Genomic DNA, 54,882 nt, shown 5'->3' with positions numbered 1-54,882 from the left:
GCGCAGCGAGCCGGGATTGTTCAGGATGTCTTCGAGCTTGCCCTGGCTTTCGCGCAGGTCCTTGAGGTCCTGCTCGATCTTGATGGCTTCGAGCCGCGCCAGCTGGCGCAGGCGGATTTCCAGGATGTCCTCGGCCTGGCGGTCCGACAGCGCAAAGCGCGCAATCAGCGAGGCCTTGGGGTCCTCGGCCTGGCGGATGATGGCGATCACCTCGTCGATGTTGAGCAGCACCAGCTGCCGCCCTTCGAGGATGTGGATGCGGTCCAGCACCTTGTCCAGGCGGTGCTGCGAGCGGCGGGTGATGGTGGTCTGGCGGAAGGAGATCCATTCCTCCAGCATCTGGCGCAGCGACTTCTGCACCGGGCGGCCGTCCAGGCCCACCATGGTCAGGTTGATCGGTGCCGAGGTCTCCAGGCTGGTGTGCGCCAGGAGGGCGGTGATCAGCTCCTGCTGCGGAATCTTGCCGGTCTTGGGCTCGAACACCAGGCGCACGGGGGCGTCCTTGCTCGACTCGTCGCGCACCACGTCCAGCACGGCCAGCATGCTGGCCTTGAGCTGGGTTTGCTCCTGGCTCAAGGCCTTCTTGCCGGTCTTGACCTTGGGGTTGGTGATTTCCTCGATCTCTTCGAGCACCTTCTGCGAGCTCACGCCCGGGGGCAGTTCGTTGACCACCAGCTGCCACTGGCCACGCGCCAACTCCTCGATCTTCCAGCGCGCGCGCACCTTGAGGCTGCCGCGGCCGGTGCGGTAGGCGTCGGCAATGTCGCCGGCACTGCTGATGATCTGCCCGCCGCCCGGGTAGTCGGGGCCGGGCACCAGGGCCATCAGGTCGTCCTGCGACAGCGAGGGCGTCTTGATCAGCGCAATGCAGGCGTCGGCAATCTCGCGCAGGTTGTGGCTCGGGATTTCGGTGGCCAGGCCCACGGCAATGCCACTGGCGCCATTGAGCAGCGCGAACGGCAGGCGCGCGGGCAGCTGGCGCGGCTCCTCCGTGCTGCCATCGTAGTTGGGCATGAAATCGACCGTGCCTTCGTCGATCTCGTCGAGCAGCAGGCTGGTGATGCGCGACAGGCGTGCCTCGGTGTAGCGCATGGCCGCAGCGCCATCGCCGTCGCGGCTGCCGAAGTTGCCCTGGCCGTCGATCAGCGGGTAGCGCTGGGCAAAGTCCTGCGCCATGCGCACCAGTGCGTCGTAGGCCGACTGGTCGCCGTGCGGGTGGAAGCGGCCCAGCACATCGCCCACCACGCGGGCGCTCTTGACTGGCTTGGCCGCCGTGTTGCGCGTGGGGCCGCTGTAGCCCAGGCCCATGCGGTCCATGGAGTACAGGATGCGCCGCTGCACGGGCTTCAAGCCATCGCAGACGTCGGGCAGGGCCCGGCCCTTCACGACCGAAAGCGCGTACTCCAGGTAGGCGCGCTGGGCGTAGCCGGCCAGGCCCAGGGAATCATCGCCTCCGTCGTCGGAGGCCGGGAAATCGAGAGTGGGTTGGTCGCTCATTCGTTCTTGTGGGATTCAGGTTCAGTCATTGCGGGCGTCTGCGCCACGCGGTCAGGCGGCAGATTGCCCCGGTTCAGGGCGCCACCCTGCAGTTCCATGCGCACGCGGCCCGTGGCGGTGCGCGGGTTCTTCACAGGCGCCGGCGGCTTGAGCTGGGCGTACAGGCCCAGCACGGTGCGCACGTAGTTCTGCGTTTCCTTGTAGGCCGGGATCTGGTTGCCCGCGCGCTGCACGGCGCCCTCGCCCGCGTTGTAGGCGGCCAGCGCCAGGTCCAGGCGCTCGGGGAACAGGTCGAGCAGGTGGCGCAGGTAGCGCGTGCCCGTGGGCACGTTCACGGCCGGGTCGGTGAGCTTCTTCTCTACCGAGCGCTTGGCGTCGGCGCTCACGCCGAAGCGGGTCGCCGTGGCCGGCATCACCTGCATGAGCCCCACCGCGCCCTTGGGCGAGACGGCATCGGCATCGAAGCCCGATTCCGTGGCGATCAGCGCCTGCAACAGTTCGTAGTCCACGTCGTGCCTGGCCGCAGCGGCACGCAGGTGGTGCTTGACGCGCTTGTAGTCCGGCGCGATGTCGAAAAAGGCCAGCAACCGCGCCCCCGCCGGCGGCAGGGCATGGGGCAGAGGCCGCACGTCGGAGGGCCCGTCGCGTGTGGAGTCGAACTCGTTGCCCTTGAAGAACAGCTGGTAGTTGGCATCCACCTGCTCGGACGCGAAGTGCGTCACGCCGCGCGCATCGACAAAGGCCCAGAGGTCGGCGTGGGCGGCCGTCTGCGCCAGGCCCAGCACCAGGCCTGCGCACAGCAGTCGCAGCCGCTCAGATGTCGATCTCGACCGCATCACCATGCAGTTCCATCAGCTCGCGCCGCGAGGCCGCCTCGCCCTTGCCCATGAGCTTGGTGATCAGGCCCTCGGTCGCGGCGAAGTCCATGCCGCCCAGTTCCACGGGCAGCAGGCGGCGGGTGTCGGGGTTGAGCGTGGTTTCCCACAGCTGCTCGGCATTCATCTCGCCCAGACCCTTGAAACGGCTGATCTGGCACTTCTCGCGCGCCACGCCGTCCTTGGCGCATTTGTCGAGGATGGCAGTGAGCTCGCCGTCATCGAGCGCATACATCTTGGCCGCGGGCTTCTTGCCGCGCGCGGGCACGTCCACGCGGAACAGCGGTGGTCGCGCCACGTAGATGTGGCCGGCCTCGATGAGCTTGGGGAAGTGGCGGAAGAACAGCGTGAGCAGCAGCACCTGGATGTGCGAGCCGTCCACGTCGGCGTCCGACAGGATGCAGACCTTGCCGTAGCGCAGGCCCGAGAGGTCGGGCGTGTCGTTCGGGCCATGCGGGTCCACGCCGATGGCCACCGAGATGTCGTGGATCTCGTTGTTGGCAAACAGGCGGTCGCGCTCCACCTCCCAGGTGTTGAGCACCTTGCCGCGCAGCGGCAGGATGGCCTGGCTTTCCTTGTCGCGGCCCATCTTGGCGCTACCGCCGGCCGAGTCGCCCTCGACCAGGAAGACCTCGTTGTGCGCGATGTCGCGGCTTTCGCAGTCGGTGAGCTTGCCGGGCAGCACGGCCACACCCGAGCCCTTGCGCTTTTCGACCTTCTGGCCGGCCTTCTGACGCGTCTGTGCGGCCTTGATGGCCAGCTCGGCGAGCTTTTTGCCGTAATCGACATGCTGGTTGAGCCAGAGTTCGAGCGTGGGCCGCACGAAGCCCGAGACCAGGCGCACCGCGTCACGCGAGTTCAGGCGCTCCTTGATCTGGCCCTGGAACTGCGGGTCCAGCACCTTGGCCGACAGCACGTAGCTGGCACGGGCGAACACGTCCTCGGGCAGCAGCTTGACGCCCTTGGGCAGCAGGCTGTGCAGCTCGATGAAGCTCTTGACGGCATTGAACAGGCCATCGCGCAGGCCGCTTTCATGCGTGCCGCCAGCGCTGGTCGGGATCAGGTTGACGTAGCTCTCGCGCATGGGCTGGCCGTCTTCGGTGAAGGCCACGCACCAGGAGGCGCCCTCGCCCTCGGCAAAGCTCTCGTTGTTGCGGTCGGCATAGCCCTCGCCCTCGAAGAGCGGGATCACCGGGTCGCCACTGAGGGTCTGCATCAGGTAGTCGCGCAGGCCGCCCTTGTACTGCCAGGTCTGGGTGTCGCGGGTCTTCTCGTTGACCAGGGTCACCGACACGCCGGGCATGAGCACGGCCTTGCTGCGCAGCAGGTGGGTGAGCTCGCCCATGGGCAGCGCGCTCGATTCGAAGTACTTGGCGTCGGGCCAGGCGCGCACGGTGGTGCCCTGCTTGCGCTCGCCAGCCTCCAGCGCGCGCGCCACCAGGGGCTCGACCACGTCGCCGGCCGAGAACACCAGGCGCGCGACCTTGCCTTCGCGGTGGCTGCTCACTTCCAGCCGAGTGGCCAGGGCGTTGGTCACGCTCACGCCCACGCCGTGCAGGCCGCCCGAGAAGCTGTAGGCGCCGCCCTTGCCCTTGTCGAACTTGCCGCCCGCATGCAGGCGGGTGAACACCAGCTCGATCACCGGGGCCTTTTCCTCGGGATGCATGCCGAAGGGGATGCCACGCCCGTCGTCCTCGATGCTGACCGAGCCGTCGGTGTGCAGCGTGACCTTGATCTTCTTACCATGGCCGGCCAGCGCCTCGTCGGCGGCGTTGTCCAGCACCTCCTGGATGATGTGCAGGGGGTTGTCGGTGCGGGTGTACATGCCCGGGCGCTGCTTGACGGGCTCCAGGCCCTTGAGCACGCGGATCGAGCCCTCGGAATATTCGCTGGCGGAAACGGAAGACGGTTTGGCAGACATGCGGCGGATTGTAGTGCGGCGGCGCAGCAAAAGCTGTATGAAAAAACAGGTATTTGCCTGTAGAAAGACCGGCAACTGTACTGCTTGGCCGTGTGCCGGCAGATTGCGGCCAATCTGGCTACATTCTGCGCATGTCTTTGAATACTCCGAAACTGTCCATGTTCCAGGTGCTCGCGTGTGGCGCAGCCATCGTGACCCTGTCCATGGGCACGCGCCACGGCTTCGGCCTGTGGCTGCAGCCCATCACCCAGGAAATGGGCTGGACGCGCCAGACCTTCGCGCTGGCCATCGCCATCCAGAACCTGTCCTGGGGCCTGATCGGCATCTTTGCCGGCATGGCGGCCGACCGCTTCGGCGCCTTCCGCGTGCTGCTGGCCGGCGCCGCGCTGTACGCCGCGGGCCTGGCCGGGATGGCCCTGTCGCCCACGCCCCTGCTCTTTGCGCTGACCACGGGTGTACTGATCGGCGCCGCCCAGGCGGGCACGACCTACGCCGTGATCTACGGCGTGCTGGGCCGCCAGATCGCGCCGGAAAAGCGCTCCTGGGCCATGGGCGTGGCCGCAGCGGCCGGCTCCTTCGGCCAGTTCCTCATGGTGCCCATGGAGGGCTGGCTGATCGCCAACCTGGGTTGGCAGCAGGCGCTGCTGGCGCTGTCGCTGGCGGTGCTGCTCATCGTGCCCCTGGCCTTCGGGCTGCGCGAGCCGGGCTTCAAGGGCTCGGCCCCGGTCAAGCGCGACCAGACCGTCGCCCAGGCGTTGTTCGAGGCCTTCCGCTACCCCAGCTTCACCCTGCTCATGGCCGGCTACTTCGTCTGCGGCTTCCAGGTGGTGTTCATCGGCGTGCACATGCCCAGTTACCTCAAGGACCATGGCCTCTCGCCCCAGGTGGCGAGCTATGCGCTGGCGCTGATCGGGCTGTTCAACGTGTTCGGCACCTACATCGCCGGCACCCTGGGCCAGCGCCTGCAAAAGCGCTACATCCTGGCCTTCATCTACTTTGCGCGGGCCGTGGCCATCGCCATCTTCCTGGTGGTGCCGCTGTCGCCGGCCTCGGTCTACATCTTCTCGGCCGTCATGGGCACTCTGTGGCTGTCCACCATTCCGCCCACCAATGCCACCATCGCCCAGATCTTCGGCGTGCAGCACCTGTCCATGCTGGGCGGCTTCGTCTTCTTCAGCCACCAGATCGGCAGCTTCCTGGGCGTCTGGCTGGGTGGCTACCTCTACGACGCCACGGGCAGCTACGACATCGTCTGGTACATCGCCATCGCCCTGGGCGTGTTCGCGGCCCTGGTGAACCTGCCGGTCAAGGAAAGCCCTATCCAGCGCAGGGCCCCGGTTCCTGCATGATGGCAGGCTAGAAACACCCAATCCCCATGCCTGCCACGCCCGAACCGACACCCTCGCACGCCCCGGCCCTGCCGTTGGTGTGGCGGGTGCTGGCCTGGACGGCCTCCATCCTGGCCTGCCTGGCGGTGTTCGGCCTGTACACGGCCCCGGAATTCATGGTGCTGCTGGCCGACAAGGTGTGGAGCTGCTTCTAGCCCTGACCTCGGGGCACCCGATGCTCTTATTTTCATAGCAAAACTCACCTACGGATGCACGGATCTGACCACCCTTCGGACTGGGTGCGCCGCTGGTCGCACCTGATCGCCCCGGGCAGCACGGTGCTAGATGTGGCCTGCGGTGCCGGGCGCCACCTGCGCTGGCTGCATGGCCTGGGCCACCCGGTGGTGGGGGTGGACCGCTCTCCCGAGGCCGTTGCTGCAGGCGCACCCTACGGCGAGATGGTCTGCGCCGACATCGAAAACGGCCCCTGGCCCTTTGCCGGGCGGCAGTTCGGCGCCGTGGTGGTCACCAACTACCTGTGGCGCCCGCTGTTCCCCACCCTGCTGGCCAGCCTGGCCCCAGGCGGTGTACTGGTCTACGAGACCTTTGCACACGGTAACGAAACCGTGGGCCGCCCTGCCCGGTCCGAATTCCTGTTGCAGCCCGGTGAATTGCTGGCCGCCTGCGCCGGCCTGCGCACCGTGGCCTACGAGGACGGCTTCCTCGAAGAACCCGCGCGTTTCGTGCAACGCATCACGGCGGTGCGGGAACTTGGGGGTACCGGCGAGCCACCAAGACATCGGCTGGCCAGCCGGGCTAGTTAGAATGCTCTTTTATCCCGTTCACCCCTGCGGACATGACATCTTCCTCCGTGCCTCTCACCGGCAGCATCGTCGCCCTCGTCACCCCCTTGCATGAGGACGGTAGCGTCGACTACCCGGCGCTGCGCAAACTGATCGACTGGCACATCGCCGAAGGCACCGACTGCATTGGCGTCGTGGGCACCACGGGCGAGTCGCCCACGGTGAACGTCGAAGAGCATTGCGAGATCATCCGCGTGTCCGTGGAGCAGGCCGCCAAGCGCGTGCCCATCATGGCCGGCTGCGGCGCCAATTCCACGGCCGAGGCCATCGAACTGGCGCGCTTCGCCAAGAAGGTGGGCGCTGACTCGCAGCTGCAGGTCGTGCCCTACTACAACAAGCCCACGCAAGAGGGCCAGTACCAGCATTTCAAGGCCATTGCCGAGGCCGTGGGCGACCTGCCCACCATCCTGTACAACGTGCCCGGCCGCTCGGTGGCCGACATGCAGCACGACACCGTGCTGCGCCTGGCGCAGGTGCCCGGCATCATCGGCATCAAGGAAGCCACGGGCAATATCGAGCGCGCGCAGTGGCTGATCCGCGAAGCCCCCAAGGGTTTTGGCATCTACTCGGGCGACGATCCGACCGCCGTGGCCCTGATGCTGTGCGGTGGCCATGGCAACGTGAGCGTGACGGCCAACGTGGCCCCGCGCCTGATGCACGAGCTGTGCGTGGCCGCGACGAGCGGCAACGTGCAGCGCGCGATGGAGATCCAGTTCCAGCTGATGCCCGTGCACAAGCAGCTCTTCGTCGAAGCCAACCCCATCCCCGTGAAGTGGGCCGTGGCCCGCATGGGGCTGTGCGGTGGCACCCTGCGCCTGCCCATGACCCCGCTCACCCAGGCCAATGAGGCCGTGGTCGAAGCGGCCCTGCGCTCGGCCGGCCTGATCTAACAACCCGGGCTGCGCCCGAACCCTGACACTCCAAGGAACTTCGCGTGAACGCTGTTACTACCCGTGCGGGCCTGCTGGCCCTGGCCGTGGCCCTGTCTGCCTGCTCCGTCCTCGAAGGCGACAAGATCGACTACAAGAGCGCTGCCAAGGGCTCCACGCTGGAGGTGCCTCCCGACCTCACGCAGCTCTCGCGCGATTCCCGCTACAACGTGCCCGGCGGCGCCGTCTCGGCCGCTGCCCTGCAGGCCAGCCAGGCAGCCCAGCCCTCGGGCACGGCCAACGCGGCCGCCACGCAGCTGGGCGACGTGCGCATCGAGCGCGAGGGCAACAAGCGCTGGCTGGTGATCGACCGCCCCGCCGACAAGCTGTGGGAGCCCGTGCGCGACTTCTGGCTGGAAAACGGCTTCACGCTGGATACCGACCAGGCCAACCTGGGCATCATGGAAACCGACTGGGCCGAAAACCGCGCCAAGCTGCCGCAAGACCTGATCCGCTCCACGCTGGGCAAGGTGATCGACTCGCTGTACTCCACGGGCGAGCGCGACCGCTTCCGCACGCGCCTGGAGCGCAATGCCAAGGGCGGCACCGAGATCTACATCACGCACCGCGGCATGGTCGAGGTCTACAGCAACACCAGCAAGGACCAGACCGTGTGGCAGCCCCGTGCGGCCGACCCCGAGCTGGAGACCGAATTCCTGCGCCGCCTGATGGTCCGTCTCGGCGTGAGCCAGGAACAGTCCAAGGCCGTCGTGGCCGCCGCTGCCGCCCCCGCGGCGAAGTCGGCCACCGTGAGCACGGTGAACAACGTGCCCGTGGTGCAGATCAACGAAGGCTTTGACCGCGCATGGCGCCGCGTCGGCGTGGCGCTGGACCGCACCGGCTTCACCGTGGAAGACCGCAACCGCAACGAAGGCCTGTACTTCGTGCGCTATGTGGCACCCAATGCCGACAAGAAGGAGACCGGCTTCTTCGGCAAGCTGTTCACCCGCACGCCGGCCGCCGTGCCACCGCTCAAGTACCGCATCGTGGTGCGCAGCCAGGGCGAATCGACCACCGTGTCGGTGCTCAACGAAGCCGGCGCCCCCGAGTCCTCGGCCAACGCCGAGCGCATCGTGCGCGTGATCGCAGACGATCTGAAGTAAGCCAAGGCACACAACCACCCTTTGCGCCTGGACGCCACCCCGCGGGGTGGTGCCCAGGCGCAATGCATTTCAACATGCTGCGTTTGAAGAACCTCGCCAGCGGCAGCGCCGGCAATGCGACGGTGGTGGAGGCCAGCGACGGCCTGCACACACGCCGCCTGCTGGTCGACTGCGGGCTGGGCATACGCCAGCTGCAGACCCGACTGGCGGCGGCCGGCCTGGAGATCGGCCAGATCGACGGCGTGTTCATCACCCACGAGCACTCCGACCACATCGGCTGCACCCACGCTCTGGCCCTGCGCCACCGCATTCCGGTGTGGATGAGCCGGGGCACGCACATGGCCATCGGCGCACCGGATTTCGATGGCCTGCTACACGAGGCCCGCGACATGCAGCCCATCGAACTGGGGCCGCTGTCGGTCCGCCCCTTCACCGTGCCGCACGACGCCCGCGAGCCGCTGCAGCTGCGCTTCACCGACGGCGCCCACGACCTGGCCCTGCTCACCGACCTGGGCCACGCCACGCCCCATGTGCTGCAACAGGTGGCGGGCTGCCACGCGCTGTTCATCGAGGCCAACCACGACCCGGACCTGCTGGCCGCCTCGGCCTACCCGGCCTTTCTCAAGCGCCGCGTGGGCGGCGCCTATGGCCACCTGGCCAACCAGGCCACGGCCGCCATCGTGCAGGCCGTGCGGCACGATGGCCTCAAGTGGGTGGCCGCCGCCCACCTGAGCGCGCGCAACAACACACCCGAGCTGGCCCGGCAGGCGCTGGCCGGTGCGCTGCAGTGGGCGCCCGAGCTCATCGTGGTGGCCGACCAGGCCCTGGGCACCGGCTGGCTGACCGTGGGCGAGCAGCCCGCGCCGACAGGCCCCCTGTCGCCGCCACCCCTGCCCACCTCGCTTTTCTGAAGCACCTGCGGGCAGGCGAAAAAAAACCCGCCCTCTTGCGAGTGCGGGCTTCCGAACCGAAGGCCGGCGCCAGGGCGCGGCCGGGGTTCAGGCGTGCTTAGTTCGAAGCAGCGCTGGCAGCAGCGGTAGCGGCCGTGGCAGCAGCGTTGGCGGCAGCAGCGGCGTCCGAAGCGGCAGGAGCAGCGTCGGAAGCGGCAGGAGCGGCTTCGGAAGCGGCAGGAGCAGCTGCTGGAGCGGGGGCTTCCACGGGTGCTGGCGCAGGTGCTGGAGCGGGTTCTTCCTTCTTGCCGCAAGCGGCGAGGGCAGCAGCAGCGATCAGGGCGGCCAGAACGAGAGAGTTCTTCATTGGGTTTTTCCTAGTTGGACAGACAGAAATCTTGAAAAGCCACGGCGCCCGGCTCCAAAAAAGCCCTTGCGCATTGGCACAGTGCACTTGAGTAGCACCATTTCGGCGCAGCCGCCGATTATATTGGCATTTAGTCAATACTGACTAACACCGATGCAAGGTTTACCGTGCCTTCACATGGTGCAAGGTCTGGAAACACCAAGTCGGGTAGTTGTCCTACAGCCCGAGGGTCGAGGCCGGGAAACCCGGTGCACTCTTTCCGTGCAGCCAGTCGTTCAGGGTTTCGCGCACCAGCACGCGGCGGTCAGGCTCGCTGCCCGTGACGCCGACCGAGCGCTCGGGGTCCAGCCGGTGCATTACCCACTGCGGCGACCATAACACACTCGGAATGTCGAGCGGGTCGGCCGATCCCGCGCGGCGGCAGGTGATGATGTGGTCCCAGGTGCCGCGCCAGCGCACGAAGCGCGCATGGCGCCGGACCACATCGTCGTAGGAGCCGGCCAGCATGGTGAAACGCCGGCCCGTCTTGGCCCAGGCCTGCAGCGACTCGGCCACGGCACGCTCGCCCAGCGGCCAGTCGTGGAAATTGGCGTCGCTGACCACGATCTCCCCCCAACCCTCGCGCGCCGCCGTGGCCAGCGCATCGCGCACCAGCTGGATGAAGGTCTCGCGGCTGGCAAAGCGGCCGGACGGCAGCCCGGCCGGCGGCACGGACGCGCCGTCCGCGGCAGTGGAGGTGAGATCCTGGGTCACGGTCAGTCCCCTTCGGTATGGTCGGTATCCGCGTGCGCCCAACCCGCATCGCACCAGGACGATATCAGTTCCAGTGCATCGTCGCTGGCGCGCGCCATCTCGCGCCCGGACAGGCGCCGCTGGTCGGCCAGGCGCCGCATCAGCGTGGCGTCGCGCCCGCCGGCGCGGTAGCTCTCGCCGTTGATGAACACATGGTGGACGTCGTACATCATGCGCGTGCGGCGGTCCAGCACCACGCTCTCGATCATGGCGCCCGATGCGTCGGGGTCGAACCAGACATTGGGCTTGGGTTCGGTCAGGTACTCGCCCAGGGCGCGCTCCAGCGCCAGCGGCTCTGCAAGCGCCTTGGCCAGCGCCTCGCGGGCAAAATCCTGCAGGCTGGCCGGAATGGCGGCGGGCTGCTCCACAGCCTCCTGGCGCGGGTCGCGGTAGAGCACGGGCACGTCGCCTTCCTGGGCTTCGTCGGTCAGGCGTACCAGCAGCTCATTGGCGAGCTCGGCCCGCGCCGGGGCGCGAAAACCGATGGAATAGGTCATGCATTCGCCCTCGGCGACGCCGTCGTGGGCATAGCGCGGTGGCAGGTAGAGCATGTCGCCGGGCTCGAGCACGAACTCCTCCTCGGGCTCGAACTGCGCCAGCACCTTGAGCGGAATGCCCTCCTTGAGCGTGAGGTCCTTCTGCCGGCCAATGCGCCAGCGCCGCTTGCCATGGGCCTGCAGCAGGAACACGTCGTAGCTGTCGAAATGCGGCCCCACGCCGCCGCCATCGCTGGCGTAGCTGATCATGAGGTCGTCCAGGCGCGCCTCGGGCACGAAGCGGAACTGCTGCATCAGCGCGTGCACCCCCGCGTCATGCAGGTCCACGCCCTGCACCAGCAGCGTCCAGTCGGGCTGCTTGAGCGAGGGCAGCGCGCGGCGCGTGAACGGGCCCTGGCGCAGCTTCCAGGCGCCGCGCAACTGCTGCACCAGGCGCGACTCCACCCCCTCCTGCCCGGCCAGGTCGAACAGGTCTGCGCGCGGCACCGGGGCCTGGAAGCCCGGGATGGCCTGGCGCACCAGGAGCGGCTTCTTGTGCCAGTGGCGGCGCATGAACTGGGCGGGCGTGAGGCCTCCCAGAAGGGTCAGGGGTTGGTGGGCGTCCATGGGTACTGCGCGGCCCTTTGCAGGGCGGTTGGTCAAACTGCGACAATTCTCCTATGGAAATTACCGAACAATGTGTGGTCGCTTTGACCTGGATCCTCAAGGACACCCTGGGCGAGGAACTCGACGTGCTCGACGAGCCGGTGGAGTTCCTGGTCGGCGGCGATGACCTGCTGCCCCGCATCGAGGAGGCCCTGCAAGGCCACAGCGCAGGTGCCTCGGTGGCACTGCACCTGGAGCCCGAGGATGCCTTTGGCGACTTCAACGACCAATTGCTGTTCCTGGAGCCGCGCTCGCTGTTCCCGCCCGAGATCGAGGAAGGCATGACCTTCGACGGAGCCGCCCTGCCTGCAGGGGTGAACCCCGATGCGCCGCGCGATGCGCTCTACACCGTGGCCGAGATCTACCCCGAGCATGTGGTGCTGGACGGCAACCACCCGCTGGCCGGCATTGCCCTGCGCCTGCAACTGAAGGTGCAGGCCGTGCGCGAGGCCACCGAGGACGAGATCGGGCGCGGCACGGCCGGCACGGGCTTTTTCCGCATCCAGCCGCAGGCACCCGGCAACGACCTGCTGCACTGATCCTCCCCCCCAAAAAAGCGGGCCCTCGAAAGGGCCCGTTTTGCATGAGGAAGCGTTTATTTAGATGCGCTGGATCTGGCCGTCCATCATGCGCACGCGGTCGCCGATGCGCAGGTCGCCCGGCGAGGGCACGTCATAGGCGCGGTAGCCGCCCTGGTCCAACTGGATGGACACACGGTAGCCCACGTACTCACCGCTGTTGTTGCGGCGCTCCACGGCGTTGCCGGCCACGGCACCACCCAGGACACCCACCGCGGTCGCAGCGGCACGGCCCGTGCCACCGCCCACGGCATTGCCCAGCACGCCGCCCACCACCGCACCGATCACGGCGCCGGCACCCGAGGTGCGGCCCGAGCCCTGGGTCTGCGTGGTCTCGATATTGGCCACGCGGCCGAATTCGGTCACGACGGAACTCTGGTAGACCGGTGCGGGCCTCACCGTGGTGGTGGTATAGCCGCCGCCGGCATAGTATTCCTCCGAACGGGGAGGCGCGCCGCAGGCGGCAAGGCTGGCGATCAGCACGAGGGAGCCGGTCAGGGTGGCGATGCGGGTGATCTTGGTGGTCATGGCAAATCTCCTGGAATGAATCTCGCCGGGCAGACCGCTGCGGGGTCCGCTGCGTGCACTGCCAGGCAATGGTGAGATTGAAGCACCGGGGATGCGCCCGCCACGCCATCTGGCAGCCGATGGCTGCGTCAGGCTGCGCACTCCGGTGACGTCAGTGCTCACCTACAGGATAGAAAATCCAGCAAGGTGCCCGTAAGCGTTTGTGCCGACGCTTACAGATCAGCCTTTGCCAGTGGAGCCGTAACCGCCCTCGCCACGCTCGGTGGCCGGGAATTCCGTGACCACGTTGAACTGCGCCTGCACCACGGGCACGATGACCAGTTGCGCCAGGCGCTCCATGGGCTCGAGCGTGAAGGCTGTGCTGCTGCGGTTCCAGGCGCTCACCATGAGCTGGCCCTGGTAGTCGCTGTCGATCAGGCCCACGAGGTTGCCCAGCACGATGCCGTGCTTGTGGCCCAGGCCCGAACGCGGCAGGATCAGCGCGGCGTAGCCCGGGTCCTTGAGGTAGATGGAAATGCCCGTGGGCACCAGCTGCCAGGCATTGGGTTCGAGCGTGAGCGGCGCATCCAGGCAGGCCCGGAGGTCGAGCCCGGCGCTGCCGGGGGTGGCATAGGTGGGCAATTGGTCCGCCATGCGCGGATCGAGAATCTTGACGTCAATCTTCACTTCTTGTTTCCTGTCTTGCGCTGCGGGCCTGTTGGCCGCTGGCGCTCCTTCACGGCCGCGGGTTGGGGCACCACCACGGTGCCCGCCGACGCGGCATGGATCACGATGCCCATGAACCACCACAGGCCGGCCATCACCGCCAGCCCGAACCACGAGCCCTGGCCCGCCATCAGCAGCGTGAGCGCATGCACCGCAGCCACCACGGCCAGCAGGGTGCGCGCAATGCGCAGCATGCCGATGAACGGCGCCGCCATCTGCAGCAACTCGGGCGGCAAGGCCACGGCCGGCGACACGGGGCTGGCGCCCCCTCGGCGCGCAGCCGCCTGCGCAGACCCGGGGGCGGCACCGCCCGGGTGCGCCACCTGGGCGGAGTGCGCGGCCTGCGTGCGCCCGTCCTGCAGGGCCTGCTGGGCGCTCAGGCGCTCCACATAGCTCGCGAAGTCACCGTTGGGCGGGGTGTCCCATTCGGGCTTGATCGAATGCATCGTCATGGGAACTCCTGCGGAGGATGGATAGGCCAAAAGAATGCTCAAGCCCGCCGCACCGGCAGGCGTGCAGCGATCTCGGCAACCAGGCCCTGCGCCAGCGAGCGCTTGGACGCCAGGGGCAGTTCGCGGTGGCCGTGCTCGTCCACCAGCAGCAGGGCATTGTCGTCCTGGCCGAAGGTGGCCGGGCCGATATTGCCCACCAGCAGCGGGATTTTCTTGCGCAGGCGCTTGGCCGTGGCATGGGCCAGCAGGTCGTGGCTTTCGGCCGCAAAACCCACGCAATAGAGTGCACCCGACTGCGCCTCGGGCAGCTGCGCCACGGTGGCCAGGATGTCGGGGTTCTCGACAAAGGCCAGGGTCGGGGTCTGGCCCGAGCCGTCCTTCTTGATCTTTTCACCGGCCTGGGTGGCCGGGCGCCAGTCGGCCACGGCGGCCGTGGCAACGAACACGGACGAACTGGGCGCCAGCGCCATCACCGCGGCCAGCATCTGCTGGGCCGACTGCACGTTGACCCGCTGCACGCCGCGCGGCGTGGGCAGGTGCACCGGCCCGGCGACCAGGGTCACCTCGGCCCCGGCCTCGCGCGCTGCGCGGGCCACGGCAAAGCCCATCTTGCCGCTGGAGAGGTTGGTGATGCCGCGCACCGGGTCGATGGCCTCGAAGGTGGGCCCCGCCGTGATCAGCACCTTGCGCCCGGCCAGCGGCTTGGGCGCGAAGAAGGCGATCAGCTCGTCCAGCAGCTCCAGGGGTTCGAGCATGCGGCCATCGCCGGTCTCGCCGCAGGCCTGGTCGCCATTGCCCACGCCCAGCACGCGGGCGCCATCCTTCGCCACCTGGGCCAGGTTGCGCTGGGTGGCGGGGTGGGCCCACATCTCGCGGTTCATGGCCGGGGCCAGCAGCAGGGGCACGCGGTCCATGGGGCGGGCCAGGCACAGCAGGCTGAGCAGCTCGTCGGCCCGGCCCTGCACCAGGCGGGCGATGAAGTCGGCACTGCAGGGCGCGATCAGGATGGCGTCGGCCTCGCGGCTCAGGTTGATGTGGGGCATGTTGTTGGGCTCGCGCGCATCCCACTGCGAACCGTACACCGGCCGCCCCGACAGGGCCTGCATGGTCACCGGGGTGATGAACTGCTCCGCGGCCTCGGTCATCACCACCTGCACGGTGGCGCCCTCCTTGATGAGCTGGCGGCACAGGTCGGCCGCCTTGTAGCAGGCCACGCCGCCGCTCAACCCCAGAACAATGTGTTTGCCAGCAAGCTCATTCATGGGCGCGAATTTAGCAGACCGGAGTCCACCTGCAGGGCAGCCGCAAAAGACCTTGGCGGGGGCCGGCGCCGGGCGGGCATCTATAATCCCAATTTCCCACCACCAAAAAAGACATGACCAAATTTGTCTTCGTCACCGGCGGTGTGGTGTCTTCCCTGGGCAAGGGAATCGCCTCAGCCTCCCTTGCCGCGATCCTCGAATCGCGGGGCCTCAAAGTCACCCTCATCAAGCTCGACCCGTACATCAACGTGGACCCGGGCACCATGTCCCCGTTCCAGCACGGCGAAGTGTTCGTGACGGACGACGGCGCCGAAACCGACCTCGACCTGGGCCACTATGAGCGTTTCATCGAAACGCGCATGAAAAAGACCAACAACTTCACCACCGGCCGCATCTACCAGAGCGTGCTGGAGAAGGAGCGCCGCGGCGACTACCTGGGCAAGACGGTGCAGGTGATCCCGCACGTCACCAACGAGATCCAGGAATACATCAAGCGCGGCGCCGGTGTCGGCACCGACGACGCGGTGGACGTGGCCATCGTGGAAGTGGGCGGTACCGTGGGCGACATCGAGTCCCTGCCCTTCCTGGAGGCCGTGCGCCAGCTGAGCTTGAAACTCGGCCCGAACAACGCCGCCTTCGTGCACCTGACCTACGTGCCCTGGATCGCCGCGGCCGGCGAGCTCAAGACCAAGCCCACGCAGCACACGGTGCAGGAGCTGCGCAAGATCGGCATCCAGCCCGACGCACTGCTGTGCCGCGCCGACCGCCGCATGCCCGAGGACGAGCGCAGCAAGATCTCGCTGTTCACCAACGTGCCCGAGTGGGGCGTGATCAGCATGTGGGACGTGGACACCATCTACAAGGTGCCGCGCATGCTGCACGAGCAGGGGCTGGACGGCCTGATCTGCGACAAGCTGCGCCTGAACACCCCGCCCACCAGCCTCAAGCGCTGGGACCAGCTGGTCTATGAGACCGAGCACCCGCAGGGCGAAGTGACCATCGCCATGGTGGGCAAGTACGTGGACCTGTCGGACAGCTACAAGTCGGTGAACGAGGCGCTGCGCCACGCCGGCATGAAGAACCACGTGCGCGTGAAGATCGAGCATGTGGACTCCGAAACCATCAACGCCGACGACGCGGCCGAGAAGCTCGCCAAGTACGACGCCATCCTGGTGCCCGGCGGCTTCGGTGCGCGCGGCGTGGAAGGCAAGATCAGCACCGCCCGCTTCGCCCGTGAGCAGCACGTGCCCTACCTGGGCATCTGCCTGGGCATGCAGGTCGCCACCATCGAGTACGCACGCCATGTGGCCGGCCTCAAGGACGCCAACAGCACCGAGTTCGAGCCCGCCACGCCCCACCCCGTGATCGCCCTGATCACCGAGTGGAAGGACGCCGACGGCACCATCAAGCAGCGCGACGAGAACTCCGACATGGGCGGCACCATGCGCCTGGGCGCGCAGAGCTCGGACGTGTCGGCCGGCACGCTGGCGCACGAGATCTACGGCAACATCGTGACCGAGCGCCACCGCCACCGCTACGAAGCCAACGTGAACTACCTGGACCAGCTGCGCCAAGCGGGCCTGGTGATCTCGGCCCTGACGCAGCGCGAGCAGCTCACCGAGATCGTCGAGCTGCCCAAGAGCGTGCACCCCTGGTTCATCGGCGTGCAGTTCCACCCCGAGTTCAAGTCCACCCCCTGGAACGGCCACCCGCTGTTCAACGCCTTCATCAAGGCGGCGGTGGAGCACCAGAAAAGCCTGCAGCAGCCTGCCAAGGCGGCCTGACGGCACACACACCACGAAAAAGAAGAGACCCTGCCATGAAACTCTGCGGCTTCGACGTTGGCCTTGACCAGCGCTTCTTCCTCATCGCAGGCCCCTGCGTGATCGAGTCCGAGCAACTGCAGATGGACGTGGCCGGGCAGCTCAAGGAGATCACGGGCAGCCTGGGCATCCCGTTCATCTTCAAGAGCAGCTTCGACAAGGCCAACCGCTCCTCGGGCACGAGCTTCCGGGGCCCGGGCCGCGAAAAAGGCCTGGAAATCCTGGCCAAGATCCGCAAGGACCTCTCCGTGCCGGTGCTCACCGATGTGCACACCGAGGACGACATCACCGAGGCCGCCAAGGTGGTCGACGTGCTGCAGACGCCCGCCTTCCTGTGCCGCCAGACCGACTTCATCCGCGCCGTGGCGCAGTCGGGCAAGCCGGTGAACATCAAGAAGGGCCAGTTCCTCGCGCCGCACGACATGAAGAACGTGATCGACAAGGCCCGTGCTGCCGCCAAGGAAGCCGGCCTGCCCGAGGACAGCTTCATGGCCTGCGAGCGCGGCGCGAGCTTCGGCTACAACAACCTGGTGTCGGACATGCGCAGCCTGTCCATCATGCGCGAGACCGGTGCGCCCGTGGTGTTCGATGCCACGCACTCGGTGCAGCTGCCTGGCGGCAACGGCACCAGCAGCGGCGGCCAGCGCGAGATGGTGCCGGTGCTGGCACGCGCGGCTGTGGCCGTGGGCGTGGCCGGTTTGTTCATGGAAACCCACCCGGACCCGGCCAAGGCCCTGTCCGACGGCCCCAACGCCGTGCCGCTCAAGCACATGAAGGCGCTGCTGGAGACCCTGGTGGCCCTGGACGGCATCACCAAGAAGAACGGATTCCTCGAAAACAACTTTGGAGCCTGAGACATCATGAGCAGTGGTTACGTCATCGCATCCGTCACCGTCACCAACCCCACGCAGTACGAGGAGTACCGCAAGTGGAGCACCATCGCCATGCAGGCGCACGGCGCCGAAGTCTGCGTGCGCGGCGGCAAGGTCGAGGTGCTGGAAGGCGACTGGAACCCCGGCCGCACCGTGATCCTCAAGTTTCCGAGTTTCGAGGCGGCCCGCGCCTTCTACGACACCCCCGAGTACCAGAAGGCCAAGGCCGCGCGCGAAGGCGCCGCCATCATGCGCATGGTCTGCGTGGAGGGTGTGTAACCCACCGGTTGACCGGCGAAGGCTGCAATACGTACCCGGTACGTACCGCCCAAGCCCCGAACACTATCAAATCGGTAGCATAGAATCGCGACCGACCCGCGGCAGCAGCGGCCCCGGCACCCCGCCACCCGCACCCTGCCCGTCCTGCTGAATTTCAAAAACCCTCAAGGAAGATCATGAGTGCCATTGTTGACATCGTAGGCCGCGAAGTGCTGGACAGCCGCGGCAACCCCACCGTCGAATGCGACGTGCTGCTGGAATCGGGCGTGATGGGCCGCGCGGCCGTGCCCTCGGGCGCGTCCACCGGCAGCCGCGAAGCCATCGAGCTGCGCGACGGCGACAAGAGCCGCTACCTGGGCAAGGGCGTGCTCAAGGCGGTGGAGCACATCAACACCGAGATCTCCGAAGCCGTGCTGGGCCTGGATGCCTCCGAGCAGGCCTTCCTGGACAAGACGCTGATCGACCTCGATGGCACCGACAACAAGAGCCGCCTGGGCGCCAACGCCATGCTGGCCGTCTCCATGGCCGTGGCCCGCGCCGCCGCCGAAGAGTCCGGCCTGCCGCTGTACCGCTACCTGGGCGGCATGGGCAGCATGCAGCTGCCCGTGCCCATGATGAACGTGATCAACGGCGGCGCGCACGCCAACAACAGCCTGGACCTGCAGGAGTTCATGATCATCCCCGTGGGCGCCCCCACCTTCCGCGAAGCCCTGCGCTGGGGCGCCGAGGTGTTCCACGCCCTGAAGAAGATCCTGCACGACAAGGGCATCAGCACCGCCGTGGGCGACGAGGGCGGCTTTGCCCCCAGCGTCGAGAACCATGAAGCGGCCATCGTGCTGATCCTGCAGGCCATCGAAGCCGCCGGCTACACCGCAGGCGAGCAGATCGCCCTGGGCCTGGACTGCGCCGCCAGCGAGTTCTACAAGGACGGCCACTACGTGCTGGAAGGCGAAGGCGGCCTGAAGCTCACGGCCACGCAGTGGACCGACATGCTGGCATCGTGGTGCGACAAGTACCCCATCATCAGCATCGAAGACGGCATGCACGAAGGCGACTGGGACGGCTGGAAGATCCTGACCGAGCGCCTGGGCAAGAACGTGCAGCTGGTAGGTGACGACCTGTTCGTGACCAACACCAAGATCCTCAAGGAAGGCATCGACAAGCAGATCGCCAACTCGATCCTGATCAAGATCAACCAGATCGGCACGCTGACCGAGACCTTCGCCGCCATCGAGATGGCCAAGCGCGCCGGCTACACCGCCGTGATCTCGCACCGCTCGGGCGAGACCGAGGACAGCACCATCGCCGACATCGCAGTGGGCACCAACGCCGGCCAGATCAAGACCGGCTCGCTGTCGCGTTCGGACCGCATCGCCAAGTACAACCAGCTGCTGCGCATCGAGGAAGACCTGGGCGACATCGCACACTACCCCGGCCGCGCTGCGTTCTACAACCTGCGCTGATCCCTCTGCGCATGCCAGCCCGGCCGCCCGCCCCGTCGCGCGCCGCCCGCCCCTGCCGGGGTGGCGCTGCGGCCCGGGTCGCACGGCTGGTAAGCTAAAGCATGGTCAACCGCCTTGTTCCCGTCGTGCTGCTGGCCCTGCTGGCGGCCGTGCACGCCCAGCTCTGGTTGGGGCGCGGCAGCCTGCCGCGCGTGAACGCCATGCAGCGCCAGATCGACGTGCAAAAGGCCGCCAATGCCCAGGCCCAGGCGGCCAATGAGCGCCTGACCTCCGAGGTGCACGACCTCAAGGAGGGCCTGGACATGGTCGAGGAAAAGGCACGCAGCGAGCTGGGCATGGTGCGGCCCAACGAGATCTACGTGCAGTTCACGCCGCGCTGAGCGGGTGCCCCACCGACCCCGCCGTGACGTCCAGAATCCTGCTGCTGGGCGCGCCCGGCACCGGCGCCCAGGCGCTTGCCGACGCCCTGGCGGCACACCTGGCGACCACCCCCCTTGCCTTGCACCTCGCGCATTCCGCGCTCATGGACGCGCTGCAAACCGGCGACGCGCAGGCGCAATCCGCCGCTCTCGATGCACACCGCTCCGCGGCGATGACCCTGCTCATGGGGTTGGACCTGCCCTGCTCCACCGCGGACCAGAAGGCACGGCACGCCGCCGACGCGCAGTTGCGGACGGCACTCAGCGCCGCCGCCATCGGCTACCGCGTCGTGTACGGGCCCGCCGGGCCGGCCCGCCTGCGCAGCGCGCTGCGTGCGCTCGGCTCGGTGCTGGGCGGCACATCTGCGGTGGATGAGGCCACGGCCCACCGCGAGATCCGGGCGGCCCGGCTGCGCGCCTACGGCTGTGAAAAATGCAGCGACCCGGTGTGCGAGCACCGGCTGTTCACTGCGCTGACCCGGCCTCCTGCGCCAGACCGCGCTTGAGCTCCTTGAGCAGCAGCACCACCTGGCTGGATCCGTGGCGGTATCCGCCATTGAGCACCTGCACCACACGGGGCCACTCGCCCTGCTGCGCCAGCTCGACGATGGTGGCGGCCTGTTCATGGAAATACTGGTGGCGCGCCACCAGCAGGGTGAAGGCCGGGCGATCGCCCAGCAGTTCGGCGCCCACGCCGTGCAGCCAGCGGCCCAGGGCGTCCTGGTCGGTGCGGCGCACCATGGCCGGGTCCAGCCCCTTGGCCGAGCGACCTTCGAGGTAGTCCATCAGGCGCTCTTTCCAGCGCTCATGGGCATTGATGGCTGCATCCAGGTCGAGCACGGCGAGCAACGTGTCGGGGCGCCGCGAGTCCGGCGCGAGCGAGCTCTCGTACAGCGCCAGCGGTGGCACTCCCCGGTTGCGGGCCGACAGGCCCATGACGCGACTTAGAAACCCCATGACAGACCTTTGGTACAGGCCTTCATGGTAGGCCCGCAGCGCGTTGCGCGGCGGTCGCGATTGTCAACGATGGTCAGATACCCAGCCACACCATGTGTGGCTATGCGGCCACCGCAGGTTGTTTATTGGATGCCCGTGGGGGCCTGCGGCTGGATGATGGCCGGCTCCACGAAGATCTGCGCCGCATCCACCGCATCGAAGCGGTATTGCTGGCCGCAGAATTCGCAGCCCACTTCGATCTCGCCGCGCTCGGCCAGGATGCTTTCGGACTCGGCCGCGCCCAGGTTGCGCAGCATGTTGCCTACGCGCTCGCGGCTGCAGGTGCAGGCAAAGCGCGGGCCCGTCTCGCCCTGCTGGGGCTCGAAGCGCACGAGCTTTTCTTCCCAGAACAGGCGGCGCAGGATGGTGTCCACGTCCAGGCTCAGCAGTTCCTCGCGCGTCAGGCTGGCGGCCAGGTGGGCAATGCGGTTGTAGTCCTCGTTGTGGCCGATCTGGTCCTCGTTCTCGCGGTGGCTCAGGCCCTCGGCCAGGTTGCCCTCGCCCTTGACGGGCATGCGCTGGATCAGCAGGCCGGCCGCCACCTGGTCATTGGCACCCAGCACCAGCACGGTGTCGAGCTGCTCGGACTGCAGCATGTAGTGCTGCAACACGTCCGACAGGCGTTCGAGCTTTTCGTGGTGGTCGCCGTGCAGCGGCACCACGCCCTGGTAGGGCTGCTGGCCGGGGTGGCGGTTCTTGGGGTCCAGCGTGATGGCGCAGCGCCCGCCACCGGACACGTTGACCATCTGGCTCAGGCGCGCGCCCTCCGGCACTTCGCCCGTGATGGTGGCGGTCGCCCGCAGCGAGAGGTCGGACTGCACCTCGGCCACGGCCAGCTTCACCGGCCCGTCGCCGAACACCTGCAGCACCAGCGCGCCATTGAACTTGATGTTCGACTGCATCAGCACGCCGGCCGCCGCCATCTCGCCGAGCAGCTCGGTGACGGGGGCGGGGTAGGAGCCGGTGGCCGAGTTGCCGGCGCGCCGGCGCAGTATCTCGGTCCAGGCGTCGGTCAGGCGCACGAGCATGCCGCGCACGGGCAGGCCCTCGAAGAGGAATTTGTGGAGTTCAGACACGCAATGGGGTTCCGTTGAAAAAGTCGGGCACGGCCGCTCAGCCGACCCGGTGCAGGCCGCGCTGGAAGCGGCGTGCGTTGTCGATGTAGTGCTGCGCGCTCTGGCGCAGGCCCTCGATCTGCTCGGGGCTCAGCTCGCGCACGGCCTTGGCAGGGCTGCCGATGATCATGGAGCCGTCGGGAAACTCCTTGCCTTCGGTCACCAGGGCGCCCGCGCCCACCAGGCAGTGCTTGCCGATCTTGGCACCGTTGAGCACGATGGCGCCGATGCCGATCAGCGACTCGTCACCGATGGTGCAGCCGTGCAGCATGACCTGGTGGCCCACGGTCACGCGCTCGCCCACCACCAGGGGCTTGCCGATGTCGGCGTGCAGCACGCTGGCATCCTGGATGTTGGAGCCGGCACCGATGGTGATGCTTTCCGTGTCGCCGCGCACCACGGTGCCGAACCAGACGCTCGCGTCCTCGCCCAGCACCACGTTGCCCATGACCTGGGCGCTGTCGGCCACCCAGGCCGAAGCCGCCACCTGGGGCGTTGCACCATCGAGTTCGTAAATCGCCATACCGCAGTCTCCAGACAAATGAGTAGTAGTGTTCGCACCGGGGTGCCTGCCAATGGTTACAAAGCGTTTGCAGCGTTGCGCAAAGGCAGGGCCTAGAATTGTAAGGATGGAGCTACGCCAACGTGCACTGCAGGTCTTGTGCCTTGCAGACCCTGAGCAAAAAGCGGCGCAGTCGCTGAGCCTGCACGCGCAGGCAGCTCATCTTTCAATAGCAGAAAAAGCCCCTCTCGGCCCCTCGGATCCCCTGGTTCTGCCAGGCCGCCCCGAGTGCCCGGTGCTGCTGCGCCATACCGAAGTGGCACGCCGCTCCCCGGCCACGCCCGAAGGCCGGGCCATCCTGCTGCATGCGATTGCCCACATCGAGTTCAACGCCATCAACCTGGCGCTCGACGCCATCTGGCGCTTCGACGGCATGCCCGGCGCCTACTACCTCGACTGGCTGCGCGTGGCCGCCGAGGAAGCCACCCACTTCGGCCTGCTGCGCGACCACCTGCGCGCCCACGGCCACGACTACGGCGACTTCCCGGCCCACCAGGGCCTGTGGACCATGTGCGAGAAGACGCAGCACGATGTCGTGGCGCGCATGGCCCTGGTGCCGCGCACGCTGGAGGCGCGCGGCCTGGATGCCACGCCCCAGATCCAGCGCAAGCTGCGCCAGGTGGGCACGCCCGATGCCCTGGCGGCCGTGGACATCCTGGACGTGATCCTGCGCGACGAGGTCGGCCATGTGGCCATCGGCAACCACTGGTACCGCTGGCTGTGCACGCGCCAGGGGCTGGAGCCCGAGGCCCATTACGGCGTGCTGGTGCGCCAGTACGAGGCGCCCCGCCTGAAGCCCCCCTTCAACGACACAGCGCGCCGCGCGGCCGGTTTCACCGATGCCGAGCTCGCGTGGCTGCAGCAGGGCTGACATGAAACACCCCCTGAGTCGCTTCGCGCCTTCCCCCTCTCTCGACTCGCTGCGCGAGTCGGGAGGGGGACGCCCCCAGTGCGGCGGGGCGGCCCTTGCACGGGGGCACTGGCTTTGGCCGCGCCAGTTTCATGCCCTGCGGGCAGCACGCAGCGCTGCGGACAACCGAGATGCCTGATGACTCGCTCTAGAATGACCCGAGCCCTTTCGTCCCCCATGTCCAGCCAACGCATCCACGATCCATGTCCACCCATCCTGCCAATGGAAGAACCTACCCCGCCAGCACAGCCGCTGGCCAGACGTCCGTGGCAATGATCGCGCGCCAGGCCATCGTCAATGGCCAGCAGGTCGTGGTCGGCTACGAGCTGTTCAACCGCTCGCGCACCGAGACCTCCCACACGGCGGCCAGCGACGTGATCCTGATCTTCAATGCCCTCTCGCATGCGGGCACCGAAGAGCTCGTGGGCAAGAAGCTGATCTTCGTGAACTGCACGCACGAAAGCCTCTCGGGCGGCCACCTGGAGCTGCTCGACCCGGACAAGGTGGTGCTGGAGATCCCGCCCCTGGGCCACGCGGCCGCCGACGAGGTGCAGGCGCGCCTGCCCATCCTCTCGGGGCTGCGCGAGCGGGGCTTTCACCTGGCGTTCAACCACACGGTGCTGCAGTCGACCTACGCCCCCTGGCTGCCGCTGGCCGACTACATCAAGCTCGACCTCTCGGTGCTGGCTGCGGACCAGCTGGCGGTGCTGATCAGCTACGCTGGACGCCACTCCCAGGCCGAACTCATCGCCGAGAAGGTGGAAACCGCCCAGCAGTACGACATGGTCTCCACCCAGGGCGTGCAGATGTTCCAGGGCTACTGGTTCGCGCGCCCGGCCCTGGTCGAGGCCAAGCTGCTCACGCCGGCGCAAAGCAGCATCATCCAGCTGATCAACCTGGTGCGCCAGCAGGCCAGCACCGACGAAATCGAGGAAGTGCTCAAGAAGGATGCGGGCCTGGCCTTCAACCTCATGCGACTGATCAACTCGGCCGGCTTCGGCATGAACCGCGAGATCACCTCCTTCCGCCAGGCGGTGATGCTCATGGGCCTGAAAAAGCTCTTCCGCTGGGCCGCCCTGCTGCTCACGGCCTCGCGCACCAGCGGCGCGCCCTCTTCCGTGGGCCAGACGGCCGTGGTGCGGGGCCGCCTGATGGAGCTGCTGGCGCTGGAGACGCTGCCGCCTGACGAAGCCGACCAGGCCTTCGTCGTGGGCATCTTCTCGCTGCTGGATGTGATGCTGTCCATCCCCATGGAATCGGCCATCGGCCTGCTCAACGTGCCCGAGACCTCCGCCGCCGCGCTGCTGCGCCGCGAGGGCTTCCTCGGCGACCTGCTGACCCTGGCCGAAGCCTGCGAGTCGAGCGACGACGCCGTGTTCCACCGCGCCGCCGGCACCCTGCACCTGACCAGCCAGCAGATCAACCTGGCCCACCTGCAGGCCCTCGCCTGGGCCGATCAGCTGACCGAGGATTGAGATTGACCCCCACGAAGGAATGGCGTGCAATTTGCATACAGAAGGATTGCGACAGCGGGTCTAGAATCTGACCCGTAGCTTCCATTGCCTATTCCTATCCAAGCGCCCATGTCGACCACCCCTGAACAAGCCGCCTCCGAAGTCGACCCGACCCAGGAGAACGTCGAAGACAGCAACCTGGCCATCATTGCGCGCCAGCCCATCGTGGACCAGCACCGTGCCGTGTATGGCTACGAGCTGTTCGACCGCTCCACCGCTAGCGCCTCGCACACGGCAGCCAGCGACGCCGCCCTGCTGTTCAACGCCCTGTCCTACGCGGGCACCGAAGCCCTGGTCGGCAAGAAGACAGTCTTCATCAACTGCACGCACGACAGCCTGGCCGGCGGTCACCTGGAGCTGATCCACCCCGAAAAGGTGGTGCTGGAGGTGCCCCCGCTGCCCGACAACGCGACCCAGGAAGAGATCGACGGCCGCGTGCCCGTGCTCGAAGCCTTGCGCACCCGCGGCTTTCGCCTGGCGTTCAACCAGAATGCGCTGCGCCGCGCCTATGCCAACTGGATGCCGCTGGCGGCCTACATCAAGCTCGACATGCAGGCCTTCAAGCCCGAGCTGGCCGCCCCCCTGGTCAAGTTCGCCGGCAACTACGCCAAGGCCACGCTGGTGGCCGAGAAGGTGGAGACGCCCGAGCAGTTCAAGATGATGTCCGACCTGGGCGTGAAGCTGTTCCAGGGTTTCTGGTTCGCCAAGCCTTCGCTGGTCAAGGCCACCACCATCCGGCCCTCGCAGGCCACCATCATCCAGCTCATCAACCTGGTGCGCAAGCAGGCCAGCACGGCCGAGATCGAGGACCTGCTCAAGAAGGACCCCACGCTGTCCTTCAACCTGCTGCGCTTCATCAACTCCTCGGGCTTCGGCCTGTCGTGCGAGATCACCTCGTTCCGCCACGCGGTGATGATCCTGGGCCTGAAGAAGCTGTTCCGCTGGGCCGCCCTGCTCATGACCACCTCGCGCGCCGATGGCTCGCCGCCGGCCGTGGGCCAGACCGCCGTGGTGCGCGGCCGCCTGATGGAGCTGCTGGCCACCGAACTGCTGCCGCCCGAGGAATGCGACAACGCCTTCGTCGTGGGGGTGTTCTCGCTGCTGGACACCATGCTCAACGTGCCCATCGAGAAGGCCCTGGAATCCGTGGCCCTGCCCCAGCCCGTGACCGACGCGCTGCTGCACAACACCGGCGTGTTCGCCCCCTTCCTGGAGCTGACCAAGGCCTGCGAGAGCGGCGACGAAGTGGTGTTCGCGCGCACGGCCGAGGCCCTGCACCTGTCGAACCGCCAGGTCAACTGGGCCCACCTGCAGGCGCTGACCTGGGCCGAAAGCTTGAACGCTGACTGAGCCTGCGCGGAGCACAAGAAAGGGGAGCCTCGGCTCCCCTTTGTCATTCCAGCGTGGTCAGCTCGTCATTGGCCCTTGATGCCCGCTGCGCGGATGATGCGCAGGTTGGCCTCGGATTCCGCGGCGATGCGCTTGCCGAAGTCGGCCGCCGTACCGCCCAGGGGCACGTTGTCGGAGGCATCGAGCTTGGCGCGCACGTCGGGCAGGGCCAGCACCTTGTTGATCTCGGCATTGAGCCGGGCCACCACGGCCGCCGGCATGCCCGCGGGCGCGAACACCCCGAACAGCGAGGACAGGTTGGCCGCGCCCTGGCCCAGCTCGGCCAGTGTGGGCACGTCGGGCAGGGTGTCGAGCCGGTCGGGCGCGCCCACGGCCAGGGCCTTGAGCTTGCCGGCCTTGATGTGCTGCAGTACGGCCGGCCCGGCATTGGTGGACAGGATCTCGAACTGGCCGCTGAGCGCATCGTTCATCTGCTGGCCACCGCCCTTGTAGGGAATGTGGGTCATCTGCACGCCGGCGGTGTGCATGACCTGCTCGAGCATGATGTGGCCGAGCGAGGCCTGGCCCGAGGTGGCCCAGCGGATGCTGCCCGGCTTGGCCTTGGCCTGGGCCAGCAGGTCACGGAAATCGCGCGCGCTGCTGGCCGGCGTGCCCAGCAGCAGCACGGGCGAGTACATCACGGTGGCCACGGGCACGATGTCCTTGGCCGGGTCGAACGGCGAGGCACCGAGGTGCGGATTGAGCGCCAGCGGGCTGATGGCCGCAAAGCCCAGGGTGTGGCCGTCCGTGGCCTTGGCGACCGCATCCATGCCGATGCTGCCGCTGGCCCCGGCCTTGTTCTCGATCACCACGGGCTGGCCCAGCGCGGGCGCCAGCTTGTCGGCCAGCAGGCGCGCCACCACATCGCTCACGCCGCCCGCCGGGTAGGCCACCACGATGCGCACCGGCCGCGTGGGCCAGGCGGGCGCCTGGGCCCGTGCCAGGCCAGGGACCAGCGCTGCCGCCGCCACCCCGCATGCCGCCATGGCCAGCGCAGCGCGCCGGCCTCCATCCACCGTGTTCTCGATTGCCATCGTCTTCATTTCCTGTTGTCGTCTGTCAGTCCAGCTGCAGCTTGCGCTCGCGTATCAGCTTGGCCCATTTGTCATTTTCGCCTTTCACGAATGCCGTGAACTCCGCAGGGCCGAGGGGGTGCACCTGGGCCCCGGCGGTCGCGAACTTGGCCTGGATATCCGGCTGCGCCAGCACCTTGGCCAGTTCGGCCGAGAGCCTGTCGACCACCTCGCGCGGCATGCCGGCCGGGCCGACCAGGCCCTGGAAGCCCACGGACTCCATGGCGCCCAGGCCCAGCTCGCGCACGGTGGGCACATCGGGCAGCTGCGGGTCACGCTGCGCACCGGTGACAGCCAGGGCCTTGAGCTTGCCGCCCTTGATCTGCGGCAGCAGCACCGTGCCGGCGTCGATCAGCAGCTGCGTCTGTCCGCCGATCAGCTCCTGCAGGGCCGGGGCACTGCCCTTGTAGGGCACATGGGTGATGTCCATGCCGATGGCCTGGTTCATGAGCTCGCCGTTGAGGTGGGTGGAGGTGCCCGCCCCGCCCGATGCGAAGTTGACCTTGCCGGCGTTGGCGCGCGCCCAGGTGACCCATTCCTTCAGGTCCTTGGCAGGGTGGGCCGGGTAGGTCACGGCGATGTAGCTGCCCTGGCTGATCTGGCCGATGTAGGTGAACTGCTTGAGCGGGTCGTAGGGCAGCTTGCGCTGCAGGTACGGCGCGATGGCGAAGGGCCCGGTATTGGCCAGCAGGATGGTGTAGCCGTCGGGCTGCGCGCGCACCAGTTCGCCAGCGGCCAGCAGGCCGCCCGCGCCGGGCTTGTAGTCCACCACGATCTGCTGCTTGAGGGCTTCCTGCAGCGGGGTCTGGACCGTGCGTGCCGCGAAGTCGATGCCGCCACCCGGCGGGTAGCCCACGACCAGGCGGATGGGTTTGGCGGCGGGCCAGGCCTGGGCCAGTGCCAGGCCGGCGCTGGCCAGCAGCAGCGCTGCGATCAGGGGCTTCTTCATGCGTTGTCTCCTTCTTGGTGTGTGGATCGCTGGATGCATCAGCCACGCGGGTGGTGCTGCGCGTGCAGGGCCTTGAGCCGCTCGCGCGCCACGTGGGTGTAGATGGTGGTCGTGGAGATGTCGGCGTGCCCGAGCAGCAGCTGCACCACGCGCAGGTCGGCACCGTGGTTGAGCAGGTGCGTGGCGAAGGCATGGCGCAACGTGTGCGGCGACAGCGGCGTGGTGATGCCCGCCACGGCCGCCCATTTCTTCACGATGACCCAGAACATCACCCGCGTCATGCCGGCACCGCGCTGGGTCACGAACAGGTCATCAGTCTGCTGCCCCCCGAGGATGGTGCCGCGCGCCTCGGCCAGGTAGCGCTGCAGCCACTGGCGCGCCTCCTCGCCAAAGGGCACGAGGCGCTCCTTGCTGCCCTTGCCGGTGACGCGCAGCACGCCTTCGGCGAGCCCCAGCTGGAAGGTCTTGAGGGTGACCAGCTCGGTCACGCGCAAGCCGCTGGCGTACATCAGCTCCAGCATGGTGCGGTCGCGCAGGCCCAGCGGGTTGCCGATGTCGGGTGCGGCCAGCAGGGCCTCGACCTGGGCCTGCGACAGGGTCTTGGGCACGCGCAGGGGCTGGCGCGCCGCCTGCAGGCGCACGGTGGGGTCGGCATGGATGCGGCGCTCGCGCAGCGCCCAATGGAAGTAGCGCCTGAGCACCGTGAGGCGCCGGTTGGCCGAGGTGGCACGGGTCTCGGCGTGGCGCGCGGCGAAATAGTCCTGCAGGTGCTGCTCGGCCGTGCCATCGAGGGCCAGTTCGGCATGGTGCTCGGCCAGCCACTGCGCATACAGCGTGAGATCGCGCCGGTAGGCGGCCAGGGTGTTGCGCGACAGGCCGTCCTCCAGCCACAGGGCATCCACGAAGGTATCGATCGCATTCAGGCTGGTGGTGAGCATGGAAAAACGATAGCACGTAAAAAAGCCGCCCGGACTCCGGGCGGCTCTTGTGCGGGACAGGTCTGCAGCGCTTATTCCAGCGACAGCTTCTGCTTGGCGACCACGTCCTTGTAGACAGCGAACTCGGCCTTTATCTGCTCGGCGAACTGCTCGGGCGTGTTGCCGATCACGATGGAGCCGGTGTCCTCGATGCGCTTCTTCACGGCCGGGTCTTCCAGGGCCTTGCGCACGGCGGCGTTGACCTTGTCCACCACCTCCTTGGGCAGGCCCTTGGGGCCCAGGATGCCGTAGTAGGCCATGCGGTTCACGGGCTCGAGGCCCATTTCCTTGAACGTGGGCACATTGGGCAGGGCCGCCACACGCTGGGGTGCCGCGACCACGATGGGCACCAGGCGGTTTTCCTTGATGAAGGGCAGTGCCGAGGGCAGGTTGTCGAAGATCATCGGCACCTGGCCGGCCACCGTGTCGTTGAGCGCCGGGCCTGCGCCGCGGTAGGGGATGTGCGTCACGAAGGTGCCCGAGAGGCTCTTGTACAGCTCCATCTGCAGGTGGCCGATGCCGCCCGTGCCCGACGACGAGTACGAGTACTTGCCCGGCGACTTCTTGAGCTCGGCCACATAGGCCTTGTAGTCCTTGGCCGGAAAGCTCGGGTGCACCGCGATGATGTTGGGCGTGGCCGCGATGTTGATGATGGGTGTGAAATCCGTGATCGGGTTGTACGGCGTCTTGGGGTTGATGGCGGGATTGGCCGCCGTGGTGGACACCGTGGCCACGCCCAGGGTGTAGCCATCGGGCGCCGAACGTGCGGTCTCGCTGGCCCCCACGATGCCGCCGCCACCAGCCTTGTTCTCCACGATCACGCTCTGGCCCAGGGCCTTGCCCAGCGGGTCGGCGATCACGCGCGCGATGATGTCGGTGGTGCCGCCAGGGGCAAAGGGCACCTGCAGCTTGATGACCTTGTTGGGGTAGCCCTGGGCTGCGGCAGATCCTGCGGCAGCCACCAGCGTCAGCGCGAGCCATTGGCGACGTTGCATTGATTTCTCCTGATGGTGGTTTACTTGGTGGTAGCCAATGGTATGCGCAATGCCGGGCACGCCCCCTATGGATTCCACATAGGGGCTTACCCGCAGGCAGCCACAGCTTGGTTTATCCTCGAATGGTGAACTATGCCCAGCTCCTGCTCCCCGATTTCTCCTTGATCCTGTGCGGTTATCTGGTGTGCCGCTTCACCCCGCTGAACCGCTCGGTGTGGCAGCCGGTCGAGAGCCTGGTGTACTACCTGCTGTTCCCGGTGCTGCTGTTCCAGTCCATCGTCAAGAGCCCGGTGGACATCGGCGCCGCCTCGGGCCTGATCGCCGCGGGCATGCTCACCGGCGTGGCCGGCATCGCGCTGGCCTACAGCCTGCCGCGCTGGCCGGTGCTGGGCAAGCACCTGGACCTGCGCGACCACGCGGCCAGTGCGCAGATCGCGTTTCGCTTCAATTCCTTCATCGGCCTGGCCATTGCCGAGCGGCTCGCGGGCGCCCAGGGCCTGTTGATGATCGCCGTGCTGATCGGCGTGTGCGTGCCGCTGTTCAACGTGGCGGCCGTCTGGCCCATGGCGCGCCAGGGCGAGCATGGCTTCTTGCGCGAGCTGGTGCGCAACCCGCTGATCGTGGCCACCGTGACGGGCCTGGTGGCCAACCTGCTGGGCTTTCGCATCCCGGGCTGGATCGAGCCCACCGTCACGCGCATCAGCGCGGCCTCCCTGGCCCTGGGGCTGATGGCAGCAGGCGCGGGCATGCAGTTCGGCCTGCTCACGCGCGGCAAGGCGCTGAGCGTCTCGGTGCTGGCCATCCGCCACCTGGTGCTGCCCGTGATCGCCTTCGGCATGGGCCGGCTGTTCGGCCTCAACCCCGTGCAGACCACGGTGCTGCTGGCCTTCTCGGCCCTGCCCACGGCCAGCACCTGCTATGTGCTGGCCGCGCGCATGGGCTACAACGGTCCTTATGTGGCCGGGCTGGTGACCTTGTCGACCGTGCTCGGGGTGGTCAGCCTGCCTTTCGCGCTGGGGGTACTGCGGTGAACGGCGCCCCTGCCCTGGCGCGCAGGCGCATGCTGGCAGCAGGCGCCCTGCTGGCACTGGCAGGCTGTGGGCGCAAGCCGCCGCGCGCCCAGGCCATTCCGTCCGGGGCCTCGGTGCTCGCGCTCGGTGATTCGCTGACCGCGGGGGTGGGCGCATCGGCCGACAGCGCCTACCCCGCCGTGCTGCAGCGCCTGACTGGCTGGAAGGTGGTCAATGGCGGCATCTCGGGCGACACCTCGGCCCAGGCCCTGCAGCGGCTGCCGGACCTGCTGCAAAAGCACCAACCCGCGCTGGTGATCGTGGGCATCGGCGGCAACGACTTCCTGCGCCGCCAGAGCGCCAGCGCCACGCGCGCCAATGTGCGCCGGATCTGCGAAGACGCGCGGGCGTCCGGTGCCCAGGTGCTGCTGGTGGCCGTGCCGGAGTTCACGGTCATGGCCACGCTGGGCCAGTTGAGCGACCACGCGATGTACGAAGAGATCGCCAGCGAGCTCAAGATCCCCCTGCACCGCAAGGGATGGTCCCGCGTGCTGGCCGATGCGGCGCTGCGCTCCGACCAGATCCATGCGAATGCGGCGGGGTACGAGCGTTTCGCTCAAGGGCTGGTGGACACGCTCCGGGAGGCGGGACTGCTGGCGGCCTGAGCCAGCGCCCAGGCCACGTGCTCGCGCACCAGCGGGCTGGCGTCCTCGGCGCGCGACTGCAGCGCCGCGCGCACGCCCTCATCCCCGCCCAGGCGCAGTGCGTTGCCCAGGGCCACGGCGACGTTGCGCAGCCAGCGCTCATGCCCGATGCGACGGATCGGCCCGCCCTCGGTCATGCGCAGGAAGGTGGCCTCGTCCCAGGCGAACAGGTGCACCAGCTGCTGGCCCGACAGGCCGGCGCGTTCGTCGAAATCGGGCAGGCGGCTCACCTGCGCGAACTTGTTCCAGGGGCAGGCCAGCTGGCAATCGTCGCAGCCATAGATGCGGTTGCCCATGGCCGCGCGGAACTCCAGCGGAATCGGGCCGCCATGCTCGATGGTCAGGTAGGAGATGCAGCGGCGTGCATCGACCCGGTGCGGCGCGACGATGGCCTGCGTGGGGCAGATATCGATGCAGGCGCTGCAGCTGCCGCAGTGCGCCGTGACGGGCGCGCTCTCGGGCAGGGGCATGTCCACATAGATCTCGCCCAGGAAGAACATCGAACCGGCCTCGCGGTTGAGCACCAGCGTGTGCTTGCCGCGCCAGCCCTGGCCACTGCGCGAGGCCAGTTCGGCCTCGAGCACGGGGGCGGAGTCGGTGAACACGCGGTGGCCGAAGGGCCCCACGGCCTCGGCGATGCGGTCGCTGAGTTTTTGCAGCCGCGCGCGCAGCACCTTGTGGTAGTCGCGCCCCCGGGCATAGACCGAGACGATGGCCTCGCCCGGGCGCGTGAGGCGCGACAGCTCAGCCTCCTGCCAGCCTTCCATGGCCTTGCCGCGCGGCAGATAATCCATGCGTGCCGTGATCACGCTCACGGTGCCGGGCACCAGCTCGGCCGGGCGGGCGCGGCGGGTGCCATGCGCGGCCATGTAGTGCATCTCGCCATGGAACCCCTGGGCCAGCCACTGCATCAGACCGTCTTCGGCGGCAGACAAATCCACCCCCGCCACGCCGATTTGGGAAAATCCCAGCTCGCGGGCCCACTCCTGCATTTGAGGAACGAGTTGACTGTTGCACCACATACCGGCCAGATTGTAGAAAGCCCCGCGGCCAGCGCCGCCGGGCAAAGCCCTCGCACCTGGCGCTGGCACGGCGAGGACGATACCGCCGCCTTCGCGCAGCGGCTGGCTGCCCAGCCGCAGTTGCTGGCCAGCGCCTTCCTCACCCTGCACGGCGACCTGGGCGCCGGCAAGACCACGCTGGTGCGCCACCTGCTGCGCGCCCTGGGCGTGCAGGGCCGCATCAAGAGCCCCACCTATGCCGTGGTGGAGCCGCACGAGGCCCCGGGCCTGGCGCCCCATTCCAGCACCGTCTGGCACTTCGACTTCTACCGCTTCGACGATCCGCGCGAATGGGAAGACGCCGGATTCAGGGACATTTTTGCCAACCCGGGCCTCAAGGTGGCAGAATGGCCGGAAAAGGCCGCAGCGCTGACCCCGCCTGCCGACCTTGCTATACACATTGAAGCAATTGACGACACCGAAAGGCAAGTGACCGTGCACGCCCCTACTGCCGCCGGCCAGCGGCTGCTGCAAGGACTCTGAACGAATGAAGCTGCCCCCCCGCCCGGCAACACGCCAGCCCTCCCGCCGCACGCTGCTGCAGACGGGCAGTTTGGTGCTTTTGCTGGGCATGCAGGAAATTGCCCGCGGCGCCACCATCCTGGCCGTGCGCGTCTGGCCCGCCCCCGAATACACGCGCGTGACCATCGAGTCCGACGGCAAGCTGGTCGCCAAGCAGTTCTTCGTGACCACGCCGCCACGCCTGGCCGTGGACATCGAGGGCATCGACCTGAGCCCCGAACTGCGCGAGCTGGTCGCCAAGGTCAAGCCCGACGACCCGAACATCGCGGGCATCCGCGTCGGCCAGAACGCGCCCAATGTGGTGCGCCTGGTGGTGGACCTCAAGCAGGCGGCCCTGCCCCAGGTGTTCACCCTGCCCCCGGTGGCCGCCTACCAGCACCGCCTGGTGTTCGACCTGTACCCGGCCGCGCCGGTGGACCCGCTGGAGGCCCTGATCGCCGAACGCCTGCGCGAGACCTCGGGTGGCCGCAGCAGCGCGGCGCCGGCGGTGGCGGCCGCGCCGGCGCGCCCTCCCGTCCCCGCGCCCGCACCGCCCTCGGCCGAGAGCGACCCCCTGGGCGACCTGATCGCCCAGCACGCCAACCGCCCGGCCCCCCAGGCACCTCTGGCGCCGCCCGATCCGGTCCCTGCGCCGCCCGCGGTGGCGGTGGCACCGCCGGCCCGAGGAGGCGGCAACAAGGCCACGGCCACGCAGACCGATCGCATCATCATCGTGGCGCTGGACCCCGGCCACGGCGGTGAGGACCCCGGCGCCATCGGCCCCGGCGGCACGCGCGAGAAGGACGTGGTGCTGCGCGTGGCCCACCTGCTGCGCGACCGCATCAACGCCACCACCGTGGGCGGCAACCCCATGCGCGCCTTCCTCACGCGCGACGGCGATTTCTTCGTGCCCCTGGGCACGCGCGTGGAGAAGGCCCGCCGCGTGCAGGCCGACCTGTTCGTGAGCATCCATGCCGATGCCTTCACCACCCCCGCTGCGCGCGGCGCCAGCGTGTTCGCGCTGAGCCAGAGCGGCGCATCGAGCACGGCCGCGCGCTGGCTGGCCAACAAGGAGAACCAGGCCGACCTGGTGGGCGGCCTGAACGTGCAGAGCCAGGACCGCCATGTGCAGCGCATGCTGCTGGACATGAGCACGACGGCGCAGATCAACGACAGCCTCAAGCTCGGCAGCGTGCTGCTGGGCGAGATCGGCAACATGGCCAAGCTGCACAAGCCGCGCGTGGAGCAAGCCGGCTTTGCCGTGCTCAAGGCGCCCGATATCCCGAGCGTGCTGGTCGAGACCGCCTTCATCAGCAATCCCGAGGAAGAGGCCAAGCTGCGCAGCCCCGCCTACCAGGTGCAGCTGGCCGATGCGCTGATGCGCGGCATCACGCGCTACTTCGCCCGCAACCCGCCGCTGGCACGCAGCCGCTCGGTGTAGGCCATCGCCGCCTTGGGGTGGGCACGGCTTGCTTCAAGCCGCCTTCGCAGGCACAGTGGGAGCCATCGCAGCCCCACGACAACGGTGAAGGAGAAGAGCATGGCACTGCCCCACGCACAATCCGGAGAAGTGGCCAGCGTGCGCCCCCTGGGCGCGCAACTGGCCCAGGCCACCACTTCGGCCATCCTCAAGGCCGGCCAGTTGGAGGTGATGCGAGTGGTGCTGCCCACGGGCAAGTCCATGCGCGAACACCAGACCCCGGGCGAAGCCACCGTGCAGTGCCTGGAAGGCGCCGTGGAATTCCATGCCGGCGATTCCGTGCAACTGCTGCAGCCCGGTGACTTCGTGCACCTGGCGCCGCGCTCGCCCCACGCGCTCAAGGCCGTCAAGGATTCATCGCTGCTGCTGACGATCTGCCTGCTGCCCGGTTAGGGCCTGTTCACACAAAGTCCGCATCCAACGGGCTGCGAGCCGTCAGCGGCCCGCAAAACCGGCGCTGCCCAGGCCAGGACCGCCCCGCTGAACCGGGGGCGGGGGATGGCGCCGAAGGCGACTCAGGGGGTCACCTCACAAACGGAAGACGCTGACCGTCTCGGCCAGGCGCGCCGCCTGGTGCTTGAGGCTGTCGGCCGCGGCAGCGCTCTGCTCCACCAGGGCCGCATTCTGCTGCGTGACCTGGTCGAGCTGGGCCACGGCCTCGCCCACCTGGCCGATGCCCAGGGTCTGCTCGCCCGTGGCGGTGGAGATCTCGCCGATCAGGGCGCTCACGCGCTTGACCTGGGTGACGATGTCTTCCATGCTGGCGCCCGCATCCGCCACCAGGCGCGTGCCGCTGTCCACGCGCTCGGCACTGGCGCCAATCAGGCCCTTGATCTCCTTGGCGGCCTCGGCACTGCGCTGTGCCAGGCTGCGCACCTCGCTGGCCACCACGGCAAAGCCGCGGCCCTGCTCGCCGGCACGCGCGGCCTCGACCGCAGCGTTGAGCGCCAGGATGTTGGTCTGGAAGGCGATGCCGTCGATCACCGCGATGATGTCCGTGATCTTCTTCGACGCAGCCGAGATGTCCTGCATGGTGGCCACCACCTGGCCCACCACCTCGCCGCCGCGCTCGGCCGCCTGCGATGCGGTGCCGGCCAGCTCGGCCGCCTTGCGCGCGGTGTCGGCGTTGTTCTTCACGGTGCTGGTGATTTCCTCCATGGAGGCGGCCGTCTCTTCGAGGTTGCTGGCCTGCTCCTCGGTGCGCTGGCTCAGGTCCGCATTGCCCATGGCGATTTCGCTGGAGCCCGTGGCGATGGAATCGCTGCTCTGGCGCACGGAGCCCACAATGCGCACCAGCGAGGTCTGCATGTGCTGCATGGCCTGCATCATCTCGGCCACCTCGCCACGCCCCTGCACGGCGATGTGCTGCGACAGATCGCCTTCGCCGATGCTGCGCGCCACCACGGCAACCCCGTGCAGCGAAGCGCGGATGCGCTGCACCACCACCCAGGACAGCAGCATCAGCAGCGCCAGGCCGGCCACGCCCGCCACCAGCACCATGGTGCGGTAGGAGCGGATCAGCCCCGCCGCCTCGGCCGCCTGGTCGGCCGAGCGCTTGACCTGGTAGGCCACCATCTTGTCGGCCACGGCGTTGTACTGGTTGACCACCGGGACAAAGGTGGACAGGGCAAACGACTTGGCGGCCGCCATGTCGCCCGCCTTCTTCAGGGCCAGGGCCTTGTCGCGCGTCTCCAGGTAGGGCTTGCGCACCGTGGCCAGCTCCTCCTGGATGCTCAGCCCCTCGGGGCTGGTCTCCAGTTCGGTGTAGCGCTTTTGCACCGTCGACGTGTCGGCCGTGGTCGCGGCGATCAGGTCCTTGAAGAAGTTCTGCAGGTCGTCGCCCTCGGACTGCACGACCGAGAACACGCGCGTGGAGTTGACTGCGATGTTGCTGCGCCAGCGCAGCGCCAGCTGCAAGCGCTCCACCTGCTCGTTGGCCAGGTGCTCCACCGTGGCGCCCAGGTGCTGCACGCGCACCAGGCTGAGCGCCAGCACCACGACCAGCACGGCCGCCGCCAGCGCCACGACCAGGCTGATCTGCTGGGCCACGGTCAGCCGGCCGCCCCCCGTGCTGGTGGAACTGCTGCCGGGGGATGGAAGTGCGAGTTGGCTCATGGTGTCTCCTTGTTTGTTATGGCCGCGACGCGGCGACGGGCCCGCAGCCCGAAGTGAACGCCGCATGATCCCTCGCCCTGCACCACTTGGCAATCAAAACGCGCTGGCCGTGCGCCCCGCGCAACGCTGGCAGGAGACAGGGCGCCCGGCCAGGGTCCTACAGCCGCTGCCCCCGGGTACCTACACCGCAAAAACGGCGGGCGCAGGACAGTAGAGGCACAGGTCGAAACCCTGCTGCCCACGGGCTCCAGAACTTCAAGGCCTGATCCACCAACTGCCAAAGGACTCTTGCCATGACCACCACGCTCCGCACGCTTCTTGTCGCCGCATCCGCCACCGCCGCACTGGCCCTGGGCGCCTGCTCTTCCAACCCCACCAATGCCCAGGTCGGCACCGGTGTCGGCGCCGTGGTCGGCGGTGCCGCCGGCAATGCCATCTTCGGCGGCCCTGCAGGCACCATCGGTGGCGCTGCCGCCGGTGCCCTGGTGGGCCACGAAATCGGTGAAGACCGCGACCAACGCCGCTATCGCCGCTAAGCCACTGGTGCGGTGAGGGCTGCACCGCAGCCATCCCCCACGCAAAAACAAAGCGCCGCCATCTTGCGATGGGCGGCGCTTTGCCTTGGGAAGCCGGCTTGCTATGCCATCGCCTTGGCCTTGCGCCCGGCACGCCAGGCGCCAAAGATGGCAATCAGGCCGGGGATGAAGATCATGGCCCAGATGATCTTGTCCAGGTTCTCCTTGACCCAGGCGAAATTGCCGAAGAAGTAGCCCGCCGTGGCGATGCCCAGCACCCACAGCAGCGCACCGCCCACGTTGTAGGCCGTGAACTTGCCGCGCGACATCTCGGCCACGCCCGCCACGAAGGGCGCAAAGGTGCGGATGAAGGGCATGAAACGCGCGATCACGATGGTGATGCCGCCATAGCGCTCGTAGAACTCATGGGCCTGGTTGAAGGCGCGGCGGTTGAACCAGCGCGAGTCCTCCCACTGGAAGACCTTGGGCCCGAAATAGCGGCCAATCGAGTAGTTGCACTGGTCCCCGAGGATGGCGGCCACGATCAACACCGCGCAGGCCAGCGGAAAGTTCATGAGCCCCGCACCGCACAGCGCGCCCACGATGAAGAGCAGCGAATCCCCGGGCAGAAAGGGCATGACCACCACGCCGGTCTCGACGAAGACGATGATGAACAGCAGCGCATAGACCCAGGGCCCGTAGTTCTGCACGAACATCTCGAGGTACTTGTCGACGTGCAGGATGAAGTCGATCAGGAAGGTGATGAGTTCCATGGGTCCGGGTTGGGTGAAAGCAGCGCGCATTATCCCTATGGGGCATTTGCCAGCGCCGCCAATCCCCCACGCGAGCGCACCCTAAAATGCCTCCGTGAGCTCCATCCCCCTTCCCTCCTCCGTGGCCGACGCCCCTGTCCGCCGCCCCATCCGCGACCTGCCGGACGAATTGATCAGCCAGATCGCGGCCGGTGAGGTGGTCGAGCGCCCCGCCTCGGTGGTGCGCGAGCTGGTGGACAACGCCCTCGATGCCGGCGCCAGCCAGATCACCGTGCGCCTGTCGGCCGGTGGGGTGCGCCTGATCACGGTGGAGGACGATGGCGGCGGCATTCCGCAGGACGAGTTGCCCGTGGCCCTGCGCCGCCATGCCACAAGCAAGATCACCAACCTCACCGACCTGGAAACCGTGGCCACCATGGGCTTTCGCGGCGAGGCCCTGGCCGCCGTGGCCTCGGTGTCCGAGATGTCGCTGCTGTCGCGCCCGGCCAGCCAGACCACGGCCTTCCTGCTCGATGCGCGCAGCGGCGAGCTGCGCCCTGCGGCACGCGCCACGGGCACCACGGTGGAGGTCAAGGAGCTGTTCTTCTCCACCCCGGCGCGGCGCAAGTTCCTGAAGACCGACTCCACCGAGCTTGCGCACTGCATCGAGTCCGTGCGCCGCCATGCGCTGGCGCGGCCCGACGTGGGCTTTGCCATCTGGCACGAGGGCAAGCTCGTGGAGCAGTGGCGCGCCACCTTCGTGCCCGGCCAGGGCGATGCGCAGGATGCGCTCGCGCGCCGCCTGTCCGACGTGCTGGGCGAGGATTTCGTCACCGAATCGGTCCCCGTGCACCACCGCGCAGGCCCCGTCACCGTGACCGGCCGCGCCGGCCTGCCCGACGCCGCGCGCTCGCGCGCCGACCACCAGTACTGCTATGTCAACGGCCGCTTCGTGCGCGACAAGGTGCTCACGCATGCCGCGCGCAGCGCCTACGAGGATGTGCTGCACGGCCACAAGCAGCCCGTGTATGCGCTCTACGTGGAGATCGACCCCGCGCGCGTGGACGTGAACGTGCACCCGACCAAGATCGAGGTGCGCTTTCGCGACAGCCGCGAGGTGCACCAGGCGGTGCGCCATGCGGTGGAGAACGCGCTGGCTGCGCCGCGTGCCGCGGCCTTGGCCGCCGCGGCCCTGGCCGCCGAGACCGCCCCGGCGGCCAGCGAAGCAGCCCCCTTCACGCTGGCCCGGACACCGCTGCCCGACTGGCGCGCCCAATCGGCCATGCGCTTTGACGAGCCCGTGGGCAACAAGGTCTCGGACCTGCAGGCCCTCTGGGGCACGCCGCCCGCCGCCGCACCAGCCCCCGGCACCGGCTTCACCCTCAATGGCACCGTGCCTGCGGCGCCGCAGACCGATGCCATGGTCGCCGAGCGCCCGGTGCTGCCTGCCAGCAGCCCTGCGCCCGCAGTGCCATGGGCCCCGCAGCGCCCGACGGGCGATGCGCCCCTGCCCGTGGGCCGCGACGGCCAGGAAGCGACCTGGCCCCTGGGCCGCGCCGTGGCGCAACTGCACGGCGTGTACATCCTGGCCGAGAACGCGCAGGGCATGGTCATCGTGGACATGCATGCCGCACACGAGCGCATCGTCTACGAGCGCCTGAAATCCCAGGTGGACAGCGGCGCGCGCATCGCCAGCCAGCCGCTGCTGATCCCCGCCACCTTCGCGGCCACGCCCGAAGAGGTGGCCACGGCCGAGGCCTCGGTCGAGGTGCTGTCCATGCTGGGCCTGGAAGTGGCGCCCTTCTCGCCCAAGACCCTGGCCGTGCGCGCCGTGCCCACCACGCTGGCCCAGGGCGACCCCGTGGAGCTGGCGCGCAGCGTGCTGGCCGAGCTGGCCGCGCACGACGCCACCACGGTGGTGCAGCGCGCACGCAACGAGATCCTGGGCACCATGGCCTGCCATGGCGCGGTGCGCGCCAACCGCCGCCTCACCATCGACGAGATGAACGCCCTGCTGCGCCAGATGGAGACCACCGACCGCTCCGACCAGTGCAACCATGGCCGCCCCACCTGGCGCCAGCTGTCCATGCGCGAGCTGGACGCGCTGTTCCTGCGCGGGCGCTAGCGAGCGGCCGGGTTCACAGCCAACGGAGCCGGCCGCAAGGAAGTGCTCCTCAGCCAACGACAAGACCACGATGCGCAGCAGCCACCCACGACTCCCAGGCCCCACCCGCCCACGCCCCCGGCAAGCCTGCTGGTGGAGCACCGCGGCCGCCGCCCTGGCCATCGCACTGCCCGCAGAGGCCGGACGCCCGCTCAGTGTGGACGATGCCGGCGTCGCCGAGCCCGCCGGGGGCCAGCTGGAAGCCTGGTGGGAAGGCGCCCGGGGTGCCAGGGGCAGCGCCTACCTGGCGCCGGCCTATGCGCCCTGGCAGGGCATCGAGCTGGGCGGCGTGCTGGCGCGCGACCGGGACGGCCACGCCACCCTGCATGGCCTGCAGGCCAAGTGGCTGTGGAGCCCGTCCCGGGACGAGGGCTGCAACGCGGCCAGCAGCGTCGGCGCGGTACACACCCGCCACACGACCCACAACACCCTGGCGCTGACCCTGATAGGCACTTGCGCCACCCCCTGGGGTGCCCTGCACGCCAACCTGGGCGCCCTGCGCATGCCCGAGCGGCACTGGGCCCCCGCCTGGGGCTTTGCCGTGGAACGCGCCTTCGGCCCCGTCACCGTGCACGCCGAGGCCTTCGGCCAGCGCGGCAGCGCCCCCACCTTCCAGACCGGCGCCCGCTGGGAATGGGCGCCGCAATGGCAGCTCGACGGCAGCATCGGCCGGCAAAGCGGCCGCACGCTGCTGAGCGCGGGCATCCGGCGCGGTTTCTGAGAGCCCCCTCGCCAAGCAAAAAAGCCCGCACATGGCGGGCTTTCGTGGCTCAGGGCTAAGGCAACATCAGTTGTCGCGGGCAGCTTTTGCCTGGTCGGGGAAGTCGCTGAACAGGCCGTCCACCCCCAGGTTGAAGAACAGCTTGTACTCGGCCTTGGGGTCGCCCTTGAAGTCCGACGCGAGCTGCTTGGGCTCGCTGCGGAAGGTGTAGGGGTGCACGAACAGGCCTTCGGCGTGCGCGTTCTTCACCACGTCGGTCGGGGGCATCATCACGCGGTCGCGGTTGTCGATGATGCCGTCGCCGTTCAGGTCGTCGGGCTTGCCGTCGTTGTTGGCGTCGACCTGCTTCGATGGGATCAGGTAGGGCTTCCAGGGACCGATGCCGTCGGCATAGGTCTTCACTTCCTTCAAGCCGGCCGGGGTCAGCAGGCTGGCAAAGGTGCGGGGGTCGCCGGCCACGGCGAAGTCATAGGGCTTGTCGTAGGGGGCGACCAGCGACATGCTGCCATCGGCCTTCACGTCGTCGGCGTCCACCAATTGCACCAGGCGCACCTGGGTCTTGCTGCGCAGGTACTTGAGGTTGGAGACTTCGAAGGACTGGATGATGACCGGCGAGTTCTTGGCCGTGTAGCCGTTCTTGGCCAGGATGGACAGCAGGCGGTCTTCCAGCGCCAGGTTCAGGCCCACATGGTAGGTGGGGTGCTTGGTCTCGGTGTACACGCCCACGGTGCGGTTGGCCTTGGCACCTTCGGTCTTGGCCAGCTCGATGATTTCTTCGTAGGTCGGGATCAGGAACTTGCCGTTGTTGGACTGGTCGCGGTCGGCCATGGGCTGCACGGCACGCAGGGTCTTGATCTCGGCCAGCGTGAAGTCGCTGGCGAACCAGCCTTGCTCTTTCACGCCATCCACAACCTTCTCGGTCTTGCGGTTGGCGAACTCGGGGCGCTGCGAGACGTCGGTGGTGGAGGTGATGTTGGGCTCATGGCGCGCGATCAGCACGCCGTCCTTGGTGGCCACGAGATCGGGCTCGATGAAGTCGGCGCCCAGCTCGATGGCGCGGCGGTAGCTTTCCAGGGTGTGCTCGGGCAGGTAGCCGCTGGCACCACGGTGGCCGACCACCAGGGGCGTCGCGCCATTGAGCGTGGGGTACTTGGAATCGTTGTCGCCACCGCAGGCCGTCAGGGCCAGGGCTGCGAGCACGGCCAGGGGAGCGGCTTTCAAACCGTTGTTGTGCATCGTCTTCTCCTCGTTCATGAATTGGAATCGCCGAACTGTGGGGTCGGCGTGTGACATCTGCATGACGCATCGCAGCACGCGGCCTCGCCACTGCAACACACAGGACTTTTGCATCAAATTGGTGCAATGAAAGCGTCATAATCCCCAAAATTGTGCATTGCCATGCATGATGTCATGTTCTTTTGACATAACCAAGCCACCCGGGCCTTTGCCGGGCATCTCCAACCCTCTCTTTCTGGAAAGACATTTCTCTGACATGAAGCACGAGTCCGCAGGCAGTTTCCTGGCCCAGGTTGCGCAGCGCAACCCCCACCAACCCGAGTTTTTGCAAGCCGTTACAGAAGTCACGGAAAGTCTCTGGCCTTTCATCGCCGAGCACCCGCGCTACGCCGAGCATGGCCTGCTGGAGCGCCTGGTGGAGCCCGAACGCGTGGTGATGTTCCGCGTCTCCTGGGTCGACGACCATGGCAGCGTGCAGGTGAACCGCGGTTACCGCATCCAGCACAGCATGGCCATCGGCCCGTACAAGGGCGGGCTGCGCTTTCACCCCTCGGTGAACCTGTCGGTGCTCAAGTTCCTGGCCTTCGAGCAGACCTTCAAGAACGCGCTGACCACCCTGCCCATGGGCGGCGGCAAGGGCGGCTCGGACTTCGACCCCAAGGGCAAGAGCCCCGGCGAGGTGATGCGCTTCTGCCAGGCCTTCGTGACCGAGCTGTTCCGCCATGTGGGTGCGGACACCGACGTGCCGGCCGGCGACATTGGCGTGGGCGGGCGCGAGGTGGGCTTCATGGCCGGCATGATGAAAAAGCTCAGCAACCGCGCCGACTGCGTGTTCACGGGCAAGGGCCTGTCCTTTGGCGGCTCGCTGATCCGCCCCGAGGCCACGGGCTACGGCACGGTCTACTTCGCGGCCGAGATGCTCAAGCAGAAAGGCCGCTCGTTCGACGGCCTGCGCGTGTCGGTCTCGGGCTCGGGCAACGTCGCGCAGTACGCGGTGGAAAAGGCCATGGAGCTGGGCGCCAAGGTGGTCACGGTGTCCGACTCCAGCGGCACCATCATCGATGAAGAAGGCTTCACCCCCGAGAAGCTGGCCATTCTGATGGACGTGAAGAACCACCACTACGGCCGCGTGGCCGACTACGCGGCGCGCACGGGTGCGCGGTTCGAGGCCGGCGTGCGCCCCTGGCATGTGCCGGTGGACGTGGCCCTGCCCTGCGCCACGCAGAACGAACTCGATGCCAACGACGCGGCCGTGCTGATCCGAAACGGCGTGGTTTGCGTGGCCGAAGGCGCCAACATGCCCTCGACCATCGAAGCCGCCAAGGCCTTCGAGGCGGCGGGCGTGCTGTACGCCCCCGGCAAGGCCAGCAATGCCGGCGGCGTGGCGACCTCGGGCCTGGAGATGAGCCAGAACGCGGCCCGCCTGTCCTGGCCGCGCGAAGAGGTCGACGCGCGCCTGCTGCAGATCATGCAGGGCATCCACGCCGCCTGCCTGCGTTACGGCAAGCGTGCCGATGGCAGCGTGAGCTATGTGGACGGCGCCAATGTGGCGGGCTTCGTGAAGGTGGCCGACGCCATGATCGCCCAGGGCGTGGTGTAACCAGAAACAGCGCTCAAAACCCCGCCAAAAGCGGGAAACAGGTAACAAAAGGGAGGCTTGGCCTCCCTTTTGCGTAACAGGCACGTTGTGTGCATCGAAACACAGAACTTTCCTGCACGCACTCGACTCAGTTCCTGCCATGAAGCGCACCGCCCTCCTGCTTTCCCTGGTCCTGGCCCTGGCGGTCAGCGCTGGCTGTTCGACCCTGGATGCCAAGCAGCGCGAATGGATCTTCCAGCCCAGCAACCGCAGCTGGGGCAGCACGGGGATCACCGAGGGCATGCAGGACGTGTGGATCCCCTTCGCGTCGCGCACCACGGCCAAGGCCGAGCGCCTGCACGGGCTGTGGATGCCGGCCGAGCGTGCCGATGCTCCGGTGCTGCTCTATCTGCACGGTGCACGCTGGAACGTGGCCGGCTCGTCGCCCCGCATCCGGCGCATGAATGCACTGGGCTTCTCGGTGCTGGCCGTGGACTACCGCGGTTTCGGCCAGAGCAGCGAGGGCCTGCCCTCGGAAGCCATGGCCGCCGAGGACGCACGCGCCGCCTGGGACTGGCTGGCCGAGCGCCACCCCACGGCGCCGCGTTACATCTTCGGCCACTCGCTCGGTGGCGCCATCGCCATCGACCTGGCGCGCGAGGTCCAGGACGAGAAGGGGGTGATGGTGGAAGGCACCTTCACCAGCATCGCCGAGGTGGTCAGCACCTTCAAATGGGGCTGGCTGCCGGTATCGGCCCTGATCACCCAGCGCTTCGAATCGGTGCGCAAGGTGGCCGAGATCGGCTCACCCCTGCTGGTGGTGCATGGCAGCAGGGACAGCCTGATCCTGCCCGCGCTCGGGCGCAAGCTCTACGATGCGGCCCAGGAGCCCAAGCGCTTCGTGCTGGTGGAGGGCGGCTCGCACCACAACACCAACGACGTGGGCATGGAGCTCTACCGCGAGGCCCTGGCCTCGCTGTTCCGGCTCTCGCCCCCGGGCTACGAGGGCGACCCTGCGCCCATCGTGGGCCTCAACGTCGCACCGCCTGTGCCAGCGCCGACCACGCCTTGAGCGTGAGCGCCTGCGTGGCGGCCGCGCTGGCCACGGGGTGCGAGGAAAGCTTGACGACCACCATCTCGGCGGCCGGGTTCACATGGACCATCTGCCCATGGATGCCGGAGGCCTCGTAGGCGCCGTCGGCGTTGTGCAGCACCCACCACTGGTTGCGGTAGCTGTAGCCGGGCCGTGCGGTCTGGATGCCGCGGAACTGGAACTTGCCGCGGTCGCCGCCCTTGGCCGTGTCGTCGATCACGGCCTTGTCGAAGACCTTCTGGCCATTGAACGTGCCCCCCAGGCGCAGCATTTCGCCGAAGCGGGCCAGGTCGCGCGCCGTGGCGTTGAGCCCCGCGCCCTGCAGCGGCGTGCCCACGCTGTCCACCATCACATGGGCGTCTTCCTCCATGCCCAGCTTCTGCCAGATGTTCTCGCCCATGAGCTCGGCCCAGTGCCTGCCCGTGGCGCGCGAGACGATCCAGCCCAGCACCTCGGAGTGCACCGTGCGGTAGACGAAGCCCTCGCCGTGCTCGCCCTCCTTCTTCAGGGTCTTGAGGAAGTCGTAGATGGTGGTGGCCCCCTGGTAGCCCGGCGGGCGCGGCAGCATGCCGCTGGCCCAGCTGTAGCCGAAGATCTCGGTCGTGGGGTCGGTGTAGACCTCGCGGAAACGCACGGCCCCGGTCATGTCCATGACCTCGCGCACCTTCATGTCGCCCCAGGCCGAATCGGCCAGCTCGGGCACGTACTTCGTGACCTGCGCCTCGGGGTCGATCTTGCCCTCGTGCGCGAGCTGCGCCGCCATCAGCCCGGTGAAGGACTTGGTGACCGAGAACAGCAGGTGCGGCGTCCAGGGCTTCATCTGGTTGTCGTAGCGCTCGAACACCACCCTGCCCTTGTGCAGCACGACGATGGCGTCCGTGTAGGTGCGCGTGAGCCACTGGTCCACAGTAATGGGCTGGCCCTTGTCGTCGTCGAACGAGACCGCACCCAGGGGGCGCGGATCGGCCGGCAGCGCCGATACCGGGGCTGCGCCGCGGCGGATGTTGCGCGTGGGCTGCAGCTCGCGCAGGTGCTGCAGGGCCCAGCGCATCTGCGGGTACTTGTAGGAGTTGCCGAGGTCCACGCGCTGGGCGCCTTCGGGCGGAAAGCTGCCCATGTAGCCCAGCTTGTCGAGCGTGACCGATTCGGGCGGCGGCAGTGCAGGCGCCGCGGGTGCCTGCGCCTGCACTGCGGTGGCGAGGAGGCTGCCCAGCGCCAGCGCGAGCACCGCGCGGGCCAGAGGGGCCGAGGGGCTCGGTGAGCGAGGGGGTCGGCTGCGGGGGTTGCCGTGGTGGTGGTGGTGCATGCGCTTGTCTCCTGTTGTTGTGGTGGGGGTGTTGGCGCCGCGCAAGGCGCCGCGATGCACTGTAGGGCGGCCCCTGGTGCACCGATGTCGTGCACGCGACGTGAAGCCCCCATCCCCGGGTTTCCCCGCACCTTCTGGTACGCTCAGACAGATATGTCTGCCCCCTACGCCACCGCGGGCCATCCGGCCACGCCCGTTGCCATTCCTTCGGCCCTGGCCATCCTGGTCCTGGCCCTGCTGCTGAGCATCCAGCCCGTCACCACCGACCTGTACCTGCCGGCCCTGCCGGCGCTCACGCGCAGCCTGGGCTCGTCCGTGTCCGTGGCCCAGCTCACGCTCAGCGGCCTGCTGCTGGCCTTCGGCTGCTCGCAGCTGGTCTGGGGCCCGCTGTCGGACCGCTTCGGCCGCCGCCCCATCCTGCTGGCGGGCCTGTCCATCTACACCGTGGCCTCCATCGGCAGCGCGCTGGCGCCCAACATGTCGCTGCTGATCCTGTGGCGCGTTGCCCAGGGGGCGGCCATGGGCTCGGTGGTGATGTGCGCGCGCGCCATCGTGCGCGACCTGTACACCCCGCTCGAAGGTGCGCGCGCCATGTCCAAGGCGCTCACCGGCCTGGGCATCGTGGCCTGCGTCTGCGCGCCGCTGGGTGGCCTGCTGGCCGAGTGGCTGGGCTGGCGGGCTTCGCTCTCGGCCCTCACGGTGTATGCCGTGGCCACGCTGACCCTGGTGGCCCTGCGCCTGCCCGAGACCCTGGTGCACCGCAACCCGCGCGCCCTGCAGCCGCGGACCCTGGTGGCCACCTGGCTGCAGGTGCTGCGCACCCCGACCTTCTGGGCCTTTTCGCTGCAGACCACGGCCACCTATGGCGGGCTGTTCACCTTTCTCGCCTCTTCGTCCTTCGTGTTCATCGATGTGCTGGGCCTGTCGCGCACGCAGTATGGCGGGGCCATGGCGTCGGTCTGCGTGGCCTATTTCGCGGGCACCTTCCTGTGCCGCAGGCTGCTGGCGCGCTTCGGCCTGAAACGCTCCGTTGCCATTGCGGGCGGCCTGAGCCTGGCCGGCGGCACGCTGATGGGGCTGGTCGCCTTCCTGGGCTGGCACCACCCGGTGGCGCTGCTGCTGCCGTTTGCGCTGTTCATGCTGGCCCATGGTGTCCACCAGCCCTGCGGGCAGAGCGGTGCCGTGGGGCCATTTCCGCAGGCGGCCGGCGTGGCCTCGGCGCTCAATGGCTTCATGATGATGCTGGCGGCCTTCGGCATCGGCGCCTGGCTGGGGCTGCGCCTCGATGGCACGGTGTGGCCGCTGGTCAATGGCATCTGGTTCTGGTCGCTGGTGCTGGCCGTGATCTCCTGGACCCTGGTTCAGAAATTCGGAGACCCGGTTGAGCGCGCCTGAAGCCCCCACGGCCATCGCACTGGCCGGCCCCACCGCCTCGGGCAAGACCGCGGGCGCCCTGGCGCTGGCCGCCGTGCTGGCGCCGCGCATGCCGGTGGAGATCATCAGCGTGGACTCGGCCCTGGTCTACCGCGGCATGGACATCGGCACCGCCAAGCCCAGCCCGGACGAGCTGGCGGCCGTGCCGCACCACCTGATCGATATCCGCGACCCGCTGCAGGCCTACAGCGCGGCCGAGTTCGTGCAGGACGCCACGCGCCTCATCGCCGAGGTCCGCGCGCGCGGTGCGTTGCCGCTGCTGGTGGGCGGCACCATGCTGTACTTCAAGGCGCTGTTCGACGGCATCGACGACATGCCCGCGGCCGACCCCGCCGTGCGCGAGCGGCTCGAAGCCCAGGCCGCCGAGCAGGGCTGGCCCGCGCTGCATGCCGAGCTGGCGCGTGTGGACCCGGCCACCGCCGCGCGCCTGGCCCCGGCCGACAGCCAGCGCATCCAGCGCGCGCTGGAGGTCTGGCATGTCTCGGGCCGGCCACTGTCGAGCTTCCATGCCGCCAAGGACCGCGCACCCAGCGCCGTGGCGGCCAGCACGGCCCTGTTCAGCCTGGAGCCCTATGACCGCGCCTGGCTGCATGCGCGCATCGCCCAGCGCTTCGATGCCATGCTGGCGGCCGGCTTCCTCGACGAGGTGAAGGCCCTGCACGCGCGCGGCGACCTGCACCCGGACCTGCCCTCCATGCGCTGCGTGGGCTACCGCCAGGCCTGGGAAAGCCTGTACGGCCATTTCCCCCCGGGCAGCCTGCGCGAGCGCGGCATCGCCGCCACGCGCCAGCTGGCCAAGCGCCAGATCACCTGGCTGCGCAGCATGCCCGCGCGCCAGGCCATCGCCTGCGACCAGCCCGATGCCACGGCCGCCCTGGTGCAAGCCGTGCTGGCCCGGCTGGATGCCCCGGTGCCATGACGGCTACGCTTACCGTCAGCGGCCTGGGCAAGCACTATGGCGAGGCCACGGTGTTCGCCGGTGTCGACTTTGCCGTGCAGCCCGGTGAGTTCGTGGCCATCGTGGGCGACTCGGGCGTGGGCAAGTCCACGCTGCTCAACTGCCTGGCAGGGCTCGATACCTGGGACGCCGGGCGCATCACGCATGGCGACACCGACCTGGGCACGCTCGACGACACGGCGCGTGCCTTGTGGCGGCGTGCGCAGGTGGGCTTCGTGTTCCAGGCCTTCCATGTGCTGCCGCACCTGGACGTGGCGCAGAACGTGGCCCTGCCGCTGATGCTGCTGGGCCAGAGCGAGCCCACGCGCGTGCAGCACATGCTCGAAGCCGTAGGGCTCGAAGGCCTGGGCGAGCGCCTGCCCCAGCAGCTCAGCGGCGGGCAGCTGCAGCGCGTGGCGATTGCCCGTGCCCTGGTGCACCGCCCGGCCCTGCTGCTGGCCGACGAGCCCACGGGCAACCTCGACCCCAGCACTGCCGCCCGCGTGATGGACCTGCTGCTCGCGCAGACGCGCGGGCATGGCGCCTCGCTGGTGCTGGTCACGCACTCGGACGCAGCGGCCGCGCGCGCCGACCGGGTGCTGCGGCTCACCAGCGACGGTATCGGCGCGGGCTGAAACCGTCCCCGCGCCATGTTCGCCCTGCTGCGCACCTTCTCCTGGCAGGACCTGCGCCACCACCCCTGGCGCAGCCTGGCGGCCATGGTGGCCGTGATGCTGGGCGTGGCGCTGGCCTTTGCGGTGCACGTGATCAACGCCTCGGCGCTGGACGAGTTCTCGCAGGCGGTGCGCGCCGTCAACGGCCAGCCTGATCTGGAGCTGCGCGCCATGCAGGGCCACCTGGACGAGGCCTTGTACGCGCGCATGGCCACGCACCCGCAGGTGGCACGCGCCAGCCCGGTGCTGGAGCTGTCGGCCGTGGCGGCGCCGGCCGGTGCCTCGGGCGCCCAGGCCGCGCGCGTGCCGCTGCGCGTGCTCGGGGCCGATGCGCTGCTGCTGCCCGCCGTGGCCCCGGCGCTCATGCCGCGCCCCTGGGCGCAGGCGGACCGGTTGGCCCTGTTTGCGCCGGCCACCGTGTTCCTCAACCCCTCGGCACTGCAGGCGCTGGGCCTGTCCACGGCACCGGTCGGTGCCGATGCCCCGCTGCCGCAGATCACGCTGCACACCGGCCAGCAGCGCCTGGCCGTGCGCGTGGCGGGCACGGTGGGCGCGGGCGGTGCGCCGCTGGCGGTGATGGACATCGGTGCCGCGCAGGACCTGTTCGACCGCGGCGGGCAACTGAGCCGCATCGACCTGCAGTTGCAGACCGGCACCGACCGCACGGCCTTTGCCCAGGGCCTGCGCGCCCTGCCCAACTGGCCGGCCCAGGCCCTGCTGGCCGAGCCGGGCGATGCGGCGCAGCGCATCAGCAACCTGTCGCGCGCCTACCGTGTCAACCTCACGGTGCTGGCGTTGGTGGCGCTGTTCACGGGGGCCTTTCTGGTGTTCTCGGTGCTGGCGCTCAGCGTGGCGCAACGTGCACCGCAGTTCGCGCTGCTGGCCGTGCTGGGGGCCACGCCGCGCCAGCGCCTGGCGCTGGTGCTGGCCGAGTCGGCCGTGCTGGGCCTGGTGGGCAGCGTGGCCGGCATCGCGCTGGGCACAGGCCTGGCGGCCGCGGCGCTGCGCCTGTTGGGCGGTGACCTGGGCGGCGGCTATTTCGCGGGCGTGCAGCCGGCGCTGCAGTGGAGCGCACCGGCCGCGGCACTCTACGGCGCCCTGGGCATCGCCGCCGCACTGGCCGGCGGCTGGTGGCCGGCACGCGCGGCGCAGACCCTGCCGCCCGCGCAGACCTTGAAGGGCCTGGGCAGCGCCAGCACCCGGGCCGACCGGGGCACCGTGGGCCTGGCCCTGGTGGCCACAGGTGCGGTGCTGTCGTTCGCGCCGCCCGTGGTCGGCATCCCGCTGGCCGCCTATGGCGCCATCGCCCTGCTGCTGGTGGGCGGCATCGCGCTGCTGCCGCGCGGCATGGCGGCGCTGCTGGCGCGGCTGCAACCGCTGGCCGCCCGCCATGCCCTGCCGCTGCTGGCGCTGGAGCGCGCGCGCCGCATGCGCGGCAGCGCCGCGATTGCCGTGGGCGGCGTGGTGGCCAGCCTGAGCCTGGCCGTGGCGCTCACGGTGATGGTGTCGAGCTTTCGCGGCTCGGTCGCGCAATGGCTCGACGGGGTGCTGCCCTCGCCGCTCTACGTGCGCTCGGCCCTGGGCGGGCCAGGCAGCGAGGCCGCACTGCTGCCCGCCGGTTTTGCCGAGGCCGTGGCGGCTTTGCCGGGCATCGAGCGCGTGCAGCCGCTGCGCGCCAGCCCGCTGCAGCTCGACCCCTCGCGCCCCGCGCTCATGCTCATCAGCCGGCCGCTGGGCACGGACCCGGCACGCCAACTCCCCTTGGTGGGCACGGCCCTGCCGGTGCCCGCCGGCAGCCTGGGCATCTACATCAGCGAGGCGGTGGTGGACCTTTATGGCCTGGCACCCGGCATGCAGTGGGACGGCCTGTCGCGGGCCTTCGGCACCCAGGTGGAGGCGCCGCGCTTCTTCATCGCCGGGGTCTGGCGCGACTATGCACGCCAGTCGGGCGCGGTGGCGCTGGACCGGGCGGACTACCTGCGTCTCACGGGCGACGCACGCACCAGCGACCTGGCGCTGTGGCCGCGCGAGGGCGCCGACCTGGCCGCGCTGCAGCAGGCCATACGCACCCTGGCCGCCACGCAGAGTGCTGGTGAACTGCCGCTGGATTTCGCATCGGCCAGCGCGATCCGCGAGCGCTCGCTGCACATCTTCGACCGCAGCTTCGCCGTCACCTACTGGCTGCAGGCGGTGGCCATCGGCATCGGCCTGTTCGGCGTGGCCGCAAGCTTCAGTGCGCAAGTGCTGGCACGGCGCAAGGAGTTCGGCCTGCTGGCGCACCTGGGCCTCACGCGCCGCCAGATCCTGGCCGTGGTGGCCGCCGAGGGCGCGGCCTGGACGGGGGTGGGCGCGCTCGCCGGCGTGCTGCTGGGGCTGGCCGTGTCGGTGGTGCTGGTGCATGTGGTGAACCCGCAGAGCTTTCACTGGACCATGGATCTGCGCATCCCGGGCTGGCGCCTGGCGGCACTGTGCGCGGCCGTGGTGGTTTCGGGCACGGTGACGGCCTGGCTGGCAGGGCGTGCCGCCGCCGGACGCGATGCGGTGATGGCCGTCAAGGAAGACTGGTAAGTCCGCAGGGACGAGCGCAGGCACTGCGAGACAATGGCCCCATGACCGCGGCCCACCAGCAGACCCTTCCTTCGTCCGTGCCGGCCAGTGCCTGGCTGCACGATGCCATCGCGCGCATCGAAGCCGACTACCAGCGCAGTGCCGACACGCACCTGATCCCGCTGCACCTGCCCTCGTATGGCGCACACGGCATCGACCTGTACCTCAAGGACGAATCCACCCACCCCACGGGCAGCCTCAAGCACCGGCTGGCGCGCTCGCTGTTCCTGTATGCGCTGTGCAATGGCTGGATCCGCGAGGGCTCGACCGTAGTCGAATCGTCGAGCGGCTCCACCGCCGTGAGCGAGGCCTACTTCGCGCGCCTGCTGGGCCTGCCCTTCGTGGCGGTGATGCCGCGCACGACCTCGCCCGAGAAGATCGCGCAGATCGAGTTCCATGGCGGGCGCTGCCACCTGGTGGAGAGCGCCGGCCATGTGTACGCCGAGGCGCGCGCCATCGCCGAGCAGGCGGGCGGCCACTACATGGACCAGTTCACCTACGCCGAGCGCGCCACCGACTGGCGCGGCAACAACAACATCGCCGAGAGCATGTTCACCCAGATGGCGCGCGAGCCCCATCCCGTGCCGCGCTGGATCGTGGTGGGGGCAGGCACGGGCGGCACCAGCGCCACCATCGGCCGCTACCTGCGCTACATGCAGCACACCACCGAGGTCTGCGTGGCCGACCCCGCGGGCTCGGTGTTCAGCGCCTACCACCGCACGGGCGATGCGAGCCTGACCGCGGCCGGCTCGCGCATCGAAGGCATCGGCCGCCCGCGCGTGGAGCCGAGCTTCATCCGTACCCTGGTGGAGCGCATGGAGGAAGTGGCCGATGTGGAGTCGGTGGCCGCGATGCAGGCGCTGTCGCAGTTGCTCGGGCGGCGCGTGGGACCGTCTACCGGCACCAACTTCGTGGCCATGCTGCGGCTGGCGCGCGGGATGCGCGAGCGCGGTGAACAGGGCTCCATCCTCTCGCTGCTGTGCGATGCGGGCGAACGCTACTTGCCCACCTACTTCAGCGCGGAATGGGTGGCCGCTAATTTCGGCGACTGCACCGAGGCCCAGCGCCAGGTGCGTGCGCTGATGGACTGAGGACGCCATGCCTTCGCGACGGCAGGCCCTGGTGCTGGCCATGGCCAGTGCCACCACCGCAGGCAGCACGGCATGGCCGGGCAGCGCGCATGCCCTGCCGGCGCGTGCCCTCGCCTTTCCGCGCGACCATGGCAGCCACCCGGAGCTGCGCACCGAGTGGTGGTACATCACCGGCCATGCGCGCGCGGGTGGGCAGGACTGGGGCTTCCAGGTCACCTTCTTCCGCTCGCGCGTGGACGCGGCGCAAGGCATCCAGTCGGCCTTTGCCGCAAAACAGCTGCTGTTCGCCCACGCGGCCTTGACCGACCTGCAGGGCCGCAAACTGCACCACGACCAGCGCATCGCGCGTGCAGGTTTTGGCGTGGCCCAGGCGAGCGAGGCCGACACGGCCATCCGCCTGCAGGACTGGAGCCTGGTGCGCAGCGATTGGACCTCTGGCCAGGGAGCCCGCTATGCCACGCGCATCCAGGGCGAACACTTTGGCCTGCAACTGCAGTTCGACACCACCCAGCCCGTGCTGCTGCAGGGCCGCGAGGGCCTCTCACGCAAAGGGCCCGAGAGCACCCAGGCGAGCTACTACTACAGCCAGCCGCAGCTGGCGGTGGAAGGCGCCATCGTGCTCGATGGCAAGCGCATGGCCATCGATCCCGGCAGCGGTCGCGCCTGGATGGACCACGAGTGGAGCGAGGCGCTGATGCACCCCGAGGCGCGGGGGTGGGACTGGATCGGGATGAACCTGCTCGATGGGAGTGCGCTCACGGCGTTTCGGCTGCGGCGTGCGGATGGGTCGGCGTTGTGGGGGGGTGGGTCGTTCCGTGCGCCGGGGCAGGCGAACCGGATCTTCGACGCGGGTGAAGTCGTGTTCACGCCCCTGCGGTGGTGGACGAGCCCTGTGAGCGGGGCCAGGTATCCCGTGCTGTGGCGGGTACAGACACCTGTCGGTGTGTTTGAGGTTCGGAGTTTGCTGGACGACCAGGAGCTCGACAGCAGTGCATCAACGGGGGCTATTTACTGGGAAGGGCTGTCGGAGTTGGTGCGTGATGGCCGAGTGGTGGGGAAGGGGTATCTGGAGATGACGGGGTATGCGAAGGCTTTGAAGTTGTAGCCGGGGCTCCGTGCCCCGTCCTTGCAGCATGCCTTGGTTCGGGGCGGAGGCCGGGATGTGCGCCCGGCGGCGCAGTAACTTTCTCTTGCGTCGCCAAGAGAAAGTCACCAAAGAGAAGGCGACCCCGCTGTCTGCGTCCCTGCGCTTCGCTTCGGGCAACCTGCGATGCTCGGTCCTGGGGTGGCGTCGCGGAACTCGCTTCGTTCTTCGAACTCCGCTCAAACATCCG

54 protein-coding genes (1 of these 54 only partly in view) are annotated in these 54,882 nt (G+C 68.6%); 32 read left to right on the top strand and 22 right to left on the bottom strand.

From position 1 onward, the window contains the following. The 3 genes in view from parC to AC3WOH_RS21095 are tightly spaced (each overlapping or abutting the next) and all read right to left on the bottom strand, a layout consistent with a single transcriptional unit that may run on beyond the window. Positions 1 to 1,497, bottom strand: the 5' portion of a protein-coding gene (gene parC, locus AC3WOH_RS21105) for a DNA topoisomerase IV subunit A (protein ID WP_492231285.1). The gene continues 861 nt to the left of window position 1, outside the view; the window shows 1,497 of its 2,358 coding nt (coding positions 1-1,497); the start codon lies at positions 1,495 to 1,497; the stop codon falls past the left edge of the window. Further along, on the bottom strand, positions 1,494 to 2,333 hold the full coding sequence (locus AC3WOH_RS21100) for a lytic transglycosylase domain-containing protein (protein ID WP_492231284.1): 840 nt from the start codon (positions 2,331 to 2,333) through the stop codon (positions 1,494 to 1,496). The genes parC and AC3WOH_RS21100 overlap by 4 nt, the downstream gene beginning before the upstream one ends. Further along, the gene (locus AC3WOH_RS21095; protein ID WP_492231283.1) at positions 2,311 to 4,293 is read right to left on the bottom strand and encodes a DNA topoisomerase IV subunit B; all 1,983 of its coding nucleotides are present in this window, start codon (positions 4,291 to 4,293) and stop codon (positions 2,311 to 2,313) included. The genes AC3WOH_RS21100 and AC3WOH_RS21095 overlap by 23 nt, the downstream gene beginning before the upstream one ends. A 131-nt stretch (positions 4,294 to 4,424) precedes the next feature. Here AC3WOH_RS21095 and AC3WOH_RS21090 point away from each other — a divergent pair, with 131 nt between their 5' ends. From AC3WOH_RS21090 to AC3WOH_RS21065, 6 genes are all read left to right on the top strand, one after another. After that, positions 4,425 to 5,642: an MFS transporter gene (locus tag AC3WOH_RS21090; RefSeq protein ID WP_492231282.1), complete on the top strand. Its 1,218-nt coding sequence runs from the start codon at positions 4,425 to 4,427 to the stop codon at positions 5,640 to 5,642. A 26-nt stretch (positions 5,643 to 5,668) separates the two neighbouring features. After that, positions 5,669 to 5,836, top strand: coding sequence for a hypothetical protein (locus AC3WOH_RS21085; RefSeq protein WP_184858446.1), 168 nt, complete (start codon positions 5,669 to 5,671; stop codon positions 5,834 to 5,836). Positions 5,837 to 5,890: 54 nt separating this feature from the next. Beyond that, a complete protein-coding gene (locus AC3WOH_RS21080; protein ID WP_492231281.1) occupies positions 5,891 to 6,445 on the top strand; it encodes a class I SAM-dependent methyltransferase in 555 nt (184 codons plus the stop codon). Positions 6,446 to 6,477: 32 nt separating this feature from the next. Then, a complete protein-coding gene (gene dapA / locus AC3WOH_RS21075) occupies positions 6,478 to 7,374 on the top strand; it encodes a 4-hydroxy-tetrahydrodipicolinate synthase (RefSeq protein WP_184858442.1) in 897 nt (298 codons plus the stop codon). A gap of 44 nt (positions 7,375 to 7,418) precedes the next feature. Continuing rightward, on the top strand, positions 7,419 to 8,516 hold the full coding sequence (bamC, locus tag AC3WOH_RS21070; protein WP_492231280.1) for an NlpB/DapX family lipoprotein: 1,098 nt from the start codon (positions 7,419 to 7,421) through the stop codon (positions 8,514 to 8,516). Positions 8,517 to 8,590: 74 nt separating this feature from the next. After that, complete coding sequence (locus AC3WOH_RS21065; RefSeq protein ID WP_492231279.1) at positions 8,591 to 9,427, top strand: MBL fold metallo-hydrolase; 837 nt, start codon at positions 8,591 to 8,593, stop codon at positions 9,425 to 9,427. 97 nt (positions 9,428 to 9,524) lie between these two features. Here the strand turns inward: AC3WOH_RS21065 and AC3WOH_RS21060 are convergent, their stop codons facing one another. From AC3WOH_RS21060 to AC3WOH_RS21050, 3 genes are all read right to left on the bottom strand, one after another. Continuing rightward, a complete protein-coding gene (locus tag AC3WOH_RS21060) occupies positions 9,525 to 9,773 on the bottom strand; it encodes a hypothetical protein (RefSeq protein WP_184858436.1) in 249 nt (82 codons plus the stop codon). Between the two features lie 216 nt (positions 9,774 to 9,989). Further along, positions 9,990 to 10,526: a hypothetical protein gene (locus tag AC3WOH_RS21055; RefSeq protein WP_492231278.1), complete on the bottom strand. Its 537-nt coding sequence runs from the start codon at positions 10,524 to 10,526 to the stop codon at positions 9,990 to 9,992. Between the two features lie 2 nt (positions 10,527 to 10,528). Next, positions 10,529 to 11,668: a JmjC domain-containing protein gene (locus AC3WOH_RS21050; RefSeq protein WP_492231277.1), complete on the bottom strand. Its 1,140-nt coding sequence runs from the start codon at positions 11,666 to 11,668 to the stop codon at positions 10,529 to 10,531. A gap of 53 nt (positions 11,669 to 11,721) precedes the next feature. Between AC3WOH_RS21050 and AC3WOH_RS21045 the strand changes: the two genes are divergently transcribed. Beyond that, on the top strand, positions 11,722 to 12,246 hold the full coding sequence (locus AC3WOH_RS21045) for an FKBP-type peptidyl-prolyl cis-trans isomerase (protein WP_492231276.1): 525 nt from the start codon (positions 11,722 to 11,724) through the stop codon (positions 12,244 to 12,246). Positions 12,247 to 12,306: 60 nt separating this feature from the next. On the opposite strand, the gene AC3WOH_RS21040 is transcribed toward AC3WOH_RS21045, so the two are convergent. From AC3WOH_RS21040 to coaBC, 4 genes are all read right to left on the bottom strand, one after another. Beyond that, entirely contained in the window at positions 12,307 to 12,813 is a 507-nt protein-coding gene (locus AC3WOH_RS21040; RefSeq protein ID WP_492231275.1) for an outer membrane lipoprotein, read from the bottom strand. A 219-nt stretch (positions 12,814 to 13,032) separates the two neighbouring features. Next, a complete protein-coding gene (gene dut / locus AC3WOH_RS21035; protein WP_492231274.1) occupies positions 13,033 to 13,479 on the bottom strand; it encodes a dUTP diphosphatase in 447 nt (148 codons plus the stop codon). Continuing rightward, positions 13,476 to 13,970 (bottom strand): hypothetical protein, encoded by a 495-nt coding sequence (locus tag AC3WOH_RS21030; RefSeq protein ID WP_492231273.1) that lies wholly within the window; start codon positions 13,968 to 13,970, stop codon positions 13,476 to 13,478. Before AC3WOH_RS21030 ends, dut begins: the two co-directional genes overlap by 4 nt. A 38-nt stretch (positions 13,971 to 14,008) precedes the next feature. After that, a complete protein-coding gene (gene coaBC / locus AC3WOH_RS21025; RefSeq protein ID WP_492231272.1) occupies positions 14,009 to 15,232 on the bottom strand; it encodes a bifunctional phosphopantothenoylcysteine decarboxylase/phosphopantothenate--cysteine ligase CoaBC in 1,224 nt (407 codons plus the stop codon). Between the two features lie 113 nt (positions 15,233 to 15,345). Here coaBC and pyrG point away from each other — a divergent pair, with 113 nt between their 5' ends. The 6 genes from pyrG (at position 15,346) to AC3WOH_RS20995 (ending at position 20,594) form a co-directional block, all read left to right on the top strand. Next, positions 15,346 to 17,016, top strand: coding sequence for a CTP synthase (pyrG, locus tag AC3WOH_RS21020; protein WP_492231271.1), 1,671 nt, complete (start codon positions 15,346 to 15,348; stop codon positions 17,014 to 17,016). Positions 17,017 to 17,051: 35 nt separating this feature from the next. Next, a complete protein-coding gene (kdsA, locus tag AC3WOH_RS21015) occupies positions 17,052 to 17,909 on the top strand; it encodes a 3-deoxy-8-phosphooctulonate synthase (RefSeq protein WP_492231270.1) in 858 nt (285 codons plus the stop codon). A gap of 6 nt (positions 17,910 to 17,915) precedes the next feature. Further along, positions 17,916 to 18,206 (top strand): DUF1330 domain-containing protein, encoded by a 291-nt coding sequence (locus AC3WOH_RS21010; RefSeq protein ID WP_007859228.1) that lies wholly within the window; start codon positions 17,916 to 17,918, stop codon positions 18,204 to 18,206. Between the two features lie 176 nt (positions 18,207 to 18,382). Then, the gene (gene eno / locus AC3WOH_RS21005; protein ID WP_492231269.1) at positions 18,383 to 19,669 is read left to right on the top strand and encodes a phosphopyruvate hydratase; all 1,287 of its coding nucleotides are present in this window, start codon (positions 18,383 to 18,385) and stop codon (positions 19,667 to 19,669) included. 101 nt (positions 19,670 to 19,770) lie between these two features. Continuing rightward, positions 19,771 to 20,049 carry a septum formation initiator family protein gene (locus AC3WOH_RS21000; protein ID WP_184858412.1) on the top strand — a complete coding sequence of 93 codons (279 nt, stop codon included), beginning with the start codon at positions 19,771 to 19,773 and terminating at the stop codon, positions 20,047 to 20,049. 23 nt (positions 20,050 to 20,072) lie between these two features. Then, entirely contained in the window at positions 20,073 to 20,594 is a 522-nt protein-coding gene (locus tag AC3WOH_RS20995) for a hypothetical protein (protein ID WP_492231268.1), read from the top strand. Here the strand turns inward: AC3WOH_RS20995 and AC3WOH_RS20990 are convergent. The 3 genes from AC3WOH_RS20990 to AC3WOH_RS20980 form a co-directional block, all read right to left on the bottom strand. Beyond that, complete coding sequence (locus tag AC3WOH_RS20990) at positions 20,554 to 21,045, bottom strand: CZB domain-containing protein (protein WP_492231267.1); 492 nt, start codon at positions 21,043 to 21,045, stop codon at positions 20,554 to 20,556. The genes AC3WOH_RS20995 and AC3WOH_RS20990 overlap by 41 nt on opposite strands. A 122-nt stretch (positions 21,046 to 21,167) precedes the next feature. Continuing rightward, the gene (gene hslO / locus AC3WOH_RS20985) at positions 21,168 to 22,160 is read right to left on the bottom strand and encodes an Hsp33 family molecular chaperone HslO (RefSeq protein WP_492231266.1); all 993 of its coding nucleotides are present in this window, start codon (positions 22,158 to 22,160) and stop codon (positions 21,168 to 21,170) included. Positions 22,161 to 22,197: 37 nt separating this feature from the next. Then, the gene (locus tag AC3WOH_RS20980) at positions 22,198 to 22,722 is read right to left on the bottom strand and encodes a gamma carbonic anhydrase family protein (RefSeq protein WP_184858404.1); all 525 of its coding nucleotides are present in this window, start codon (positions 22,720 to 22,722) and stop codon (positions 22,198 to 22,200) included. Between the two features lie 106 nt (positions 22,723 to 22,828). Here AC3WOH_RS20980 and AC3WOH_RS20975 point away from each other — a divergent pair, with 106 nt between their 5' ends. The 3 genes from AC3WOH_RS20975 (at position 22,829) to AC3WOH_RS20965 (ending at position 26,535) form a co-directional block, all read left to right on the top strand. Beyond that, positions 22,829 to 23,632, top strand: coding sequence for a ferritin-like domain-containing protein (locus AC3WOH_RS20975; RefSeq protein WP_492231265.1), 804 nt, complete (start codon positions 22,829 to 22,831; stop codon positions 23,630 to 23,632). 242 nt (positions 23,633 to 23,874) lie between these two features. Further along, a complete protein-coding gene (locus AC3WOH_RS20970; protein WP_492231264.1) occupies positions 23,875 to 25,146 on the top strand; it encodes an EAL and HDOD domain-containing protein in 1,272 nt (423 codons plus the stop codon). A 108-nt stretch (positions 25,147 to 25,254) separates the two neighbouring features. Then, a complete protein-coding gene (locus AC3WOH_RS20965; RefSeq protein ID WP_492231263.1) occupies positions 25,255 to 26,535 on the top strand; it encodes an EAL and HDOD domain-containing protein in 1,281 nt (426 codons plus the stop codon). Between the two features lie 65 nt (positions 26,536 to 26,600). Here the strand turns inward: AC3WOH_RS20965 and AC3WOH_RS20960 are convergent, their stop codons facing one another. The 4 genes from AC3WOH_RS20960 to AC3WOH_RS20945 form a co-directional block, all read right to left on the bottom strand. Then, entirely contained in the window at positions 26,601 to 27,617 is a 1,017-nt protein-coding gene (locus AC3WOH_RS20960) for a Bug family tripartite tricarboxylate transporter substrate binding protein (protein WP_492231262.1), read from the bottom strand. 16 nt (positions 27,618 to 27,633) lie between these two features. Next, entirely contained in the window at positions 27,634 to 28,596 is a 963-nt protein-coding gene (locus AC3WOH_RS20955; RefSeq protein WP_492231261.1) for a Bug family tripartite tricarboxylate transporter substrate binding protein, read from the bottom strand. A gap of 38 nt (positions 28,597 to 28,634) precedes the next feature. After that, positions 28,635 to 29,534, bottom strand: coding sequence for a site-specific tyrosine recombinase XerD (xerD, locus tag AC3WOH_RS20950; protein ID WP_492231260.1), 900 nt, complete (start codon positions 29,532 to 29,534; stop codon positions 28,635 to 28,637). Positions 29,535 to 29,605: 71 nt separating this feature from the next. Then, positions 29,606 to 30,568 (bottom strand): tripartite tricarboxylate transporter substrate binding protein BugE, encoded by a 963-nt coding sequence (locus AC3WOH_RS20945; protein ID WP_492231259.1) that lies wholly within the window; start codon positions 30,566 to 30,568, stop codon positions 29,606 to 29,608. A gap of 122 nt (positions 30,569 to 30,690) precedes the next feature. On the opposite strand from AC3WOH_RS20945, the gene AC3WOH_RS20940 reads away from it, so the two are divergent. Continuing rightward, the gene (locus AC3WOH_RS20940) at positions 30,691 to 31,599 is read left to right on the top strand and encodes an AEC family transporter (RefSeq protein WP_492231258.1); all 909 of its coding nucleotides are present in this window, start codon (positions 30,691 to 30,693) and stop codon (positions 31,597 to 31,599) included. 29 nt (positions 31,600 to 31,628) lie between these two features. Continuing rightward, on the top strand, positions 31,629 to 32,243 hold the full coding sequence (locus AC3WOH_RS20935; protein ID WP_492231355.1) for a GDSL-type esterase/lipase family protein: 615 nt from the start codon (positions 31,629 to 31,631) through the stop codon (positions 32,241 to 32,243). On the opposite strand, the gene queG is transcribed toward AC3WOH_RS20935, so the two are convergent. After that, on the bottom strand, positions 32,195 to 33,274 hold the full coding sequence (queG, locus tag AC3WOH_RS20930; protein WP_492231257.1) for a tRNA epoxyqueuosine(34) reductase QueG: 1,080 nt from the start codon (positions 33,272 to 33,274) through the stop codon (positions 32,195 to 32,197). The two genes, AC3WOH_RS20935 and queG, sit on opposite strands and share 49 nt — an antisense overlap. Positions 33,275 to 33,286: 12 nt before the next feature. Here queG and tsaE point away from each other — a divergent pair, with 12 nt between their 5' ends. The 3 genes from tsaE to AC3WOH_RS20915 all read left to right on the top strand — a co-directional run bounded on the left by tsaE (position 33,287) and on the right by AC3WOH_RS20915 (position 35,717). Then, on the top strand, positions 33,287 to 33,826 hold the full coding sequence (gene tsaE / locus AC3WOH_RS20925; protein WP_492231256.1) for a tRNA (adenosine(37)-N6)-threonylcarbamoyltransferase complex ATPase subunit type 1 TsaE: 540 nt from the start codon (positions 33,287 to 33,289) through the stop codon (positions 33,824 to 33,826). Positions 33,827 to 33,830: 4 nt separating this feature from the next. Further along, positions 33,831 to 35,285 (top strand): N-acetylmuramoyl-L-alanine amidase, encoded by a 1,455-nt coding sequence (locus tag AC3WOH_RS20920; protein ID WP_492231255.1) that lies wholly within the window; start codon positions 33,831 to 33,833, stop codon positions 35,283 to 35,285. Positions 35,286 to 35,384: 99 nt separating this feature from the next. Then, positions 35,385 to 35,717, top strand: a complete 333-nt coding sequence (locus AC3WOH_RS20915) for a cupin domain-containing protein (RefSeq protein WP_492231254.1) — start codon at positions 35,385 to 35,387, stop codon at positions 35,715 to 35,717. A 135-nt stretch (positions 35,718 to 35,852) separates the two neighbouring features. Here AC3WOH_RS20915 and AC3WOH_RS20910 read toward each other — a convergent pair whose 3' ends face one another. Then, positions 35,853 to 37,439 carry a methyl-accepting chemotaxis protein gene (locus tag AC3WOH_RS20910; protein ID WP_492231253.1) on the bottom strand — a complete coding sequence of 529 codons (1,587 nt, stop codon included), beginning with the start codon at positions 37,437 to 37,439 and terminating at the stop codon, positions 35,853 to 35,855. Positions 37,440 to 37,732: 293 nt separating this feature from the next. On the opposite strand from AC3WOH_RS20910, the gene AC3WOH_RS20905 reads away from it, so the two are divergent. After that, positions 37,733 to 37,975 (top strand): YMGG-like glycine zipper-containing protein, encoded by a 243-nt coding sequence (locus AC3WOH_RS20905; RefSeq protein WP_492231252.1) that lies wholly within the window; start codon positions 37,733 to 37,735, stop codon positions 37,973 to 37,975. Positions 37,976 to 38,076: 101 nt separating this feature from the next. Here AC3WOH_RS20905 and AC3WOH_RS20900 read toward each other — a convergent pair whose 3' ends face one another. Further along, positions 38,077 to 38,727, bottom strand: a complete 651-nt coding sequence (locus AC3WOH_RS20900; RefSeq protein WP_184858371.1) for a DedA family protein — start codon at positions 38,725 to 38,727, stop codon at positions 38,077 to 38,079. A 94-nt stretch (positions 38,728 to 38,821) separates the two neighbouring features. Here AC3WOH_RS20900 and mutL point away from each other — a divergent pair, with 94 nt between their 5' ends. Both mutL and AC3WOH_RS20890 read left to right on the top strand, forming a co-directional pair. Further along, the gene (gene mutL, locus AC3WOH_RS20895; RefSeq protein ID WP_492231251.1) at positions 38,822 to 40,831 is read left to right on the top strand and encodes a DNA mismatch repair endonuclease MutL; all 2,010 of its coding nucleotides are present in this window, start codon (positions 38,822 to 38,824) and stop codon (positions 40,829 to 40,831) included. 70 nt (positions 40,832 to 40,901) lie between these two features. Further along, positions 40,902 to 41,591: a PA4824 family protein gene (locus AC3WOH_RS20890; protein ID WP_492231250.1), complete on the top strand. Its 690-nt coding sequence runs from the start codon at positions 40,902 to 40,904 to the stop codon at positions 41,589 to 41,591. 66 nt (positions 41,592 to 41,657) lie between these two features. On the opposite strand, the gene AC3WOH_RS20885 is transcribed toward AC3WOH_RS20890, so the two are convergent. Next, positions 41,658 to 42,827, bottom strand: a complete 1,170-nt coding sequence (locus AC3WOH_RS20885; protein WP_492231249.1) for a glycerophosphodiester phosphodiesterase — start codon at positions 42,825 to 42,827, stop codon at positions 41,658 to 41,660. Positions 42,828 to 43,083: 256 nt separating this feature from the next. Here AC3WOH_RS20885 and gdhA point away from each other — a divergent pair, with 256 nt between their 5' ends. Together gdhA and AC3WOH_RS20875 are read left to right on the top strand one after the other, a co-directional pair. After that, positions 43,084 to 44,427, top strand: coding sequence for an NADP-specific glutamate dehydrogenase (gene gdhA / locus AC3WOH_RS20880; protein ID WP_492231248.1), 1,344 nt, complete (start codon positions 43,084 to 43,086; stop codon positions 44,425 to 44,427). 139 nt (positions 44,428 to 44,566) lie between these two features. Then, positions 44,567 to 45,478, top strand: coding sequence for an alpha/beta hydrolase (locus AC3WOH_RS20875; RefSeq protein WP_492231247.1), 912 nt, complete (start codon positions 44,567 to 44,569; stop codon positions 45,476 to 45,478). On the opposite strand, the gene AC3WOH_RS20870 is transcribed toward AC3WOH_RS20875, so the two are convergent. Then, positions 45,438 to 46,805, bottom strand: coding sequence for a serine hydrolase domain-containing protein (locus AC3WOH_RS20870; protein ID WP_492231246.1), 1,368 nt, complete (start codon positions 46,803 to 46,805; stop codon positions 45,438 to 45,440). The genes AC3WOH_RS20875 and AC3WOH_RS20870 overlap by 41 nt on opposite strands. A 153-nt stretch (positions 46,806 to 46,958) precedes the next feature. On the opposite strand from AC3WOH_RS20870, the gene AC3WOH_RS20865 reads away from it, so the two are divergent. Genes AC3WOH_RS20865 through AC3WOH_RS20840 form a run of 6 tightly spaced genes read left to right on the top strand, consistent with a single transcriptional unit; the run spans position 46,959 to position 54,653 of the window. Next, a complete protein-coding gene (locus AC3WOH_RS20865; RefSeq protein ID WP_492231245.1) occupies positions 46,959 to 48,200 on the top strand; it encodes a multidrug effflux MFS transporter in 1,242 nt (413 codons plus the stop codon). Further along, positions 48,187 to 49,158, top strand: coding sequence for a tRNA (adenosine(37)-N6)-dimethylallyltransferase MiaA (gene miaA / locus AC3WOH_RS20860; protein ID WP_492231244.1), 972 nt, complete (start codon positions 48,187 to 48,189; stop codon positions 49,156 to 49,158). The genes AC3WOH_RS20865 and miaA overlap by 14 nt, the downstream gene beginning before the upstream one ends. After that, positions 49,155 to 49,811 (top strand): ABC transporter ATP-binding protein, encoded by a 657-nt coding sequence (locus AC3WOH_RS20855; protein WP_492231243.1) that lies wholly within the window; start codon positions 49,155 to 49,157, stop codon positions 49,809 to 49,811. The genes miaA and AC3WOH_RS20855 overlap by 4 nt, the downstream gene beginning before the upstream one ends. 15 nt (positions 49,812 to 49,826) lie before the next feature. Beyond that, entirely contained in the window at positions 49,827 to 52,418 is a 2,592-nt protein-coding gene (locus AC3WOH_RS20850) for an FtsX-like permease family protein (RefSeq protein ID WP_492231242.1), read from the top strand. Positions 52,419 to 52,459: 41 nt separating this feature from the next. Beyond that, complete coding sequence (locus AC3WOH_RS20845; RefSeq protein WP_492231241.1) at positions 52,460 to 53,548, top strand: PLP-dependent cysteine synthase family protein; 1,089 nt, start codon at positions 52,460 to 52,462, stop codon at positions 53,546 to 53,548. A 7-nt stretch (positions 53,549 to 53,555) separates the two neighbouring features. Then, positions 53,556 to 54,653, top strand: a complete 1,098-nt coding sequence (locus AC3WOH_RS20840; RefSeq protein WP_492231240.1) for a lipocalin-like domain-containing protein — start codon at positions 53,556 to 53,558, stop codon at positions 54,651 to 54,653. Positions 54,654 to 54,882 lie beyond the last annotated feature (229 nt).

It is taken from the genome of Acidovorax sp. FW305-C-20-28 (genome assembly GCF_058783375.1).
The sequence above is the reverse complement of the archived record's forward strand: the minus strand, read 5'-3'. Positions and strand labels throughout refer to the sequence as shown.

Excerpts from the sequence above, each read along its gene's own strand:
- AC3WOH_RS21045 (WP_492231276.1), top strand. The coding sequence starts at position 11,722 with ATGGAAATTACCGAACAATGTGTGGTCGCTTTGACCTGGATCCTCAAG.
- dapA (WP_184858442.1), top strand. The coding sequence starts at position 6,478 with ATGACATCTTCCTCCGTGCCTCTCACCGGCAGCATCGTCGCCCTCGTC.
- coaBC (WP_492231272.1), bottom strand. The coding sequence starts at position 15,232 with ATGAATGAGCTTGCTGGCAAACACATTGTTCTGGGGTTGAGCGGCGGC.
- AC3WOH_RS20870 (WP_492231246.1), bottom strand. The coding sequence starts at position 46,805 with ATGCACCACCACCACCACGGCAACCCCCGCAGCCGACCCCCTCGCTCA.
- AC3WOH_RS20840 (WP_492231240.1), top strand. The coding sequence starts at position 53,556 with ATGCCTTCGCGACGGCAGGCCCTGGTGCTGGCCATGGCCAGTGCCACC.
- AC3WOH_RS21040 (WP_492231275.1), bottom strand. The coding sequence starts at position 12,813 with ATGACCACCAAGATCACCCGCATCGCCACCCTGACCGGCTCCCTCGTG.
- AC3WOH_RS20890 (WP_492231250.1), top strand. The coding sequence starts at position 40,902 with ATGCGCAGCAGCCACCCACGACTCCCAGGCCCCACCCGCCCACGCCCC.
- gdhA (WP_492231248.1), top strand. The coding sequence starts at position 43,084 with ATGAAGCACGAGTCCGCAGGCAGTTTCCTGGCCCAGGTTGCGCAGCGC.
- AC3WOH_RS20980 (WP_184858404.1), bottom strand. The coding sequence starts at position 22,722 with ATGGCGATTTACGAACTCGATGGTGCAACGCCCCAGGTGGCGGCTTCG.
- AC3WOH_RS21030 (WP_492231273.1), bottom strand. The coding sequence starts at position 13,970 with ATGACGATGCATTCGATCAAGCCCGAATGGGACACCCCGCCCAACGGT.
- AC3WOH_RS21090 (WP_492231282.1), top strand. The coding sequence starts at position 4,425 with ATGTCTTTGAATACTCCGAAACTGTCCATGTTCCAGGTGCTCGCGTGT.
- kdsA (WP_492231270.1), top strand. The coding sequence starts at position 17,052 with ATGAAACTCTGCGGCTTCGACGTTGGCCTTGACCAGCGCTTCTTCCTC.
- AC3WOH_RS20855 (WP_492231243.1), top strand. The coding sequence starts at position 49,155 with ATGACGGCTACGCTTACCGTCAGCGGCCTGGGCAAGCACTATGGCGAG.
- AC3WOH_RS21080 (WP_492231281.1), top strand. The coding sequence starts at position 5,891 with ATGCACGGATCTGACCACCCTTCGGACTGGGTGCGCCGCTGGTCGCAC.
- AC3WOH_RS21010 (WP_007859228.1), top strand. The coding sequence starts at position 17,916 with ATGAGCAGTGGTTACGTCATCGCATCCGTCACCGTCACCAACCCCACG.
- pyrG (WP_492231271.1), top strand. The coding sequence starts at position 15,346 with ATGACCAAATTTGTCTTCGTCACCGGCGGTGTGGTGTCTTCCCTGGGC.
- AC3WOH_RS20955 (WP_492231261.1), bottom strand. The coding sequence starts at position 28,596 with ATGAAGAAGCCCCTGATCGCAGCGCTGCTGCTGGCCAGCGCCGGCCTG.
- AC3WOH_RS20910 (WP_492231253.1), bottom strand. The coding sequence starts at position 37,439 with ATGAGCCAACTCGCACTTCCATCCCCCGGCAGCAGTTCCACCAGCACG.
- AC3WOH_RS20900 (WP_184858371.1), bottom strand. The coding sequence starts at position 38,727 with ATGGAACTCATCACCTTCCTGATCGACTTCATCCTGCACGTCGACAAG.
- AC3WOH_RS20875 (WP_492231247.1), top strand. The coding sequence starts at position 44,567 with ATGAAGCGCACCGCCCTCCTGCTTTCCCTGGTCCTGGCCCTGGCGGTC.
- AC3WOH_RS20940 (WP_492231258.1), top strand. The coding sequence starts at position 30,691 with ATGGTGAACTATGCCCAGCTCCTGCTCCCCGATTTCTCCTTGATCCTG.
- AC3WOH_RS20915 (WP_492231254.1), top strand. The coding sequence starts at position 35,385 with ATGGCACTGCCCCACGCACAATCCGGAGAAGTGGCCAGCGTGCGCCCC.
- queG (WP_492231257.1), bottom strand. The coding sequence starts at position 33,274 with ATGCAGGAGTGGGCCCGCGAGCTGGGATTTTCCCAAATCGGCGTGGCG.
- AC3WOH_RS20960 (WP_492231262.1), bottom strand. The coding sequence starts at position 27,617 with ATGAAGACGATGGCAATCGAGAACACGGTGGATGGAGGCCGGCGCGCT.
- AC3WOH_RS20935 (WP_492231355.1), top strand. The coding sequence starts at position 31,629 with ATGCTGGCAGCAGGCGCCCTGCTGGCACTGGCAGGCTGTGGGCGCAAG.
- AC3WOH_RS20850 (WP_492231242.1), top strand. The coding sequence starts at position 49,827 with ATGTTCGCCCTGCTGCGCACCTTCTCCTGGCAGGACCTGCGCCACCAC.
- AC3WOH_RS21000 (WP_184858412.1), top strand. The coding sequence starts at position 19,771 with ATGGTCAACCGCCTTGTTCCCGTCGTGCTGCTGGCCCTGCTGGCGGCC.
- AC3WOH_RS20865 (WP_492231245.1), top strand. The coding sequence starts at position 46,959 with ATGTCTGCCCCCTACGCCACCGCGGGCCATCCGGCCACGCCCGTTGCC.
- AC3WOH_RS20990 (WP_492231267.1), bottom strand. The coding sequence starts at position 21,045 with ATGGGGTTTCTAAGTCGCGTCATGGGCCTGTCGGCCCGCAACCGGGGA.
- eno (WP_492231269.1), top strand. The coding sequence starts at position 18,383 with ATGAGTGCCATTGTTGACATCGTAGGCCGCGAAGTGCTGGACAGCCGC.
- AC3WOH_RS21050 (WP_492231277.1), bottom strand. The coding sequence starts at position 11,668 with ATGGACGCCCACCAACCCCTGACCCTTCTGGGAGGCCTCACGCCCGCC.
- AC3WOH_RS21065 (WP_492231279.1), top strand. The coding sequence starts at position 8,591 with ATGCTGCGTTTGAAGAACCTCGCCAGCGGCAGCGCCGGCAATGCGACG.
- AC3WOH_RS20845 (WP_492231241.1), top strand. The coding sequence starts at position 52,460 with ATGACCGCGGCCCACCAGCAGACCCTTCCTTCGTCCGTGCCGGCCAGT.
- AC3WOH_RS21060 (WP_184858436.1), bottom strand. The coding sequence starts at position 9,773 with ATGAAGAACTCTCTCGTTCTGGCCGCCCTGATCGCTGCTGCTGCCCTC.
- AC3WOH_RS20965 (WP_492231263.1), top strand. The coding sequence starts at position 25,255 with ATGTCGACCACCCCTGAACAAGCCGCCTCCGAAGTCGACCCGACCCAG.
- AC3WOH_RS20945 (WP_492231259.1), bottom strand. The coding sequence starts at position 30,568 with ATGCAACGTCGCCAATGGCTCGCGCTGACGCTGGTGGCTGCCGCAGGA.
- xerD (WP_492231260.1), bottom strand. The coding sequence starts at position 29,534 with ATGCTCACCACCAGCCTGAATGCGATCGATACCTTCGTGGATGCCCTG.
- AC3WOH_RS21095 (WP_492231283.1), bottom strand. The coding sequence starts at position 4,293 with ATGTCTGCCAAACCGTCTTCCGTTTCCGCCAGCGAATATTCCGAGGGC.
- AC3WOH_RS21100 (WP_492231284.1), bottom strand. The coding sequence starts at position 2,333 with ATGCGGTCGAGATCGACATCTGAGCGGCTGCGACTGCTGTGCGCAGGC.
- AC3WOH_RS20975 (WP_492231265.1), top strand. The coding sequence starts at position 22,829 with ATGGAGCTACGCCAACGTGCACTGCAGGTCTTGTGCCTTGCAGACCCT.
- AC3WOH_RS20920 (WP_492231255.1), top strand. The coding sequence starts at position 33,831 with ATGAAGCTGCCCCCCCGCCCGGCAACACGCCAGCCCTCCCGCCGCACG.
- AC3WOH_RS20905 (WP_492231252.1), top strand. The coding sequence starts at position 37,733 with ATGACCACCACGCTCCGCACGCTTCTTGTCGCCGCATCCGCCACCGCC.
- AC3WOH_RS20885 (WP_492231249.1), bottom strand. The coding sequence starts at position 42,827 with ATGCACAACAACGGTTTGAAAGCCGCTCCCCTGGCCGTGCTCGCAGCC.
- AC3WOH_RS21085 (WP_184858446.1), top strand. The coding sequence starts at position 5,669 with ATGCCTGCCACGCCCGAACCGACACCCTCGCACGCCCCGGCCCTGCCG.
- AC3WOH_RS20970 (WP_492231264.1), top strand. The coding sequence starts at position 23,875 with ATGTCCACCCATCCTGCCAATGGAAGAACCTACCCCGCCAGCACAGCC.